This is a genomic window from Nitratireductor sp. CH_MIT9313-5 (genome assembly GCF_037029545.1).
GTDB lineage: Bacteria > Pseudomonadota > Alphaproteobacteria > Rhizobiales > Rhizobiaceae > Chelativorans.
Map to the genome: position 1 here is coordinate 422,096 of NZ_JAYMER010000010.1, position 57,205 is coordinate 479,300.

The following is a 57,205-nucleotide window of genomic DNA, read 5'->3' on the forward strand; positions in this document are numbered from 1 at the left end:
GCAGCTTCGTTCCGAGCTTGTCGAGCTTTTCAAAGGACATACATTTTACCTGGTTGGAAGAATCAGCGTTCAGTCAGCTTGAGTTCGATGCGACGATTGCGGGCGCGGGCTTCCGGCGTGTCGGCGGGGTCGAGTGGCTGATATTCCCCAAAGCCTGCGGCGACCAGACGGTTGGCGGGAACGCCCTGCTCAATGAGGAATTTCACGACTGCCGTCGCGCGTGCGGTTGAGAGCTCCCAATTGTCCCGGAAGCGGCCCGTGCCGGATAGGGGTACGTCATCGGTGTGGCCATCCACGCGCAGCACCCAGTTGATCTCGGGTGGAATTTCCTTCTGCAGGTCGAGAATGGCGTCAGCAAGTTTCTGCATCTCTTCCTGGCCGCTGGGATTAATCTCGGTTGCACCAGACGGGAACAGGACTTCCGACTGGAAGACGAAACGGTCGCCAACGATGCGAATATTCTCGCGATCTGAAAGGATCTCACGCAGGCGTCCGAAGAAGTCGGACCGGTAGCGGTTGAGTTCCTGCACACGCTGGGCAAGCGCAACATTCAGGCGGCGCCCGAGATCGGCAATCTTTCCACGCGATTCCTGGTCACGTTCTTCGGAAGCATCAAGTGCTGCTTCCAGTGCCGCGATCTGACGGCGCAGTGCGGAAATCTGCTGGTTGAGCAGTTCCACCTGCGACAGCGCGCGCTGGCTGACGCCGCGCTCCTCGTTCAGTTCTTCGGTGAGTGCGCCAAGCCTTGCCTGCGCTTCCTCGCTCTGGCCGCTGCCGCTTGCCAGAAGTTGTTGCAGGCGGGACTGCTCGTCCGTCGCATCTTCCAAAGAGGCCCGCAAGCTGGCGATGGTGTCTTCGGCATCCTGATTGCTGGCGCGCTCGAGTGCCAGAAGCTGCGTCAGTTCGTTGATCTGCGCGTTCAGCCGGTCCAACACCTCGTCCTTGCCGGAAATCTCACGGCTGAGGAAGAACTGTGCCAGCACGAAGACCGACAGCAGGAACATGATCGCCAGAAGCAGTGTGGCCATGGCATCGACAAAGCCCGGCCAGTAGTCAACGCTGCCTGTCCTGCGCCTGTTACGCGCCAGAGCCATTTATTCGCTGTCCTCACGCTCGCGCTTTTTCAGGGAGACCGCGATACTTTCCAGTGTCTCGCGCAGCGCGCGCTGGTCGGATGCCTGGGCCTCTACCCAGTCGCGCATCATCTGCTGCTCCTGGCGCATATTCTTCACGAGGCCCGAAATGCCTTCGGCAAGCGAGGCCATGGCGGCGGCGGTCTTCGGATTGGAGGCGCTGCCGCTTTCCTGCATGTTGCGCAGTTTCTCTGCCAGTTCCTTCAGTTCTTCCGACTGGCCGGCGCGGCTGCCTTCTCCAAGGTCGGAACCGAGATCGGTGACGGTGGAGAGCCAGTTTTCCAGTTCAACGTAAAAGCGGTTCTGAGCGCGACCCGCCTGCAGGTCGAGAAAGCCGAGAACCAGCGAGCCGGAAAGGCCGAAAAGCGATGAGGAAAAGGCCGTGCCCATGCCCGCCAGCGGGGCGGAGAGGCCGGTCTTGAGCGAATCCAGGATGTCGTTCGCTGACCCGGTTCCGGGGTCGAGGGACTGGATTGTGTCGCCAATTGAGCCGATGGTCTGAAGCAGGCCCCAGAAGGTGCCGAGCAGGCCAAGAAAGACCAGCAGACCGATGAGATAGCGCGAGGTATCGCGGCTTTCATCAAGGCGGGTGGCGATCGAATCGAGAATGGAGCGCATGGAGCTGGTAGACAGGGCCATGCTTGAGGACCGGCTCAAGAGCAACTTCATGGGCGCAAGCAAAACAGGCTCGGTTGCTTCCGTGCCGGCCAGGAAGGAGTTTACCCACCGCACTTCGCGGAAAAGCCGGATCACCTGCATGAGTGCGAGGAGAACACCTATGGCCAATACGCCGAGTATCAGCCCGTTCAGGCCCGGATTGCTCTGGAATGCCGCGGAAATCTGCCGATAGAGAATTGCGGCCACGAACCCTACGATGGCCAGGAAAATGAGCATCGAATAGAAAAAGACGTGGGGGCTCGACAGGCTTCGCGGATCATATTGTTCATCCACGGTGAGACGTTCCGCTCCCAGCGATTTCATGAAGGCCATTCTCTCCTCATCGGTATGTGCCCGAGCGCCCAGACTGTAAGCGCAATTGTGACCAAATTGAAAGCCGGTTGCGGCGCTGGGGCAACGTGTAGCATGTAATGCGGGTTCCGCCACGAGACGCGGATGTAGCAATGGCGGGGACGGGAACGGTCAATGAAGATACTCGTGACGGGCGCGACAGGCTTTGTCGGTAGGCATTTGTGCAGGATGCTCACCGAGCACGGGCACGAGGTGCGCAGGGCCTTGCGCAGCGAAACGGCCGCGGCAGGCAGTGACGATTTCGTCGTCGGCGAGATCAGTCCGCATACGGATTGGGCGAGGGCGCTTTCCGGCGTGAATGCCGTGGTGCATCTGGCCGGTCCCGCCCACGGGCGAGTTAATGACGAATCCGAGTTCTTTATGGCCAACGATACAGGTACTGCGCGGCTCGTCTCAGCCATGGAAAAGGCCGGAGTGCAACTCCTCGTCAATATGAGCAGCATAGCCGCGCGCCGCGCGGAAAGTGACGGCGACAGGGCGGCCGCCTATGGCAGATCCAAGCTTTTGGGTGAGAAGCATGTGAGCGCCTTTGCCAAGGGGGATGGGAAGCGGCTGGCCATCAGCCTTCGCCCGCCTCTCGTTTACGGGGCCGATGCTCCGGGAAACTGGGCGCGACTCATGCGTCTTGCACGCCTTCCGGTGCCGCTGCCTTTCGCTTCCGTTGATGCGGCGCGCAGCTTTTGTGCGGTGACCAATCTGTGCGACGCGATCATCCGTGTTCTGGAGGCCGGTGCGTCGGGAACTGCGGGGTCTGGTGCCTATGAGATATGCGATGCCGAAGCGGTGACACTGGCAGAAGTGCTGACACTGCTGCGGGATGGGGCCGGGCGTCCTGCGCGGCTCGTGCCAGTGCCTGTCAGCTTTTTGCGGGCAGGACTCAAGGCAGTAGGCATGAGCCACATGGCCGAACAGTTGTTCGATCCGCTGTTGCTTGATGCATCGCCATTTCGGGAGAGATTTGGTTGGCAGCCGCCCGTGGCGGCGCGTGAAGCCATAAAGGCATGCACAGCGCGGGAAGATGTCCCACGCTGAACAGCAGTGATCGAACTAGTCGCGCTGCGCCTTCTGCAGTTGCTTCAGCAGCGCGCGGTGGATCAATTCGTTGCCGGCAACGACATTTCCGGTCTCGAATATCTTCTGCCCGCCCGAGCGGTCTGTAGCGAACCCACCGGCCTCACGCACCATAAGAAGACCGGCGGCCATGTCCCATGGCTGCAGGCCGTCTTCCCAGAAAGCGTCCAGGCGACCGGCTGCAACATAGGCAAGATCGAGTGAGGCTGCGCCCATGCGGCGAATGCCTGACACTTCGCCCATGATGTGACGCATGTCGAGAAGCGCTTGTCCATGGTGGCCGCGACCCAGATGCGGAATGCCGGTGCCGACCACGCAGTCAGTCAGTTCGCGGCGGGCGGCGACGCGCATGCGCCGGTCATTGAAGAACGCACCACCGCCGCGCTCGGCGGTGTAGAGTTCGTCCATGGCCGGATTGTAGATGACGCCCGCAACGATCTGGCCCTGACGTTCCAGGGCGATTGAAACGCCGAAGATCGGAATGCCGTGCAGGAAATTCGTGGTGCCGTCGAGAGGGTCCACGATCCAGCGATGCTGGTCGTCGCTGCCTTCCACCACGCCGCGCTCTTCCATCAGGAACGAATAGCCCGGCCGTGCGCGGGAAAGTTCCTGATGCACGATTTCCTCGGCGCGGCGGTCGGCCTGGCTGACATAATCGCCGGGGCCCTTGAGCGAGACCTGCAGGTTCTGCACCTCGCCAAAATCACGGGCCAGCGAGCGGCCTGCCTTCATGGCGGCCTGCACCATGACATTGATGATCGCGGAACGCGCCATCGCGTCTGTCCTCGTCTGTTACTCTGCGAAAGCCGAATTAGTCGGCGCGGCGCAGATAGGTGATTTCGTTGGTGTCGACGACAATTCGCTCGCCGGTCTGGATGAAGGGCGGCACCATGACGCGCACACCATTTTCCATGACTGCAGGCTTATAGGAGGACGCCGCCGTCTGACCCTTTACGACGGGATCAGCCTCGGCAACCTCAAGGGTGACCTGGTCGGGAAGTGAGATGCCAATCGGCTTATCTTCGTAAAGCTCGACCGTGACAGTCATGCCGTCCTGCAGGAATGCCGCGCGGTCGCCGACGAAATCCTTCTGCAGTTCAAGCTGCTCATAGGTCTCGGTGTCCATGAAGACCAGCGCATCATCCTGCGCATAGAGATAGGAGAAGTCCTTCTGCTCAAGGCGAACCTTCTCGACCGTCTCTGCAGCGCGGAAGCGCTCATTCAGCTTCGTGCCGTCGATCAGGTTCTTCATCTCAACCTGATTGTAGGCGCCACCCTTGCCGGGCTTCACGGCATTGGTCTTGACCGCTACCCACAGCCCGCCATTGTGTTCGATAACATTTCCCGGACGGATTTCGTTTCCGTTGATCTTCATCTGGTCTGTCCTGATAAGAGACGCGCTCAGGCGTTTTCGTCGGCGTTCCAAGACCATAAAATGGGCTGAGAGGCAAGACAGGCAAGCCAAAACCTGCATCACAGGGCGGCTTGCCGCTTTTATCGGCGCAGTTGGTTGGCGCGCTGCAGAGCCTGTTCGACCTGCTCTTGTGTCAGCCCGTTCATGAAATCTTCCATCTCGCGATCGACCAGGCCGGCGCGGCGGGCGAGAATATACCAGGCGGAGGCGGCAATCGGATCGGCTTCGACGCCAACGCCGGCGCGATAAAGCTTTGCCACCCTGTTTTGTGCGGCGACATTGCCGCTATCGGCTGCACGTTTCAGCCAGCTGAAACCGGCTTCGGGATCGGCCTTGCCGCCGCGCCCTTCAACCAGCCAGGTGCCAAGATCAAGTTGCGCTGTGTCGAAGTTCTGCCGCGCGGCCCTCACAAGCCAGCGCCTCGCCTCTGCGTCGTCCTGCGCCTTGCCGCCAATCCCGTTGGCGTAGACAAGGGCAAGTGCATATTGCGCGTCGGGCAGACCCGCCTTGGCTGCAGCCTCGTAATGCTTGATGGCTTCGGTCTGTGCCTGCGCGCCGCCCCCATTGGCGAGTATGAACTGCGCGAGGTTGAACTGTGCCAGCCTGTGACCGGCTTCCGCGGCCTTTTCCAGAAGTTCACGCGCTTTTGCCGGGTCCTTCTCGACAAAGTTTCCGTCGACGAGCATCAGCGCATATTGAAGCTGTGCTTCGGCCACACCCTGTTCAGCCGCTTTCGCATACCATTTGGCCGCTTCGCGCGCATTGCGCGGCACGCCAAGCCCGCGGGCGTGGATCTCGGCGATCAAGGTTTGCGCCGCTGCATCGCCTGCCTCCGCTCGCGGCGTGGCGAGGCGAAGGGCAGTTATGTAGAGGCCCCGCTGAAAGGCACCGAATGCGGCATCCGTGCGCTTGCCGAAGCGGTTTGGGTCCACTTCCTCAATTTGCGGCTCGTCAGCGGCCTGCTGTTCCTGAGCACCAAGGGGCTGCGCCAACAGCATTGCTGCAAGTATCAGGCAAGCGCGTTTCTGCATCAGTCCTGCGTCTCCGCGCTGGCTGCAGCAACGTCTTCAAGCCGTTGATTGGCCGCGCGCACGGCTTCAGCCGCGTCTGCATCAGCGCTGAAGACCACTTCCGAGACGGCGACGAATTCCGCGCCGGTCTCCGCAACCTTGCCGACTGAAGCGAGATCGGAGCCGGCCATGACAATGCACGGGATCTCGATCATCTGCGCCCACCATGTGCCAAGCGTCAGATTGCGTGGATGCGGCTCCGGCGTCTTGTCGTAGCCGAACCGACCAAAGAACATGTAGTCCGGCTGGGCCTCACCCAGATCGAGCGCGACGTCGCGGGTCCGCGCGCCGCCACTGCCAACGATCATGCGGTTCTGATACTGGCGGATGGCATCGTCGAGCTCGAAGCGGTTCCCGTCAACATGGATGCCGTCGGCCCCGATCCGGGCTGCAACGCGGGGTGCGCCCGCGATCAGTGATGCGGCTCCCGCTTCCTGCGCAATTCCCGAAAGGGTTGCTGCATGATCCTGGAATTGGTCTTCATCCATCCCCCAATCGGGAATGATGACCGAAGCGACGTCGCCTGCTTCCAAGGCATTCTTCAACCGCTCCGCCACATCGGGAACAACCGCAATATCGGGCGTGATCAGTACAAGGCGGCAGCGTTCGGTCTGCATTTGCTGGCTTTCACTTTCCATGACTGGCATTGTGGGCAAAGTCTCACCTCTCGCATAGTCCCATGTTCCATGGGCAAGCAAGGCTTTATCCATTTGCGTCGACTGCGCGACCTTCGGCCGGGCGCGTCGCATTGATGCGTAGTGAATTCGGGCGACAGAATGACCGACCTCCTGACACAGCCGCAATTCATCGCAGCAGCGATCGTGGCGGTGCTGCTTGTGGGTATGTCCAAAGGCGGTTTCGGCGGCGCGATGGCGCTTCTTGGCGTGCCCATTCTTTCGCTAGTTGTTCCACCGGTACAGGCTGCCGCAATCCTTCTGCCGATCCTGATCGTGATGGATCTGGTGTCGCTATGGGCCTGGCGCGGCTACTATGACCCCCGGACGCTGATCGTCATGCTGCCGGGCGCGTTGATAGGTATCGGCATCGGCTGGCTTACTGCCGCTGTCGTGACGGAAGCGCATGTGCGCCTGATCGTGGGCGTGGTGGCGCTCATATTCTTCCTGCGCTGGCTGGTGGAGAAAGCAGGGCGTCGGGAACGCGTGGCAAATCACAATGCACCGCGCGGTGTCTTCTGGGGCTCGATTGCTGGCTTTACGAGCTTCGTGGCCCATGCCGGCGGTCCGCCCTACCAGGTCTATGCGCTGCCTCTGAAACAGGACCCGAAGCTCTACACAGGCACAAGCGTTGTCTTCTTTGCCGTGGTGAATGCGGTGAAGCTGATACCTTATTTCGCGCTCGGGCAGTTCGATACCACAAACCTCTCGATATCGTTGGCGCTGGCCCCTCTTGCGCCGCTGGCTACGCTTGCAGGCGTATGGCTCATCAAGAGAATGCGGGCGGAGATATTCTACCCGCTCATGTATGCGATGGTCTTCATCGTTTCGATCAAGCTCATACATGACGGCGTAAGCGGCATGTGGGGGTAGGGCGGCAATCGCCCTTCCGTGGGGATGGTGACGACAGCGCAACTGTGTGCTTTAACTGGGAAAACTGCCTTGGGAGGGGCATGATGGCGAACCCGTATGAACTCGATCTTGACCGCAATCCCGCAAATCATCAGCCGCTGACGCCGCTAACCCTTTTCGAGCGTGCTGCAAGGACCTTCCCCGATCATCCGGCCATCATCCACGGACGCATTCGGCGCAGTTACGCAGAGTTCTATGAGCGTTCCGTGAAGTTGGCGTCCGCGCTGTCGCGCAACGGTATCGCCGAGGGTGACACGGTAACCGTGATGCTCTCCAACACGCCCCCCATGCTGGAGGCGCATCATGCAGTGCCCATGACACAAGGCGTGCTCCACTCTCTCAACACGCGACTTGATGCGGCCATCATTGCCTTCCAGCTCGACCACGCCGAAAGCAAGGTGGTGATTGTCGATCGCGAGTTTTCGGGGGTCATGCGGGAGGCGCTGGCGCAGGCCCATGTCGAGCCGCTCGTCATCGATTACGATGACAGCGAATACCCAGCGGATGCACCCTACCCAAAGGGGGAGCGGATCGGCCGTATCGATTACGAGGAGTTTCTTGCCTCGGGTGATCCCGAATTCAAATGGAAGATGCCGGATGACGAGTGGGATGCGATCTCGCTCAACTATACGTCCGGGACGACGGGCAACCCCAAGGGTGTGGTCTATCACCATCGCGGTGCGGCACTCATGTGCTACTCCAACACCGTGCATGCCAGCATGCCGCGCCACCCGGTCTATCTGTGGACGCTGCCGATGTTCCACTGCAACGGATGGTGCTTTCCCTGGACGCTGTCGGTGCAGGCGGGCACGCATGTCTGTTTGCGCTGGGTGCGGGCGAAAGCCATGTACGATGCCATTGCGGACCACGGCGTTACTCAGATGTGCGGCGCGCCGATCGTCATGTCGACGCTCATCAATGCGCGCGACGAAGAGCGGCGGGAATTCGATCAGACGGTCGTGTTCAATACTGCTGCCGCACCACCGCCGGAATCCGTGCTTTCCGGCATGGCCGAGCAGGGTTTCCAGGTGACGCATCTCTATGGCCTGACGGAAACCTACGGTCCTTCGGTCGTCAACGAGTGGAAGTCCGACTGGAGCAATCTGGAACCGGCCGAGCAGGCGAAACAAAAGGCGCGTCAGGGCGTGCGTTACGCCGCGCTTGAGGGCCTGACCGTGATGGATCCGGTCTCGATGAAGGAAACGCCGCCGGATGGCGAGACTATCGGCGAGGTGATGTTCCGCGGCAACATCGTGATGAAGGGCTACCTGAAAAACCCGAATGCGACGCAGGAGGCTTTCGCGGGTGGGTGGTTCCATTCCGGTGACCTCGGTGTGATGCATCCCGATGGGTACATCCAGCTCAAGGACCGGTCCAAGGACATCATCATCTCCGGGGGCGAAAACATCTCGTCAATCGAGGTCGAGGATGCGCTCTACAAGCATCCCGCTGTCGCTGCCTGCGGTGTGGTTGCCAAGGAGGATGAGCGCTGGGGCGAGACCCCGATTGCGTTTGTAGAGCTCAAGCCCGGCAAGGAAGCAACGGCAGAGGACCTGATCGCGCATTGCAAAAGCCTGCTTGCCTCCTTCAAGTGCCCGAAGGAGATCGTCTTCGAGGAGATCCCGAAGACCTCCACCGGCAAGATCCAGAAATTTCGCCTGCGGGACATGGTCAAGAAGGAAGAGTGAGTCGTTCAACCCGATGCATTCGACAGGGTGGCGAAGCTGCGCGGATCGAGTTTTAGTCAAACTTAACGGCGCATGTTAACCATACATTAAGCTTTATGAGTGTTTACTGTGGGTATCCAGTGATCTGGATTCTTACCGAGTGGCTGGTGCCATTCTGTTTGACGCCTCCCTGTTAAACTCCTGAGAGCCGCCTTTGCGGCTCTTTTTTTGGCCGGATTGTGCGTTAACCTTTTGTTAAGAGGGGACTTGCCTTCACGCGGTGTGAGGCGCATCTTCCCCGGCAGCTTTTCACATTCAGCGCTGCAGGGCTTATCAGCCGGCGCACAGAGTTAGATTTCGGGGCGGATCTCGCATGGTAACGACGGGTACGGGCAGCGCCAAAACGGTCAAGCTGGCCGAGCGGAGGGTTTTCTCCCAGTCATTCAAGCCGCTTTACAATGAAGGCATGGGACTGGTCGAGGAAGCCGCAGAATATCTGGACGGACCGGGGCGTGCAGCGGCCAAGGGTCTGTCGAAGACCTCTGCAGGTCTTTATGCCGCCGAATCCATGCGCCTGACCACCCGGCTGATGCAGCTTGCCTCCTGGCTTCTCCTGCAGCGCGCCGCCAATGCCGGTGAAATGACGCGCGAGCAGGTGGCTGCCGAGAAAGCGAAAGTGCGCCTCGACACCGCTTCCACCGGGCGCGATGCGCCGGGCTGGGAAGGTCTGCCGGAAGAGTTTCGCGACCTTGTCGACCGTTCCCTGCGTCTGGAAGCGCTTGTGCGTCGCATGGATGAGGAAATCTACGGTCCTCACGAGGCAGACGGTGAAGACGAAGCGCTGAGCACGAATCCTGTCTCGGATCAGATCACGCTGCTGCGCACCGCGTTCGGTCGGGGCTGACCCTCACACGATCAGAGCACCTATGACGCTGCGCAAGGCCTGACCCACGGGCGGCATGGCCAGCAGCGCTGATGCGACGACAAGGCTGAAGGTGATGCGCCGGTAGGTCGCGTCGGCCGACCGGCCGTAAAGCAGCCATCCGATAGCGAGACCCGTCATGTAGAGTGGTGCCATTGCGGCGCCGAGCCAAACGCGTTCGGCTGTCAGAAATCCTGCGGCCCACTGGTTGGCGAAGGCGAAGACCTCTGCCAGCATGAACAGGGCCATCAGATTTGCGCGGATGATGAATGCCGGGGCTGCGGACGCCATCCAGTACATGATGACCGGCGGCCCCGGGATGGAAGCGATCCCACCCAGAAGGCCCGAAACTGCGCCGACCGCGGTGGATACCGGCCATGTTCTGGGGCCGTGATAGCGCCAGCCTTTCCATAGGAACACAGCGCAGACGAGAATGATGATGGAGATCGTCCAGCGCAGGATCTGCGGGTCGCCGAGTTTCAGCACCATGATGCCCACGGGTATGAACAGGGCGAGTCCGAGTGTTACGGGCAGCACTTCCCGCCAATGCACATGCTTGAGCACGGGCAGGGTCAGCGGAACGATCGGCAGGGAATCGATGATGACAACGATCACCACCGCCATGACAGGATCATAGAGCGCTGCCGCAACCGGGACCACTATGAGCCCTGTTCCGAAACCTGAAAGGCCGCGGGCGATTCCGGCGAGCATTATGGTGGTAGCGAGCAGATAGAAGCTCGTATCGAACGTGATGTCTGGCATGTTCCCGATCAGATGTTTGCGCACAGAGGCTGCCGCCACACGCATTTGGTGGCAATGCGCCTGTCGCTGGCTATTGTGGGGCCATGAACAGCGCGATTCGTATCATCGGCATCGACCCGGGGCTTCGGCGCACCGGTTGGGCCATCATAGAAAGTCTCGGCAACAGTCTCCATTTCGTGGCGGCCGGAACGGTCACGTCCGACGGCAAGGCGGATCTGGCCTCGCGCCTGTGCCAGCTTCATGACGGTTTGTCGAACGTCCTGCACGCGCATATGCCCGTGGAAGCAGCCGTTGAGCAGACATTCGTGAACAAGGACGCCACGGCTACCCTGAAGCTGGGACAGGCGCGCGGCATTGCCATGCTTGTACCCGCACTTGCAGGTCTTCCCGTCAGCGAATATGCGCCCAACGCGGTCAAGAAGACCGTGATCGGCGTCGGGCATGGCGACAAGAAACAGATTCACATGATGGTGAAAGTCCTTATGCCCCGAGCGAAATTCGACACCGACGATGCGGCTGATGCCATCGCCATCGCCATTTGCCACGCCCATCACCGGCAGTCCGCTCCTGCAAGGCTAGCCATGGAACTTGCGAAATGATCGGCAAGCTCAAGGGCATCATCGACGAGATTGCAGAGGACCATTGCGTGGTGGATGTCGGCGGCGTTGGCTATGTCGCCTATTGCCCGGCGCGTACGCTCTCCAGTCTTGAAGGCGAGGGGACGGCGGTCACGCTCTATATCGAGACCTATGTGCGCGAGGACATGATCCGCCTCTACGGCTTCCGCACGCAGCTTGAACGGGAGTGGTTTCGCCTGCTGCAGAACAATGTGCAGGGGGTAGGAGCCAAGGTGGCGTTGGCGGTTCTCTCGACGCTTTCGACGGCGGAGCTGGCTAATGCCATTGCGCTGAAGGATGTGGCGATGGTCGCGCGCGCGCCAGGCGTGGGCAAGAAGGTTGCCGAGCGGATTGTGACGGAACTGAAGAGCAAGGCTCCAGCCTATGCCGGAGATGCCACAGGCACGATCGGTCTCAAGCAGGAGCTTGGGGAGAATGCCGCACCAGCTCCAGTCGCCGACGCCGTTTCGGCACTCGCCAATCTCGGCTATTCGCGCGACCAGGCAGCGAGCGCTGTTGCTGCTGCCATGAAAAGTGCGGGCGAAGGGGCCGATGCGGGCGCGCTCATCCGGCTCGGCCTGAAAGAGCTGGCGCGGTAGGTTGGCTGGCCATTCTCCTTACTATATGATGGTCAGTAAGGAAAATCAGGAGCAGTAAGATGGGCGTCTATGCCACCCTCTCTTCCAAGGGGCAGCTGACAATACCGAAAGAGGTGCGTGACCAGCTTCACCTACGCGAAGGGACGCGCTTCTACATCACGATACGCAATGGTGAAATCGTGGCCATGCCCAAGAATGTTCAGGTGTCGGAACTCTCGGGCATGCTCGGACGTCCGCCATCGGGGGAAGTCTTGGCTGTCAGTACAATGGAAAGGGCGGTCGAAGACGCGGTGCTTGAAGATCATGAACGGGTTGAACGGCAGGACGGGTCGCAGAATTCATGATCGGTGTCGATACCAATGTATTGCTGCGCTTTCTTGTCGTGGATGATCCGGATCAGAACAGGGCGGCGGCGAACTTTTTTGCAGCAAGAACAGCAGAGGACCCGGCTTTCATCAGTGCGCTGGCTCTGGCAGAGACAGTCTGGCTTTTGATGCGCAGGATGAACTATCCGGCAGAGGCCGTGATCGAAGTTTTGCGCAAGCTTCTCGCAGCGGAAAGCATCGCTGTAGAGCATGCGGAAGAGCTTGGGATGCTGGTCTTCGACGAAGACCCGCCCGTGTCGGATCTCGCGGATTTTCTAATCGCATGGGCTGGCAAGCGGAGCGGCTGTTCGAGCAGTGTAACTTTTGACAAGCGGGCAGCAAGAACTGTGCCTGGTATGGAGCTTCTTTCATGAGTGAGGCCGATCGCCTGATAACGGCTGACAAGCGCGGCGAGGATGTGGATGCATCCCTCAGGCCGCAGACTTTGGATGACTTTGTCGGGCAGAAGGCGGCGCGGGCCAATCTGAAGGTTTTCATTGAAGCCGCACGCGGGCGCGGCGAGGCGCTGGATCATGTGCTTTTTGTCGGTCCGCCCGGACTGGGCAAGACGACGCTCGCGCAGATCATGGCGCGCGAGTTGGGCGTCAACTTCCGCTCGACTTCCGGACCGGTCATCGCCAAGGCGGGTGATCTGGCGGCATTGCTCACCAATCTGGAAGAGCGTGATGTGCTCTTCATCGATGAGATTCACCGGCTCAATCCTGCCGTTGAGGAAATCCTCTATCCTGCGATGGAGGATTATCAGCTCGATCTCATCATCGGCGAAGGGCCAGCGGCGCGGTCGGTCAAGATCGATCTTGCAAAATTCACGCTGGTGGCCGCGACAACGCGCCTAGGTCTGCTGACGACACCGCTGCGCGATCGGTTCGGTATTCCCGTTCGACTTGATTTCTACACGGTCGACGAGTTGCAGCATATCGTGACGCGCGGGGCACGCATTCTGGGCCTGCCCATGGCCGAGGATGGCGCGGAAGAGATCGCCCGCCGCGCGCGGGGAACGCCTCGTATCGCCGGGCGTCTTCTACGTCGCGTGCGCGACTTTGCGGCCGTTGCCGGCGCCGAGAAGGTCACACGCGAGGTAGCAGATCAGGCATTGTCACGGCTCGAAGTGGATTCCATGGGGCTCGATCAGCTCGATCGGCGTTACCTGACGATGATCACATCGAATTTTGGCGGCGGACCGGTGGGAATCGAGACCATTGCAGCAGCCCTTTCCGAGCCGCGCGATGCGATCGAGGACATCATCGAACCCTATCTCATTCAACAGGGCTTCATCCAACGCACCCCTCGCGGGCGCGTTCTGACCGCGCGTGCCTGGCAGCATATGGGGCTGGAGCCGCCGCAGGCCGTCACCGCCACCCAGATCAATCTTTTCCAGGAGGAGGATTGATGGCTGGCGAAAATGAGCTGGCGGGCGAGCTGACGGGCGAGGGGCACCGCTATCGCGCGCGCGTCTATTTTGCCGACACGGACTTCACGGGCGTTGTATATCACGCGCGCTATCTGGAATTTCTGGAGCGCGGACGGTCGGACTTTCTGCGGCTCGCCGGTGTACATCACACGGAGCTCGAAGAAGGCAAGCATGGTGGCGAAAAGCTCGCCTGGGTCGTCAGGCGGATGGAGATCGATTTCGTTCAGCCGGCTCGGATCGACGACATCATGACGGTGGAGACGAAGGTGGAGCGGCTTTCGGGCGCTCGAATATTCATGGCGCAGACAATCCAACGTGATGAGACGCTTCTGATAAAGGCCCGCGTTGAGGCCGCAATCATCAGCGCCAGCGGCAAGCCGAGGCGCTTTCCCAAGCAATGGGCTGCGGCTTTTCTTGGTGAAGCGGGTTAGTCATTCCGCGCTAAAAACAGCCTTGCACCTCCAGTTCCGCAGCGTCAGCGTAACGCTTAATTAACCATAAAGCCTCAAGACATTGAGCGGTATGGCTATGGTCCGTTGCGCCTTCCTTTTAACAAAATTGAAGGAAAGAAGAGCGCTGAGCAAAGCCCGCTGGGGGCGCTTTTACCGCTTGATTGGCGGGAGAAGAGCAAGTGGGCGGGGACGTGAAGTCAGATAGATGCTGCCCTTATCTTACGAGGACGAAGTTTCATGGAAAGTATAGCGCTCAACGCGCCGGGTGGTGACTTGTCGATCTGGTCGTTGTTTTGGGAAGCGGGCTGGGTGGTGAAGCTCGTCATGATCGGGCTTCTGGGTGCCTCGATCTGGTCGTGGGCCATCATTGTCGACAAGCTGGTTTCCTATGCGCGCATGCGCATGGCGCTCAACCGCTTCGAGCAGGTCTTCTGGTCCGGTCAGTCGCTGGAAGAGCTTTACCGTTCGCTTTCGGAGCGCAAGACAACCGGCATGGGCTCCATTTTCGTTGCCGCAATGCGCGAGTGGAAGAAAAGCTTCGAAAAGGGTGCGCGCTCACCGCATGGTTTGCAGATGCGCATCGACAAGGCCATGGATCTGGCGCTTGCCCGCGAGATGGAACGGCTTGAGGGCCGGCTCGGCTTTCTGGCCTCCATCGGTTCGGCAGCGCCGTTCATCGGCCTGTTCGGTACCGTGGTCGGTATCATGACGTCGTTCCAGGCCATTGCCGGATCGAAATCCACCAATCTCGCCGTTGTCGCTCCCGGTATTGCGGAAGCGCTTCTGGCAACCGCGATCGGTCTGCTCGCCGCCATTCCCGCCGTTATCGGCTACAACAAGCTGACTTCTGACGCAGGCAAGATCGGCGCGCGCATGGAAGGCTTCGCCGATGAGTTCTCGGCCATACTCTCGCGGCAAATCGATGAAAAGGTCGCGCCCCGGAATCAGGGCTGAGGAGCAACTAGCATGGGCATGTCGGTAGGCGCCCCTCGCGGGGCCGGTGGGCACAGAAGGCGCGGCCGCAAGCAGGCGCTGATGTCGGAAATCAACGTCACGCCCTTCGTGGACGTGATGCTGGTGCTTCTCATCATCTTCATGGTTGCAGCACCGTTGATGACGGTTGGCGTGCCGATCGATCTTCCCGAAACGCAGGCGAAGGCGCTGAATTCCGAGACGCAGCCGATCACCGTGTCGGTGAACAATGAAGGGCAGATCTTCCTTCAGGAGACGGAGATTCCGATCGACGAAGTCGTGCCGAAACTCGAAGCCATCGCTCAGGCGGGCTACGAAGAACGCATCTATGTGCGTGGCGACAAGGCTGCCGACTACGGAACGGTCATGCGGGTGATGGCGCGCATTTCGGCGGCCGGTTTCCGCAATCTCGGTCTCGTGACACTCCAGGAACAGGACTCTTAAGGCCATGAAGGCGGGGCTTGCCACATCGGTTGCTTTGCACGCTGCGATGCTCGGCGTCGGCCTGTTCACGCTGTCGGCGCCGCGCGCCTTCGAGGTGGCGGATGTCGAGGCGCTGCCGGTAGACATCATTCCTGTCGATGCGCTGACGCAGATACAGGAAGGCCAGAAGGAAGCGCCGAAGCTGGACAAGCCAGCACCGACACCGACCAAGCGGCCCGACACGGTTGAAGACGCAACCAAGGTTGGTGAGGCGGATCAGGATCAGGAAGCACCGCCGACGCCGGAAGCCAAGCCAAGACCTGTCGAACAGGCCTCAGAGCCTCCGCCAGCGCCCAAGCCTGTCCCCAAGCCAGTCGAGAAACCGGTCGAAGAACCGAAGATTGCCGAGGCGAAGCCGCAACCGGCACCTGAGCCCGAGCGCGAGCCAGAAGCACAGCCGCGTCAGGAAGTGACACCGGAGCCGACATCTGAACCGCTGGTGGCTGAAAATCCTGTCGAGGAAAGCCTGAAGCTGCCTGACAGTGCACCTGTCCCGCAGGCTCGTCCGCAGCCCCCCAAGCCGCAAACCGCCAAGGCTCCTGAGCGCCAGAAGGCGGAAGAAAAACCGGCCCAGCAGCAGGCTCAGAAGAGCGAGAAGAAAGAGTCCGAGGTTCTGGACCAGGTTGCCGCGCTCCTGAACAAGGAGAAGGCATCCGGTGGCGGGGCCAAACGATCGCAGGAACAGGCTTCACTCGGCGGCGAGAGCAAAACCGCTGGTGAAAAGCTGACACAGAGCGAGATGGACGCGCTTCGCGGCCAGATCCAGCGCTGCTGGAATGTGCCTGCCGGTGCCTTGGATGCGGAAAATCTCCGCGTCTCGGTGAAGTTCAAGCTTGATCCGAGCGGGGCTGTCGAAGGCTCGCCGGAGATCATTTCCGGGGGCAGCGGTTCGACGGTCGAGCGCGCAGCGGCAGCATCGGCACGTCGTGCCATCCTGCAATGCGCGCCCTATAACCTGCCTGCCGACAAATATAGTGCCTGGGCAGACGTCATCGTGAATTTCGATCCATCTGACATGTTCTGACGAAACTGACCGGCGAAACCGAAACGAAGAGGCAATTGCTGATGCGAAATATCCTCAAGGCATCTCTGGCCATCGCGGTCTTTGCCGCTGCGATGATCGGTATGGCTTCAACACCGGCGCGTGCGCTGGTGGAAATCGATGTGAACAAGGGTGTGGTCGAGCCAACCCCGATTGCGGTCACCGACTTCTTGTCGGGTGACAGCAGGGGCGCGGAAATCAGCGGTGTAATCGCCGCCGATCTGCGCCGTTCCGGCTTGTTCGCGCCCATCAACAAGGCGGCATTCATCGAGAAGATTTCCAATCCCGATGTCGCGCCGCGCTTCGAGGACTGGAAGGTTCTGAATGCGCAGGCCGTGGTTACCGGTCGTGTGACGCAGGAGGCAGACGGTCGTCTGCGTGCGGAATTCCGCCTTTGGGATACCTTCACCGGCCAGCAGCTGGTGGGTGAGCAGCTTTTTGCTGATGCAAAGAACTGGCGCCGCATCGCGCATATCATTGCTGACACGATCTATGAGCAGTTCACCGGCGAGAAGGGCTATTTCGACAGCCGCATTGTTTATGTGGCGGAGTCGGGCCCGAAGGATAACCGCGTGAAGCGTCTTGCGATCATGGATCAGGATGGTGCCAACCATGCTTATCTGAGCAATGGCCGCTCCATTGTGCTGACGCCGCGCTTCTCGCCGCAGCAGCAGGAACTGACCTACATGTCCTACGAAAGCGGGCAGCCTCAGGTCTATCTTCTGCAGCTTGAGACGGGTCAGCGGGAGCTTGTGGGCAATTTCCCCGGCATGACCTTTGCGCCGCGCTTCTCGCCCAATGGTGACAAGGTCATCATGAGCCTCCTGCGTGACGACGGTAATTCCAACATCTTCACGATGGACCTGCGCACTCGTGCAACCGCTCGTCTGACGGATACCAACGCGATTGATACGTCGCCTTCCTACTCACCGGATGGCAGCCAGATTGTCTTCACATCCGACCGTGGCGGCCGGGCCCAGATCTATGTGATGGGCGCGGATGGCAGCAATCAGCGGCGCATTTCCTTTGGTAACGGCTCCTATTCCACCCCTGTTTGGTCGCCGCGCGGTGACCTTATCGCCTTCACTAAGCAGAGCGGTGGCGAGTTCCAGATCGGGGTCATGCGCACCGATGGTTCGGGCGAGCGCATTCTCACCTCCGGCTATCTGCAGGAAGGTCCGACCTGGTCGCCGAACGGACGTGTGATCATGTTCTTCCGTCAGGCTGCAGGTGCTCCCGGCCCGAAGCTCTATTCGATTGATCTGACCGGCCGTAACGAACAGCAGATCCCTACGCCCGACTTTGCTTCGGACCCTGCCTGGTCGCCCTTGCGCAACTGATCGCCGCCTTTCAGCCGCATTTGGCAGTAGGTATGCCACATAACGGAGCTGCTTCGGCAGCTTCGTTTAGAGGGGGAGAGGGGCAGGAAACCGACCCGCAACCTTTCCTTAACCCTGTTTCTTGAGGGTTCCTTAACTTTGGTATGGTTACTGGAGCCTGAAGCAGTTCACCTGTATTTTAAGGAGAGACGGCAATGCGCCGTATCGCAGCGCTCACGAAAAATCCCGCCATCATCGTGCTGTTCACAGCCCTGGCTGTTGCCGGCTGTCGCTCAAAGCAGCAGGTGCCGAACAATGCCGCCGAGCTCGGCCTTGGTGCTGGCGCAGGCGCATCGGCTGCAACACCCGGTTCTACCCAGGAGTTCACTGTCACTGTCGGTGACCGCATCTTCTTTGATACGGACTCCACGCTGATCCGCGCCGATGCCCAGGCCACCCTTGCGCGCCAGGCGCAGTGGCTCAACCGCTATTCCAACTACACGATCACGCTTGAAGGTCATGCCGACGAACGTGGTACGCGTGAGTACAACCTGGCGCTTGGTGCGCGTCGTGCCGCCGCTGCGCGCGATTACCTCGTCAGCCAGGGCGTGGCAGCCAACCGCATCCGCACGATTTCCTACGGCAAGGAACGTCCGGTTGCGACCTGTGACGACATTTCCTGCTGGTCGCAGAACCGCCGTGCTGTAACCGTGCTCAATGGTGCCGGAAGCTAGTTTCCGCCACAGCGCATGACAAGATTGGAAAGGCGGTGCTTCGGTGCCGCCTTTTTTCATGCTTTCCGTGCTTTCTCATTGCTTCGACGAAGTACAATCAAAATTTGGCCGAAGTCTCACGTCCTGTTAAAAGGAGCGTCGGTCGTGTCATTGACCGAATTCTCGAGCTGTTTCTGGAGAAAGAGACGAAATGTCATTTCGCAGTAGCGTGTTACGTGCCGGACTGCTGCCCGTCATTCTAGCCATCGCGGCCGGTTCGGCGAGCGCTGGCGGGCTTCATCCGGTACCGAAAATGCAGGTGGGGGCGCAGGATGCGCCTGTCGTACGTGTGCAGGCGGTCGATCCCAGGGTCACCGCGCTTCAGGAAGAGGTCCGTCGTCTAAACGGGCTGGTGGAAGAATTGAACTTCCAACTCCTGCAGACGCAGGATGAAATCCGCCGCATGAAGGAAGACAACGAGTTCCGTTTCCAGGAGCTTGAAGGCAAGCAAACGGATGCCGGCTCTTCAGCCGGTTCCGCTTCCTCGCAAACGGCACAGGCGCCGGATGCGGGCGGCAGTGAAGCAGATGCGGGCGGTACCGCCACGGCATCTGCACCTTCCGGATCGGGCAATGAAGCGTCACAGACCGGTGAGCCGCCGCGTACGCTTGGCTCCATCACCTTTGATGAGAACGGCAATGTCATTGCCGGCGACAACGAAATTCCGATGGACATGCTGCCGGAGAACGGGACGGATACCGAAATGGCGGCCCTTCCGGACACGAGCAGCCCGGACGAGCTTTACCGCAACTCCTACGAGTTCATCCTTTCCGGCGACTACAAGACGGCCGAAGCAGGTTTCCGGCAATATCTCGACCGCTATCCCGAAGGGGAAAACGAGGCGGATGCCAAGTTCTGGCTCGGGGAAGCCCTGTTGGGGCAGGATCGCCACCGCGAGGCCGCAGAGATTTTCCTGCAGGCAAACCGGGCCCACCCCTCCGCCAAGAAGGCCCCGGAAATGCTTCTCAAGCTCGGCATCGCACTTGCTGCGATGAATCAACGAGATGTGGCCTGTGCCACCTATAGCGAGATCAGCCAACGCTATCCGCAGGTTTCCGATGCGCTCAAGCAGCGTGTCGAACAAGAACGGTCTTTCGCCGGCTGCTGAGCCGAGAGCGTGACCGCTTTATTCAAATCCTTTGACAGTCTGGACATGAAGCGCGGCGAAGCTGTCGTCGTTGCCGTGTCGGGTGGAAGCGATTCTCTTGCATTGCTTCTTGCGGCGCAGTCCTACATCGAAACGCGCGGCAAGCACTGGTCGCTGCACGCTGTCACCGTGGACCACGGATTGCGAGAGGCTTCCGCGGGAGAGGCGGAGCTCGTGGCGGCATTATGCGCGGCGCGTGGGATCTCCCATCGTACAATGCGCTGGACTGGCCGCAAACCTGCCACGGGCATCATGGCCGCTGCCCGCGAGGCGCGCATGGCGCTGCTCTCGCAATGCGCTGCAGAACTCGGTGCACGGGTCGTGCTTGTCGGCCATACGGCAGACGATCAGGCCGAAACCATCGCAATGCGCCGTATGCGCGGAGAGGGGCGCGGCATAGCAGGAATTGCACTGGCCACGCTCTACCGCGGGCGGGTCTGGTTCGTGAGGCCGTTGCTCGGATGCCGCAGGCAGGACCTGCGCGATTGGCTTGGTGCGCGTCAAATTTCGTGGATCGACGATCCGAGCAACGAAAACCGAAATTACGAGCGGGTGGCGACCCGCAAGCAGCTTGCAGGAACGGGGGTGGAAGACCTTCTGAAGGTGCAGAGGGAAGCGATGGCCAAACGCCTTGCTGACAATGCCCGCCTCGCGTCCTTCTGCGACAGCTATCTGGATCTGGATGCCGATCGACGCCTTGTGGTGAACCGGGATGCGCTGCTTGATCTGCCGCATGATGTGGCCCTTCTTGCCATCAAAGTGTTGAGTGCCGTGGCAGGTGGTGCGACGCATTTGCCGGACGAGGCTTCTGCCGAGCGTTTGCTTGAGCAGCTCGTTCATGGGAGAGGCGGAAGCCTTTCACGCGCTGTCATTGCGCCGCGTCAGGGGCTGATTGCCTTCACGCGAGAGCAGCGTGGCCTGCCGAAAATCGACCTGGCGCGGGTGGACACGGGCAAGCCATTCATGTGGGACGGGCGCTTCGAGGGAACGCTGCTTTCTCCAGCCAGCGGATATGTGGTCGCGCATGGTCGGGCCGCAGAGCCTGCCTTGTTTTGCGAGGGCGAGCCGGTTGAGGAAGACGTCCAGAACAAGTTCCTTGCTCTGGAGCGGGTTGTCGCGCCCTGGGCGCATCTGCTTCCGAGCTTTGATCTGACACTTGCAACGGCTATCGGCAAAGTGATCGGCGCAAGAATACCGCTGACCTTGCCTCTGCGCGGCCATAATGGCAGGCAAGGCTTAACCGAATGAGGTAGATGCGCTTGGCAAGGCCATGCGCGCTCCCTATGTTAGAACAGATATCCAAATGACGTTGCCGGCCTCGGCGCACTCACGGGACGCTTTATGAATCCGAACTACAGAAATTTCGCGCTGTGGGCGATAATCGCGGTGTTGCTCATTGCACTGTTCAACCTGTTCCAGGCGCCGCAGCAGCGCAGTGCATCGCGCGATATTGCCTATTCCGAGTTCCTGCAGGACCTTTCTGCAGGACGGGTAGACACGGTGACAATCACCGGTGACCGGATTACCGGCACCTATACCGACAACAAGGCCACATTCCAGACCTACTCGCCGGGTGACGATTCACTTGTGCAGCGACTGGAAGAGCGCGGCGTGACAATCAATGCACGGCCGGAGAATGACGGTTCAAATTCGATCCTCGGCTACTTCATCTCCTGGCTGCCGATGATCCTCATTCTGGGCGTATGGATATTCTTCATGCGCCAGATGCAGTCCGGTTCGGGGCGTGCAATGGGCTTCGGCAAGTCCAAGGCCAAGCTTTTGACGGAAGCGCATGGGCGCGTGACGTTCCAGGACGTTGCGGGCGTCGATGAGGCCAAGGAAGATCTGGAAGAGATCGTCGAGTTCCTGCGCGATCCTCAGAAGTTCCAGCGTCTCGGCGGCAAGATCCCGCGCGGCGTGCTGCTTGTCGGTCCTCCCGGAACGGGTAAGACGCTTCTCGCGCGCTCCGTCGCGGGTGAGGCGAATGTGCCATTCTTCACCATCTCTGGTTCAGACTTCGTCGAGATGTTCGTCGGTGTGGGTGCATCCCGTGTCCGTGACATGTTCGAGCAGGCCAAGAAAAACGCGCCCTGCATCATCTTCATCGATGAGATCGATGCGGTTGGTCGTCACCGCGGTGCCGGTCTTGGCGGCGGCAATGACGAGCGCGAGCAGACGCTGAACCAGCTTCTGGTCGAGATGGACGGCTTTGAGGCCAATGAGGGCATCATCCTTATTGCAGCCACCAACCGTCCCGACGTCCTTGATCCTGCACTTCTGCGCCCGGGCCGTTTTGACCGCCAGGTTGTTGTACCAAATCCGGATGTGTCGGGTCGTGAGAAGATCCTGAAGGTTCATGTGCGCAATGTGCCGCTTGCTCCGAATGTCGATTTGAAGGTTGTTGCACGCGGCACGCCTGGCTTCTCAGGCGCGGACCTTGCCAATCTGGTGAACGAAGCCGCACTCATGGCTGCTCGTCGCAACAAGCGGCTGGTGACCATGCAGGAATTCGAGGACGCCAAGGACAAGGTCATGATGGGTGCCGAGCGCCGCTCGCACGCCATGACGCAGGAAGAGAAGGAGCTGACCGCATATCACGAGGCCGGTCACGCCATCGTCGCTCTCAATGTCCCGAAGGCAGATCCGGTTCACAAGGCGACGATCATTCCGCGCGGTCGCGCGCTTGGCATGGTGATGCAGCTGCCGGAAGGCGACCGCTACTCCATGAGCTACAAGTGGATGATCTCGCGTCTTGCCATCATGATGGGCGGCCGCGTGGCCGAAGAGCTCAAATTCGGCAAGGAGAACATCACCTCCGGTGCTTCCTCCGACATTGAACAGGCAACCAAGCTTGCCCGCGCCATGGTTACCCAGTGGGGCTTCTCGGACGAGCTCGGCCAGGTGGCTTACGGCGAGAACCAGGAAGAAGTCTTCCTCGGTCACTCGGTTGCACGCCAGCAGAACATGTCGCAGGAGACGCAGCAGAAGATCGACAGCGAAGTCCGCCGTCTGATCGATGAGGCGTACGAGACGGCGCGTGACATTCTCACCAGGAAAAACAAGGAATGGATCGCGATCGCTGAAGGTCTTCTCGAATACGAGACGCTTTCGGGTGATGAGATCCAGGCGATCATGCGCGGCGACAAGCCCTCGCGCGACATGGGTGACGACACGCCTCCTTCGCGTGGCTCCACGGTTCCAAAGGCCGGTGCCCGCAAGGAAGGCAAGAATGGCGAAGAGCCGGATGCCGGCATGGAGCCGCAACCCCAGGGGTAGCTTAGCCATTGTCCCCAGAACATCATGCGCTGCAACGTGAACGCGTTGCGGCGCTTTCTTTTACGGGATGCTGCCGCTAAGACTTTGCTAACCATGAATGGCAAGCCGCTGTTCATATGGTTAGTTTACAACTTCTCACATAATGTGATGCCTTATCGCCCGGTGATCTGTGGCAAAGGGTAGGGATTGCTTCGTGGGGAAGAGTTCCAAACCAGTTCAGGTAGTCTAGAAGATGGCCAGAAAATATTTCGGCACCGACGGCATTCGCGGGCGCGCCAACCGTTTTCCGATGACTGCAGATGTTGCCATGAAAGTTGGCATGGCTGCAGGTCTGACCTTCCAGAACGGCAATCATCGCCATCGGGTGGTTCTGGGCAAGGATACCCGTCTATCGGGCTATATGATCGAAAACGCACTTGTGGCGGGCTTTTGCGCCGCAGGCATGGACGTCTTCCTTCTCGGCCCGATCCCCACGCCGGCTGTTGCCATGCTCGTGCGTTCCCTGCGCGCCGATATCGGCGTCATGATCTCCGCCTCGCACAACCCCTATCACGACAACGGTATCAAGCTGTTCGGTCCTGACGGATACAAACTTTCCGACAAGATTGAGGGCCGCATCGAAGCGATGCTGGACAAGGAAGTCGAGCTGGCACTGGCGGATGCGGATTCGCTTGGCCGCGCGAAGCGTGTTGATGGTGTGCATGACCGCTATATCGAGCACGCGAAGCGTACGCTTCCACGCGCCATGTCCCTCTCGGGTCTGCGTATCGTGATCGATTGCGCGAATGGCGCTGCCTACCGTGTTGCGCCAGCTGCGCTGTGGGAACTCGGTGCCGAGGTCATAACGATCCACAATGACCCGAACGGCCTCAACATCAATGATGATTGCGGCTCCACCCACCCGGCGAGCCTGGCCAAGAAGGTTCATGAAGTTCGCGCCGATATCGGCATCGCGCTTGATGGCGATGCTGACCGTGTGGTGATCGTGGACGAGAACGGTTCGGTCATCGACGGTGACCAGATCATGGCGCTTATTGCCCAGTCCTGGCACGAGGCCGGTCGCCTGACCGGCGGTGGCGTGGTGGCGACCGTCATGTCCAATCTGGGCCTTGAGCGCTTCCTTGGTGAGCGTGAACTCAAGCTGCACCGCACGAAGGTGGGCGATCGCTATGTGGTTGAACATATGCGCGCCCATGGTCTGAATGTGGGCGGCGAGCAGTCAGGCCACGTCATCCTCTCGGACTTCTCCACATCCGGCGATGGTCTTGTCACCGCCTTGCAGGTGCTTGCCTGCATCAAGCGTCAGAACAAGCCTGCAAGTGAAGTATGCCGCAAGTTCGAGCCCGTTCCGCAGGTCCTGAAGAATGTGCGCACCGGTGGTGGAAAGCCGCTTGAGAACGCGCAGGTGAAGTCGGCAATTGCCGATGCTGAGAAGAAGCTGGGCAAGAGTGGGCGCCTCGTCATCCGGCCGTCGGGTACGGAGCCTTTGATCCGCGTCATGGCGGAAGGCGACAATCCGGATCTGGTCAATACCGTGGTGGATGACATCATCAGCGCCATCAGCGATGTGCGCTCGGCTGCCTGACTATAGCTACAGATCATCAAGATCAAAAACCGCGGTGATGGGTGCATCACCGCGGTTTTTCTTTGCGCGCCTGCCTAGGCGCAAGTCGCACGTAGAAAAGGTGCTGGCTGCGGCCTTTCACGGTTAAGTACGACTTAACCTTTTTCCTTCAATCTTAACCATGAGCTTAAGTGAAAATAGGCAGCACCTTGGGTGCCGCCGAGAGGATGGGGTTCATGCTGAAAGCCGTTAAGCATTCTGTTGCCGTAGGGGCGCTGCTCCTCACCACCAGCGCCTTTGCTGCCGATCCGTTCGAGCCGCAGGTTGTCGAGATGCCGCCATACCAGCCGCCGCAGGTGGTGGAGAAACAGGTGTCTACCGGTAACTGGTATCTGCGTGGTGATGCGGGCTATCACTGGTCCGAGCTTCGGGGCATTCATTATTACACCGCACCGCCTATTCAAGCGCAGACCTTCGCCACTCATGAGCTGAAGGGTGCCTTCTCTATCGGTGGTGGTGTTGGCTACAAGATCAACAAGCACTTCCGCACCGATCTGACGGCCGATTATTGGCTCAAGGCCGACTTCACCGGTTCGACCGACAACGGCACGCAGGTTTCCGTCGACACTACCTCCTACAGTGCACTGCTTTTGCTGGCCAACGCCTATGTTGACCTTGGCACTTATGCCGGCATTACGCCGTATGTTGGTGCGGGTATCGGTGGTGCCTATGTGAAGTGGGATGATCTGGCGAACACGATTGGCACCACGACGACCTATCACGAAGGCAATGCCGAATGGCGCTTTGCCTGGGCGCTGATGGCAGGTGCTTCCTATTGCGTAACCGACAGCCTCGAGCTTGATGCGGGCTATCGCTACGCAAACATCTCCGGTGGCCAGATGTTCGGCATCGCACAGGGCGCAGGCCCAGGTTATGACGAGGGCATGCATGTCCACGAGGCGCGCGCGGGTATCCGTTACGCTCTTGGCGGCCAAGGAAGCGCAAACTGCGTGAAGCCACAGGTGGTCTCCTATGAGCCGCCAAGCTTTGATCCGCCCGTCTACAAGTAATCTCCAGCTCAGGCAGTGAGTGGAAGAACCGTCCGGAGGAAACTCCGGGCGGTTTTTCTTTGATGCTCGCCTCGCGTCAAAAACAGCCTCAAGACTTCGTTAGCCTTAACCGCGGCTTAACCACCATGGTTAACAATGGTGAAGACAGCGGCGGGGGGCACCATAGGCTCCGTCGCAATTTGCGGAGTGAAATCAGATGCGCCAGCTTTTCAAAGCCACCTTGCCGGTGGTTCTTCTCGGCGCAGCAAGCGCCCCTCATGCCCTTGCTGCGGATTATGATCCGCCTCTCGTTATCGAAGAGGTGCCGCAGTACAGACCAGTGGAGATCGGTTCCGGTTGGTATCTGCGTGGCGATATCGGCTACGCCGTGGAAACGCGCTCGGGCGGCAATCCGACCTATCGTACCTTTGACGGCACGAACTATTACGACAACGAGTTCGCTTCAGGCGAATTTGGTGACGATTTCAGCTTTGGCGCCGGCTTTGGCCATCACTTCAATGATATGTTCCGTGGCGACCTGACGCTGGAACGAATGGAAACCAACTTCTTTGGGACAACGACATCTGCAAGCCCATGTCCTGCTGGTGGTGCGGGCACGACTTGCCGGTCGGAGGACGGGGCTGAATTCGAGGCTTATTCGGTTCTGGCGAATGCCTATATTGACCTTGGCACGGTGATCGGTATCACGCCATATCTCGGCGCAGGTCTTGGCTACACCTATGTGAGCTGGGATGAGTTGAATAACACGACCTATTGCGTCGAGGGCACGGGAAGCTGCGCGGGCTTCGTGAACACTTCGACCACGCATGATGGCGAACGCGACTGGCGGCTTACTTATGCCCTCATGGCAGGCGTTTCCTATGACATGACCAAACGCACAAAGCTGGATCTTGGCTATCGTTACATGCATGTCGATGGCGGCAACATGTTCAAGTGGGATGCTGGCAGTGCTGCTGCCGGTGCCTCCGGTGTTCAGGGTGAGGACAATGGCTTTTCCAAGCATGAGCTTCGGGTCGGCCTGCGGTTCGATCTCTGGTAAGCCGATCTCAAAACAGAATTGCGATGACGGGCGCTTTCGGCGCCCGTTTTTCGTTTTGGTAGGTGATGTGTCGTCAAACCGCTTGACGCGGCGTGTGCTAGGCCCTATCCCCGTCCGTGGGCCACCCCTCCCCACCGAGGGGCGTGCTATCTGAGAGGATAGAATATCATGAGCACACTCCCCATGCCGGACAAGCGTCCGGAAAATCCCCGTTTTTCTTCTGGTCCCTGCGCGAAGCGTCCCGGTTGGTCGCTCGATGCGCTTTCCGATGCCCCGCTCGGTCGCTCGCACCGCGCCAAGATTGGCAAGGAAAAGCTGGCACGCGCCATTCAGTTGACGCGCGAAGTGCTGCAGGTTCCCGATGACTATCGCATCGGCATCGTTCCCGCCTCCGATACAGGCGCCGTCGAAATGGCCCTCTGGTCGCTTCTGGGCGAGCGCGGTGTCGACATGGTCGCTTGGGAAAGCTTCGGCTCCGGCTGGGTGACCGATGTCGTCAAGCAGCTCAAGCTTGATGATGTACGTCGCATCGAGGCTGATTACGGCAAGCTGCCGGATCTCTCTACCATCGATTTCTCCCGCGATGTCGTGTTCACCTGGAACGGCACCACCTCCGGTGTTCGGGTGCCTAACGGTGATTTCATTCCCGCGGACCGCGAAGGCCTGACCATCTGCGATGCCACCTCCGCGGCTTTCGCGCAGCGCCTCGCATTCGACAAGCTCGATGTGGTTACCTTCTCCTGGCAGAAGGTGCTTGGGGGCGAGGCCGCACATGGCGTGCTGATCCTCAGCCCGCGCGCGGTTGAGCGGCTGGAAAACTACACGCCTGCCTGGCCGCTTCCGAAGATCTTCCGTCTCACCAAGGGCGGCAAGCTGATCGAAGGCATCTTCAAGGGCGAGACGATCAATACGCCCTCCATGCTGTGCGTTGAGGACTATATCGATGCGCTTGAATGGGCGCAGCGCGAAGGCGGGCTTGATGGCCTGATCAAGCGGGCGGATGCCAATTTCGCCGTCATTGACCGTTTCGTCGAAAGCCATGGCTGGATTGCACATCTGGCGGAAGATCCGGCCACGCGTTCCAACACTTCCGTCTGTCTGACCATCGTCGACCCCGAGATCGAGGCGCTTCCCGCTGACGAGAAAGCCGCCTTCGCCAAGGGGATGGTCTCGCTTCTGGACAAGCAGGATGTCGCCTATGACATCGGCGCCTATCGCGACGCACCTTCGGGGCTTCGCATCTGGGCCGGTGCCACGGTCGAGACTTCCGATCTGGAAGCGCTGATGCCCTGGCTCGACTGGGCGTTCCAGACGCAGAAGGCCGCGCTCAAGGCCTGAAGGTCCTGAGCATCAGAGAATTCATGCAGCGCTGATTTGATATCCTGCCCCTGACACGAAACACGGGGCAGGGCAGGGGCATCCGTTTCCGCTCCCGGCGCTCATTCAGATACCCAATTTGTCATAGCGAAGGACTGACGCCATGCCACGCGTACTCGTATCCGACAAGCTGTCGCCCACCGCCGTCGAAATCTTCAAGCAGCGCGGCGTCGAGGTCGACTACCAGCCCGATCTCGGCAAGGACAAGGAAAAGCTGCTTTCCGTCATCGACCAGTATGATGGTCTTGCAATCCGCTCTGCCACCAAGGCAACCGAGAAGCTGATCAATGCAGCGACCAATCTGAAGGTCATCGGTCGCGCCGGCATCGGTGTCGACAATGTCGACATTCCGGCGGCTTCGCGCCGCGGTATCATCGTGATGAACACGCCATTCGGTAATTCTATCACGACCGCAGAACACGCCATTGCCATGCTGTTTGCGACCGCACGACAGATCCCCGAAGCCAATGCTTCCACCCATGCTGGCAAGTGGGAAAAGAACCGCTTCATGGGCGTAGAGATCACCGGCAAGACGCTGGGTCTCATCGGCTGTGGCAATATCGGTTCGGTGGTCGCGATGCGCGCCATCGGCCTGAAGATGCATGTAGCCGCTTTCGATCCGTTCCTTTCGGAAGAGCGTGCGGCAGAACTGGGCGTGGAAAAGGTCGAACTGGACGAACTCTTCGCCAAGGCCGATTTCATCACGCTGCACACGCCACTTACCGACAAGACGCGTGGCATCATCGATGCCGAGGCGATCTCGAAGATGAAGGACGGCGTGCGCATTATCAATTGTGCACGCGGCGGTCTGGTCGTGGAGGCGGATCTTGTCGAGGCGCTGAAGTCCGGCAAGGTTGCCGGTGCCGGTATAGACGTGTTCGAGCAGGAGCCTGCGACCGAAAACCCGCTCTTCAACATGCCCAATGTCGTCTGCACGCCGCATCTGGGCGCCTCGACGTCGGAAGCACAGGAGAATGTGGCAATCCAGGTGGCCGAGCAGATGTCGGATTATCTGGTGAAGGGTGCTGTCACCAACGCGATCAACATGCCGTCGATTTCGGCCGAGGAAGCGCCACGCCTGAAACCGTTCATCAAGCTGGCCGAAGTGCTTGGCGCATTTGTCGGCCAGGTCACCGATGAAGCCATCGACGAGGTTGAAGTGCTTTTCGACGGTGCGACTTCCGAGATGAACACCAAGGCCCTCATTTCGGCGACGCTTGCTGGCCTCATCCGCCCGCAGGTCGCGGATGTGAACATGGTCTCCGCACCGATCATGGCGAAGGAGCGCGGCGTAATTCTTTCCGAGGTCAAGCGCGACAAGTCCGGCGTGTTTGACGGCTATATCAAGCTGACAGTCAAAACGCCGAAGAAGACGCGCACGGTTGCGGGCACGGTCTTCTCCGACGGCAAGCCGCGCTTCATCCAGATCAAGGGTATCAATCTTGATGCCGAAGTGGGCGAGCACATGCTCTACACGACCAACCACGACACGCCGGGCTTCATCGGCATGCTGGGCTCTGTCTGCGGAAAGCACGGCGTGAATATCGCCAACTTCCAGCTTGGTCGCAACAAGCCGGGTGGTGACGCGATCGCGCTGCTTTACCTCGATGCGCCGTTCCCGCCGGAGGTTCTGAAAGAACTGGTGGCGCAGGAGCAGGTGATTTCGGCCAAGCCGCTGCGTTTCGATATCGGCGCCTGATCGATCTCAAACGTCATGTTCCAGGCCCCGGCAGCAATGCCGGGGTTTTTCATTTGCCGTCGAGGGAGGCGCGCACACTGGGTGTTCTCTGCGAGGCCTTTCGGCCTGAATATTCCGCAAGGCCGATGCCGAGGAACACCAGAACAAGTGCTGCAGCATGATAGAGCTGAAAGTTCTCGCCCAGAATCACTACCGACAGCAGAGTGCCGAAGATCGGCACCAGATTGATGAAGAGCCCGGCTCTGTTGGGACCGATCAGCTCGTTGCCCCGGATATAGAAAACCTGCGAGATAATGGACGGGAACAGCACGGTGTAGACGCCGATGGCCCAGCCCTTGGCATCGGGAGCAATGAAACGCTCACTTGCAATTTCCCAGGCAAGAAACGGTAGTGACGAGACAAAGGCGGCACCGGCGAGAACGGTGATCGTGCTTTGCCAGTGGATCGCAGGCTTGTAGCGCAGAAACACGGTGTAAAGCGCATAAACGAGCACGCCGATCAGCATGATGAAATCGCCGATATTCACGTCAAGCTGCGCGAGACGCGCCAGATTGCCGTGGCTGGCCGTCAGCGAGACGCCCAGAAGCGACAGCAGGAAGCCTGCGATCTGAAGCCATGTCACGCGCGTGCGGAAGATGAGGAAGTTCAGCACGATCACCAGCATCGGGATTGCCGCCTGCTCAATCGCGGCATTGATCGCCGCGGTATGGATCAGCGCCATGTAGAGCGCGGCGTTGAAGAAGGTGAAGCCAACCGTGCCAAGCAGAAACAGCGTCACGGCATGTTTGCGGATGACCGGCAGATCCTGTTTCACCCGCGGCCATGCGAAGGGTAGCAGGATCAGGACTGCCAGGATCCAGCGCAGCGATGTCAGCGCGAAGGGGGAAATGTGCCCGACGGCCAGCTTGCCGGCCACGGCATTGCCACCCCAGAACAGGGTGGTCAGCAGCAGAAGCGGATAGGCAGCATTCGCCATGGCAATACTCGTTCTCTCAACATTCGGAGCGTGAGGTACACCACAATGGCGAGTAACCAAACAGGTTAGTTCGCGAAATATGCGTGAGAATCCTCATCTCGTGCAAAGAAGGGTCGCAAGTGCTGCCTTCAGAGGATATAGAGCGGGGGCTTTGAGAAATACCGCCCGCGTGAAGGGCATCGAAGAGGACGCAAGCATGGCGAATGTAGTGGTCGTCGGTTCCCAGTGGGGCGACGAGGGTAAAGGCAAGATCGTCGATTGGCTGAGCGAACGCGCCGATGTGGTCGCGCGCTTCCAGGGTGGGCACAATGCGGGCCATACGCTGGTTATCGATGGTGTGAGCTACAAGCTGTCGCTGCTGCCCTCCGGTGTCGTGCGCAAGGGCAAGCTGTCGGTCATCGGCAACGGCGTCGTTTTCGATCCGCATGCATTCGTGGCAGAGACCGCCCGCTTGAAGGAGCAGGGCGTCGACATTTCGCCCGACAATCTCAAGATCGCCGAGAACACGTCGCTTATCCTGTCACTGCATCGGGAACTCGACGGCTTCCGCGAGGATGCTGCTTCAAACAGCGGCACGAAGATCGGCACGACACGCCGCGGCATTGGTCCGGCCTATGAGGACAAGGTTGGCCGCCGTGCAATACGCGCGCTTGATCTGGCCAATCTGGAGACCCTTCCGCGCAAGGTTGACCGTCTGCTGACGCACCATAATGCGCTTCGTCGCGGTCTCGGTCATCCGGAAGTCACCCATGATGCGATCATGGAAGAGCTGAGCTCGGTAGCGGGTCAGATCCTTCCCTATGTCGACCGCGTCTCGAAGATCCTGGACGATGCGCGCCGGGCCGGTCAGCGCATCCTGTTTGAAGGTGCGCAGGGCACGATGCTCGATATCGACCACGGCACCTATCCCTTCGTTACATCATCCAACACGGTAGCCGGTCAGGCGGCCACGGGTACGGGCATCGGTCCCGGCGGTGTGGGCTATGTGCTGGGCATTACCAAGGCCTACACGACCCGCGTTGGCGAGGGTCCGTTCCCGACTGAGCAGGACAACGAGATCGGCAATTTTCTGGGCACGCAGGGCCATGAATTCGGCACAGTAACGGGCCGCAAGCGCCGTTGCGGCTGGTTCGATGCGGTTCTGGTGCGCCAGGCAGTCATCGCCAATGGCATGCACGGCATCGCCTTGACCAAGCTTGATGTTCTGGACGGCCTTGACGAAATCAAGGTTTGCACGGGCTACAAGCTGGATGGCGAGGTGATCGACTATCTGCCTGCAAGCCAGGGTGCGCAGGCGCGGCTTGAGCCGATTTACGAGACGCTGGAAGGTTGGAAAGACACGACCAAGGGCGCACGCAGCTGGAATGATCTGCCGGCGCAGGCGGTCAAATATGTCCGTCACATTGAAGAACTGATCGGTGCACCGGTGGCGATACTTTCCACCAGCCCCGAGCGGGAAGACGCGATACTTGTGACTGACCCGTTTCAAGACTAGTCTAACGCCGATTTCGGATGTGCAAACATGCGTTTGGTGGGGCTTGAGCCGCCCCGTTGGTGGTGAAAACCCTGACGGGGTGCGCAGGCAGGAGCGGAATTTTTAAGCATGGCGGATTTTACTGCAGTCTTGCGGAAGACAATTGGCGGGTTGAAGGAAAACACGCCGGAAATGCGCGAGAAGGTCTATCAGAAGGCCCGTGCAACGATTGACGCAAAGCTTGCCGCCGTTACACCTCCGCCCCCCGCAGCGGTGGTCGAGCGGCAGAAGGCGCTGCTGGAAGACGCCATCGCCAGTGTGGAAGCAGAATTCTCTGCTCCACCCGCACCGCCTGAGCCGCAGCCGGACCATCTGGATGACGTGCTGGCAGAGCTCAACAGGCCGGGCACCACGGTTGAGCCCGTGACGCCTGCCGTGCCGGAAGAGGAAGCGCGCTCTCCATCGGAGCCTGAGCATCACTCTTCCCGCGACGAAATCCAGCCGGTTTCTCCAGATCCGGTGACTGCAGACATGTCGGAGCGCTCCGACACTCCTGCCTTTCCCGAAGACGACCGCGAACCGGTATCCGTCATTCCTGTTGAAGCGCGGCACATGGAAGAGCCAGGCGATGTGCCTGACAGGCCTGCGCCGGACAGCGGGGCCGCCGTTGCAGAAAGCGACGGATATGCACCTAAAGGCGATGAGCCGCGCGATGGTGCTTACGAGACTTATGAAGACGAACCTCGCCGGCGAAAAGGCATTGGCGGGGTGGGCCTCATCCTGATCTTCCTTGCACTGCTGGGCGCTGTCGGCTTTGGCCTTTGGCAGTTCCGGGATGATGTTTCGCAGCTTGCAGGCTTTGATAATTTTGATGCGCTTGTGGCGCGGATTGACCCCGCACAGCCAGCCGATGGTGGCGGTTCACAACCAGCAGAAGAGGCCGAAACCACGGAAGAGGCGGAACAGGTTGCAGCTCCGGCCGAGCCGGAAGAGGCTGCAGGCGAAGAAACCGTCGAGGAACCGGAAGCCAACAAGTTCACCCAGCGCCTTCTCCCAAATGGTGAAGAGGTGGATGAGGGGTCTGCAGGCGGCGAGCCCGGTCTTGGCGAAGGCACTTCCGTTGCGCAGGCCACACCGGGTTCGGCAGAGGGCGGCGAAACCGCGGAGGGCGCGACATCGGGCGAGGCAGCAGGTGCCCAGTCGCAGCAGGCCCTGCCTGTTGGCCAGCGGGCAATCTTCTACGAGGAAAGCACCACGTCTGCACAAGGGTCCGCTTCCAGCGGCAATGTCGTATGGTCGGTCGTCCAGGAATCGCCGGGGGCTGACCAGCCACCCGAACCGGCAATACGAGCCGATGCTACGATCCCCGAGAAACAGATCCAGCTGAAGATGACGATCCGCCGAAATGCGGACGATTCCCTGCCTGCCAGCCATATCGTAGAGCTGATTTTCCTGACGCCTGACGGCTTTGGTGGCGGCGGTGTGGAGAGTGTGCAGCGCATTGCGATGAAGCGTTCCGAGCAGGACACCGGCAACCCGCTTCTCGGCATACCGGCCAAGATCGCCGATGGCTTCTTCCTTGTAGCCTTGAGTGACAGCCAGGCCGACGAAGAGATGAACCTGACGGTCATGCGCAGGCAGGACTGGATCGATATTCCGATTGCCTACAAATCCGGTCGCCGCGCGCTCTTTACCATGGAAAAGGGAGCGCCGGGGGCGAGGGTGTTCAACGAAGTCATTGCCGGTTGGGAGCGCGCCGCCGAGGGTGGTTGAGGTTCCCCAAGTGACTGCTGAATCAGAAAGGCCCGGTGGAGTTCAAACCACCGGGCCTTTTTTCTTTGAGTCAGATCAGGCGTGGATTACATCGCGCCGGCTTCCGCAGCGCCAGGCAAGGCGGCGCGTGCCTGCTCGCGCGCAGATGCCTGCACAGCTTCCTGAACCTTCTCGAATGCACGCACCTCGATCTGGCGTACACGCTCGCGGCTGATGTCGAATTCGCCGGAGAGTTCCTCGAGTGTCAGCGGTTCTTCCGAGAGACGGCGCGCCATGAAGATGCGTTTTTCTCGGTCATTGAGAACATCCATCGCATCTTCCAACATGCGCCGGCGCGATTCTAGTTCATCCTGCTCGACCAGCATGTCTTCCTGACTTTCGTGGTCATCCACGAGCCAGTCCTGCCATTCGCCGGACTCGCCTTCGGTTGCGCGGATGGGGGCGTTCAGCGATGCATCGCCGGAAAGGCGGCGGTTCATCGAGATCACCTCTTCCTCGCTCACATTGAGCCGGGTGGCGATTTCCTTGATCTGCTCGGGCTTCAGGTCACCTTCATCCAGAGCCTGGATCTTGCCCTTCACCTTGCGCAGGTTGAAAAACAGACGCTTCTGGTTCGCAGTCGTGCCCATCTTCACAAGGCTCCACGAACGCAGGATATATTCCTGGATGGACGCCTTGATCCACCACATCGCATAGGTCGCGAGGCGGAATCCGCGCTCGGGCTCGAATTTCTTCACAGCCTGCATCAGGCCGACATTGCCTTCGGAGATGACCTCTCCAATTGGCAGGCCATAGCCGCGATAACCCATGGCGATTTTTGCCACGAGACGCAGATGGCTTGTCACAAGCCTGTGGGCGGCATTCGTGTCACCATGCTCGTGATAACGCTTGGCGAGCATGTATTCTTCTTCGGGCTGCAGCATCGGGAAACGACGAATCTCTTCGAGATATCGTGTCAGGCCGCCTTCGCCCGATACAATGCTTGGTAAAGTCTGGGCCATGGAGCACCCTCCTGATCGATAGCAGCTCCCTCACTAGAGGCGAGCCATTGCTGTGGCCGCTTAAACGCACCACTCCCCTAGCATATATAGGAACAAATTCCGAAAGCCAAAAGCATACCGGAACGCTCAACAAAGCGTTACCGCAGTGTTGACGATGATACTATGCTCGCCTCGGTCTTGCTTCACAAACTGGCAAATTGTCTCATAAGTTCCGCCATATCCGGCGGAATCGGAGCCTCGAAGCGCATGACCTCTTCGCTCAGAGGGTGCCGGAACGCCAGCAGGCGGGCATGGAGCGCCTGCCTGGAAAAGGCATTCACGGCATTGGCCACCGGCTCTTCAAGACGATTTGCCTTCGTTCGGAAGGCGCGTCCATAAGCCGGATCGCCGATCAGCGGATGGCCCAGATGGGCCATGTGCACACGTATCTGATGGGTGCGGCCCGTTTCCAGCCGGCACTCCACCAATGAGGCCAATGCTTCGCCCGAACTGTCGAGACCGAAGGTTTCGAGAACGCGATAGTGAGTGATCGCCTCCCGCGCGTCTGGCTGATGCTGTGACACCACTGCACGCAGGGTGCGATCGCTGGAGGAGCGGCCGAGATAGGTTTTGATCGTGCCGACCTTGCGGGGAAGCTTGCCCCAGACAAGTGCGACATAGGCGCGTTCGAGATCGCCCTGCCGCCCGTGGTCGGCGAAAGCTTCTGCAAGGGCACGATGTGCCGTATCGGTCTTGGCAACGACCATGACACCGCTCGTCTCCCGGTCGAGACGGTGGACAATTCCCGGGCGGCGCACGCCGCCGATGCCCGATAGCGTATCACCGCAATGGTGGATCAGGGCGTTGACGAGCGTCCCTGTCCAGTTGCCGGGTCCTGGATGCACGACCAGCCCGGCTGGCTTGTCGATCACGATGAGCGCCTCATCCTCGTGGAGGATGTGCAAGGGAATGTTCTCCGGCATGGGCTCAGGTGCCTCGGGCTCCGGCAGCTTCAACTCATATACCTCACCAGCGCCGACCTTGCGCTTAGGCTCGGTGGCCACCTCGCCCGCCGTCAGCACCGCGCCTTGCTTGATGAGTGTCTGAAGCCGGCTTCTGGACAATTCCGGAGCGAGTTTTGCTGCGAGCCACTGGTCGAGGCGCTGCCCCGCCTCTTCAGGCGCAACAAGCAATGCTTTCAATTCGTGGTCTGCTTCGTTATCAGGACCGCTCATACAGTCTTTCCGTGAGTGTTATTCATGACTGCCCAGGACCCGATCGAGGATCGTGAGGAAGAAGAACCGCTGGACCCGGCGGTGGAACGGGTGAGGCGCAAGCTCATCCGCTTCATGGCCATCAATCTGGGCATTCTCTTTGCCGCGGTTATGGCTGTGGTGCTCGCCTTTGTCTACAAGTCGCTGACTATGGAAGGCGGTGAGCCTTCCGCCAGCATCGCATCACCAAGCGAAGGTACCCTGCCGTTGCCAGCCGGAAGCCGGGTTATATCTCATGCCATCGAGGGGCAGAGAGTGTCTGTCATCGTCGAGAGCCAGGATGGCGCACGCGAGATCATCATCTATGACCTGGAGCAACTGGGCGTGGTCGGGCGGATTGCGCTGACCGAGTCGCGATAAGCATGGGGAGCCGGAAGCTCGCACTGGTGACGCTGGTGGTGGACGACTATCAGATCGCCGCGGACTGGTATTGCGATAAGCTCGGCTTCCATTTGAAGGCTGACACCGATCTTGGCGGAGAGAAGCGTTGGGTGGTAGTCGGGCCTGAGCAGGGTGCCGACCTTCTTCTCGCGCGGGCATCCGGCACGGAGCAGGAGAAGGCAGTGGGCAGCCAGACCGGCGGGCGCGTCGGTTTCTTTCTTCACACCGACAAATTTGAGCGGGACTTTGCTGCGATGCGCGAGAAGGGCGTGGTTTTTCTGGAAGAGCCTCGCAGCGAGCCCTATGGCACGGTGGCGGTGTTCGAGGACCTCTACGGAAACAAGTGGGACCTGATCGAGCCGCGCTGAAGAAAGTTTGCTGGCGTCGCTTTTCTTCTGTTGCAATCCGCAGCAATCAGACCTATATCGCGACCGTCTGCTGCTCCCATCGTCTAGCGGTCTAGGACGCCGCCCTCTCACGGCGGAAACAGGGGTTCGAGTCCCCTTGGGAGTACCAGTTTTCCTTTCAGTATCATTGGATTATGGCATTCTCGGTCATTGCGTAAATCGCGATGGACTTTGCCGCTTTGAGATTTTGTTATCCTTAGTAGATCGTTAAGCCTTGATTGCGATTGTGGCCCCATGGGGGAAGAATCTAACGGGGCAGGCTTCTTGGAAGCGCATGATGAAACACAGGTTCTGGACGATGTTCCGAACCGGAAAGTCCTATTCAGCAGCGGGGACGTCGAGCAGGAGGAATGTCCGTTCGACGTCGAGGTTCAGTCTGCGCTTATCTCGCTTGAAGCGGATTGGTTTTGGGAGACTGATGCAAATCTGCGCCTGATACGGCTCACGGACGGGTTCCGGCGTGCAACCAAGGTTGACCCTCTAACGCTTATTGGCAAGGCGCGGCTCGATATGCTGCGCGGTGCCGGCAATAATGGCGAGGCTGATCGGGCGCACTGGGTGCGCGTGAATGACAGGCTGCCCTTTCACAATCACATTTTCGAGCTGCATCGACCGGGGCGCGACCCGATCTGGATTGCCGTGAGCGGCATTCCCCAGTTCGATGAAGCAGGCACATTTACCGGATACCGCGGCCTCGGTCATCGTGCCGACAATGCTTTTCGCATCGCGCGTGAGCTTGCCGAAGCCAACCAACACATCTCGCTTCGCGAAAGCCATCAGCGGGCACTTCGCGACAAATTGAGCGGAGAAGGGCATTTCGAGCGCCTGCTTGCTGGCCTTGACGTCACCCGCGAGGCCTTCTCCTGTTTCGATGAGGAGGACCGGCTGGTACTCTACAATCAGGCCATGGTGAAGATGTATCCCGGCCTCGAACATGTCATACGGCCAGGTGTCAGCATCGAAGTGCTTCTGGATGCGGTTCTTGAGCGCAAGCTGTGGGTCATTGACGGAGACAGTGAAGACTTCAAACGTCACTTCATAGAAGAGCGGCGCAATCCCGGCGAGCGGGAAAACATCATTGCGTTCACCGATGGTCGCTATGTTCTCCATCGCGAGATGCGGATGGAAGATGGCGGAACCGTCTGTATCTGCACCGACATTACTGAACTGAAACGTCATGAAGTGGCGCTGGAAAAGGCGCGGCAGGAAGCCGAAGCCGCTCGCAGCCGTCTGCAATCGGCTATTGACGCGCTTGATGACGGCTTTGTGCTCTGGGACAGCGACGACCGGCTCGTTGCGTGCAATGAAGCTTTCCGGAACGGTCTCGGTCGGTCCGAAATATTGCAGCCGGGCGTCCCGCTGGACGACGTGCTGGCGGAGCTGAATCGTACCGGCGTGCTCGGTGACAGCAAACTGCTGCACGAACATGCCGGCAACAAGAAGGAAGAACTTGGCCAGAATATAATCTTCGAGCTTCCTGACGGACGATACATGCTGCGTCGCGATCAGCTCACGGAGCAGGGGGATCGCGTTGGCATCCGCAGCGATATTACCGATCGCATGCGCCGCGAAGAAGAACTGGCACGCGCCAAGGAAGAAGCAGAACTCGCCTTCTCCGATCTCAGACGAAGCATCGACAGTCTGCGCATGGGCGTGATCGTGATGGAGTCCGACATGACGGCATCCATCGTCAATCGCACCTATCGCGAATTGTGGGGCTACGGCGACGACGAACAGCTGTCCGGCAAACATGCCGGGGAGCTGATGGAGCGCTCGCGCGCCAGAGGTCTCTACGATCCTGTCGAATCGGCTGCGTGGGAAAGTTATAAGGCGCAGCGCCTGGAAGAGATCCGGGTTGGCGAGATGGCACCACGGGAAGTGACTCGTCCGGATGGCCGCACAATGCTTTTTGCCATCACCCGGCTTTCACGTGGTCGCCGGATGCTCACCTATTACGAGATTACCAATCTCAAGAGACGGGAGGCCGATCTCGCCGCGGTTCTGGAGCAATCCAAACTTGCGCAGGCCGTGCTTGATGAGCTGCCCAACCCAATCTTTGTGAAAGACGAAGAACTGAATTTCGTGCTCGCAAACAAGGCGTTCGCGAATATTCATGGGCTGGAGCCTGCCGCGATTGTTGGCAGGCAAGCTAGGGAAGTGGTCGGTGCAGAGAATGCCGAGCTTTTTGAAGAAAGCGAACGGAACGTTCTTGAAACCGGAGAAGAATACCGGGTCGAAGAGGACTTCGAGGAAACCGGTATGGGCCAGACACGTATCGTGCGCAAGAACCGCATCAGCGCGCTGTCGGGCAAGCAGTATCTGGCGTGTACGATCTTCGATGTCAGCGATCTGAAGCGCCGTGAGCGCGATGCCGAGGAAGCACGCAGACAGTTGGCGCATGTCATCAATACGCTACCGGCTGGCGTTGTCATCTACGATCGTGATGACCGGTTCGTGCTGGCAAATGACGTGATCCATCAGGCTTTGCCGGGTCTTGTGCCTGCGTTGGAGGCGGGACGACCGCTGCGAGATGCCATTGTTGCCGCACATGATAATGGCTATTTCCGCAACAGCGGTGACCCGGAGATAGATGCGATCTACGATACGGATCGCGAGACCTGGATCGAGCGCTATTGCGAACTCTTCAAATCCAGGCGCCGTGTCTATGAGCGTAGGCATCCTGATGGCCGCTGGTACAAGGTTTTCGACACGCGCACGGATGACGGCACCTTTGTCGGCGTGCGGGTTGATATTACCGAGATCAGGGAGCGCGAAGAACAACTCCGCGTTTCGATGCGCGAGAACGAGATTTTCCGCAATCTGGTGGATAATGTCCCGGTCGCAATCTATGCGAAGAAGGACGATCTGCGCCTGGCCTATGTCAATCGTGGCTGGACGTATCTGACTGGCGTGGATGCCGAGGACGCCGTTGGAAAGACGGATATCGAGATATTCGGTGAATCGGGCGTCGCATTTACTGACAGCGATAAATATGTGCTTGAAACCGGTGAGCGCCAGGAGATTGAGGAGCAGCGGCTGGATCGGCTTGGTCAGCTTCACTACCAGATCGCGCGTAAGGATATCCTCGAAGCTTCAGATGGTTCGGTTTATCTGATTGGCTCGACCACGGATGTCACCGAAATGAAGCGGCGCGAGGAAGAGCTGCGCGAGGCGCAGGAGAAAGCCGTTGCCGCTGATCAGGCGAAATCGGAATTCCTGGCGAATATGAGCCATGAAATTCGCACGCCAATGAACGGCGTGTTGGGAATGGCCGAGCTTCTGGTGAAAACCGAGCTCAACTCGAAGCAGAAGACTTTCGCCGAGATCATCCTGAAGTCTGGCAATGCTCTGCTGAACATCATCAACGACATCCTCGACTTCTCGAAGATCGATGCCGGGCAGTTGACGCTCGATCCACAACCCTTCAACCTCGCCGAAGCTGTTGAGGATGTAGCCACGCTTTTCTCCTCCAGAGCCAAGGAGAAGGACCTGGAGCTGATCGTGCGCGTGGCGCCAGCGCTGCCCGAAGCAGTGGTGGGTGATATCGGACGCTTCCGTCAGATCATTACCAATCTCGTAGGCAATGCGGTGAAATTCACCGAGAGCGGTCACGTGCTGATCGATATCAATGGCCGCGCCGAGAATGGCAATGTATTGCTTGAGGCGCGTATCGAAGACACCGGCATTGGTATTCCGCCGGACAAGCTTGACCTTGTGTTCGAGAAGTTCAGTCAGGTCGATGCTTCTTCCACGAGACGCCATGAGGGTACGGGACTTGGTCTTGCCATCACTTCCCGCCTTGTGGCGCTGATGGATGGCGAAATCGGTGTCAGCAGCACCGAGGGTGAGGGCTCCACGTTCTGGTTCACGCTGCAGCTTCCCATGGCGCAAGGCAGCGCGAAGCCAAACATCGCACCCAGCGATGTGTCAGGGGCGCGGGTGCTTGTCGTCGACGATAATGAGACGAACAGGACCATTCTGGCCGAGCAAATGGCGCATTGGGGCTTTGATGCTTGTGCAGCAAGCAGTGGTGATGAGGGGCTGGCGGTCCTTAAGGCTGCCGCAGAGCTTGGCGTGAAGGTCGACTGCGTCATCCTCGACTATCAGATGCCCGGCATGACCGGAGGTGAAGTTGCCCGCCTGATCAGGGATGATGCAAGCATTGCAGACACTCCGATCATTCTTTTAACTTCGGTCGACCAATCGCCTTCACTTGGTATGGCGAATGACTTGGCCATTGACACGCAGCTCATAAAGCCCGCGCGCGGCAGCAGCCTGTTGCGTGCACTCGTGTCGGCTATCCAGCGTGCGCGCTATTCTTCAGGCGAGACGGAATGCGCGCAGCAGGCCCCGACTATTGCCGAACAGGTGCAGGAGGACCTGCCTGAAGCGGGCGAGAAGGCGCAGACACCTGACGTTACGGACAAGGTGGCGAGGGCTGACGAGCCGACCCGGGAACAGGCGGTCTATGGAGCAGACATCCTTGTCGCCGAAGACAATGAAGTGAATCAGCTCGTCTTCACCCAAATTCTGGGAGAGAGTGGCCTGAGCTTTGAAATCGTCAACAACGGACGCGAGGCACTTGAGGCTTTCCAGAAGCTCAATCCGCGGATCATCCTCATGGATGTGTCCATGCCCGAGCTGAACGGACTTGAGGCAACGAAAGCGATCCGTCAGACCGGACCTGCCGGACAGGAAGTACCGATCATCGGTGTTACGGCACACGCCCTGAAGGGGGATCGGGAGAAATGTCTGGAGGCAGGCATGGACGATTATCTTTCCAAGCCCATCAGCCCCAAAGCCCTGATCGAGAAGATTAATCGTTGGTCTCGTGAAGAGGTTCAGGACGAGCGCCGGGCGCGGCAGGGATAGGACCGCGCCTGGGTAGCGGGAATCTCGTAAAAAGCTAATCCGCAATCTGGTGGAACCTAATCCGGTCTGGCAGGTTCGCCTATTGCGGAGAGGTGTTTGGCCCCGCGGATCGGTGTTACGCGATCAAGCTGTTGCTTATTGAACAGTATCTTAATCGCGATGACACGGAACTGTCATGCAACTGTTACAAAGGGGCTTTAAGCGACTCCCCGTCGCCACTTTGTGGTGGCTATGACGAATTCCGAACAGGGAGTAGCCCTAATGCAGAAGTTCATCCTGATGACGTCGGCAGCAGCAGTCGCTGTTGCGATGTCCGCCGGTACCGCAGCCGCACGCGACCAGATCCGCATCGTCGGTTCTTCGACCGTTTTCCCGTTCACCACTGCTGTTGCCGAGCGTCTCGGCCAGAGCGGTCAGTTCCAGACGCCGGTCGTCGAGTCCACCGGCACGGGTGGCGGTATGAAGCTCTTCTGCGGCGGCGTCGGCGAGAGCCATCCCGACTTCACCAATGCTTCGCGCCCGATCAAGGACGGCGAGCTTGAAGAGTGCAAGGCCAATGGCGTGACGCCGATCGAAATCAAGGTCGGCTTTGACGGCATCGTGCTTTCCAACTCCAAGGGCGGCGAGCAGGTTGACCTGACCAAGGAACAGATCTTTGCAGCTCTGGCCAAAAATGTTGTTGTTGACGGCGAAGTTGTCGCCAACCCGCACACCAACTGGTCCGACATCGACGAAGGCCTGCCGAACACCAAGATTGAGGTGCTTGGCCCGCCCCCGACCTCCGGTACGCGCGACGCTTTCGTTGAGCTGGTCATGGAAGAGGCTTGCCCGGAAGCCATCGAAGAAGCTGATGGCTGCACCGAAATCCGTGAAGACGGCGCCTTCGTTGAAGCTGGCGAGAACGACAACCTGATCGTTCAGAAGCTTGAAGCCAATGCTGATGCGTTCGGCATCTTCGGCTTTTCCTTCCTCGATCAGAACGCCGACAAGCTGCAGGGCGCTTCGATCGGTGGCGTTGAGCCGACCTTCGACAACATCGCTTCCGGCGACTATGGCGTTTCCCGCTCGCTCTTCATCTACGCCAAGAAGGAGCATGTAGGTGCTATTCCCGGCATGGAAGAGTTCATCAAGGAGTACACCTCCGAGGAAGCTTGGGGCCCTGAAGGCTACCTGGCTGACAAGGGTCTGATCCCGCTTCCGGATGACGAGCGCACCGCCCAGCGTGACAACGCTGTTGCTCTGAAGGGCATGGGCTCTTAAGCCGTTCCTCCCAAGGAACTTTCCCGCCGGCTTCCATAGCCGGCGGGTTTTCAGACTGCCCCGGGACAGGATAATAGAAGGTGCGGCCCTAGGGCTCGGCACTTCTTCTCGGATGCGCCGCAAATGACTGGCGTGTGTTGCAAACAGGCGGGACCGGTATGATCACCTATGTAGTCATCGCGCTCATTGTGCTGTTTTTCGCGGCTTTTTACACGGGTCGCTCCCGTGCGATGACGGTAGGTGGTGGACGTGCCGCCAATCTTCATTCTCTTCCCAGCCAGCATGGTCTGTTTGTTGCCCTGATGGCGGCGGGGCCTGCGCTTCTACTGCTTTTCCCTTGGAGCCTGGCCACACCCTCGATCGAGGCATCGATCGTTGAATCGCGTTTTGCAGATCACCTTGCGACGCTGAACCTGCCCGAAAAGCAGGCTTTCATTCGTGATGCCCGCGCCACCGCTTTTGGTGGCATTGCCGGTTTCCCCAACGAGATGAAAGACGCCGCTGCGGAGGTCTTCAAGAGCGCCCATGCGACGAGCCAGTGGGTCGCTGCGGTGCTTGCACTTGCGCTGGCCGCTGCCGGGTTCTTCCTGGCGCACAGGCTCATCTCTCCACGCTTTCGTGCGCGCCACAAGGTCGAGCGCATCATCCGCGTCTTTCTCATCCTGGCTTCCGTGGTCGCCATCCTCACCACGCTCGGCATCGTGCTTTCGCTAATCTTTGAAAGCCTGCGCTTCTTTCAGCAGGTGCCGATCTACAAGTTCCTCTTCGGTACGCATTGGAGCCCGCAGAGTGCCTTCACTGGCGCTGGCCAGGAGGCAGGTGCGGTCAATGAAGACATCTTCGGTGCCATTCCGCTTTTTGTGGGTACGCTGCTCATCACGCTGATTGCGATGATCGTCGCCGCTCCCGTGGGACTTATGTCGGCAATCTATCTTTCCGACTATGCATCTAAGCGCGTGCGCTCCATTGCCAAGCCGGTTCTGGAAATCCTCGCCGGTATTCCGACCGTGGTCTATGGCTTTTTCGCTGCGCTGACGGTCGCGCCCTTCTTCCGCCGCATGGGCGAGGGCGTCGGGCTGGATGTCGCCTCCGAATCCGCCCTCGCAGCGGGTGTCGTGATGGGCATCATGATCATCCCATTTGTCTCGTCTCTCTCTGACGACGTCATCAACGCCGTGCCCCAGTCGCTGCGCGATGGATCGGCGGGTCTTGGCGCGACAAAGTCCGAGACGATCCGCAAGGTTGTGCTTCCTGCCGCGTTGCCCGGCATTGTTTCGGCCATGCTGCTGGCGGTGTCGCGTGCCATTGGCGAGACCATGATCGTGGTCATGGCCGCAGGTCTTGCGGCAAATCTCACCGCGAACCCGCTTGAGGCGGTGACGACGGTGACGGTGCAGATCGTGACCCTGCTTGTCGGGGACCAGGAATTCGACAGCGCCAAGACGCTGGCTGCCTTCGCACTCGGCCTCATGCTGTTCTGTGTCACCCTTGTGTTGAACATTATCGCCCTCCGGGTCGTGAAGAAGTATCGTGAGCAATATGACTGATACGACACCCACCGAAGCGGGCTCGACCAGCCTGCACACCAACGACGCGGCCAAGGCCCGGCTGAAGGCGCGTTACGCGGCCGAGCGGCGGTTCAAGTGGATGGGCGCGGGTGCCGTCGCACTCTCCGGCCTGTTTCTGGTGATCCTGCTTTCGACCATCGTGACGCAGGCCCTTCCGGCCTTCCGGATGAACTATGTCACTCTTCCGCTCAACCTGTCGGCGGAACAGGTGGACATGGACGAGCTGAGCTCCACCAATTTCTCCGGTATCGTGAATGACGCGATCCTGAGCCAGTTCCCATCGGTTGAGGGGCGCCAGGAACGGCGCGCTCTGCGTGGACTGGTCTCGACCGGTGCACCGACGCTTCTGCGCAAAGCATTGGAAAGCGGTGCTGTCGAGCCGGGTGATACGCGTCAGGTGGCGCTGCCGCTCGACGATTTCTCAGACCTTTACCTGAAGGGGCTTGTGGCCAAGGAAGGGCGCCGGGAAGCGCTTGCCAGTGCGCCGGAGGTTGCGACCGCGGATGGCGAAGCCACGCTGTCATTCTCTGACGATGTCGTGGTGGAGATTGCCCGACAAGCCGGTGCGACCGAGGATGAAGGTGTGCTGCGCCTGACCTCGGGTGCCTCGTCTGTTCTGCTTGAAGCCGAGGGGCAGATCATCAAGCTGCAGGAAGTGCAACCGACAGACGGTGGTGCGACTGCGACCGGCCTGGTGCTGCTTGCGGATGCGCCGCAGGCTGCAGGTGAAGCTGCAATCCGGATCGTTGATACGCCGGAGGCACAGCGCAAATTCACCGATCGCGAGATCGTATGGGTGGATGCATTGAAGGCGCAGGGCCTGACAGAGAACCGCTGGAACGAAATCTTCCTCTTCTCCGGGGCAAGCCGCGAACCTGAAATGGCGGGCATCTGGGGTGCGGTGGTTGGTTCCGCACTTACCATGTTGGTAACACTTGCGCTTGCCTTCCCCATCGGTGTGGCTGCAGCGATCTATCTTGAGGAATTCGCGCCGAAGAACCGGCTGACGGCCATCATCGAGGTGAACATCAACAACCTCGCCGCCGTGCCGTCCATCGTGTTCGGTCTCCTGGGCCTGGCCGTGTTCATCAACTGGTTTTCCTTTCCGCGTTCGGCACCCGTTGCCGGTGGTTTCGTGCTGGCCTTGATGACATTGCCGACCATCATCATTGCATCACGTGCTGCATTGCGCGCCGTGCCTCCGTCCATTCGCGAGGCTGCACTCGGCATTGGTGCATCAAAGGTGCAGACCGTCTTTCACCACGTCCTGCCACTGGCAATGCCCGGGATTCTCACCGGTACCATCATCGGCATGGCGCAGGCGCTGGGCGAGACCGCACCGCTTCTCATGATCGGCATGGTAGCCTTCATCGTGGACGTACCGGGCGGATTTACCTCGCCGGCTACCGTCCTGCCGGTACAGATCTTCATGTGGGCGGATTTTCCGGAGCCTGCATTCCAACAGAAAACTTCTGCGGCTATCCTTATTCTTCTGGGCTTCCTGGTCCTGATGAATGCAATAGCCGTGATCCTGCGCAAGCGCTTCGAGCGTCGCTGGTAGGTGGAGCCAAGGGATATGAACATGCTGACAGAAGCTCAGGTAGAAAACGCAATCCAGCCCGACAGCGAGACCTATACCGTCAAGATGCGCGGCTCCAATGTCAGCGTCTTCTATGGCGAGAAACAGGCTCTTTTTGATGTCAATCTGGACGTGCGCCAGAACCAGGTGACGGCGCTGATCGGTCCGTCGGGTTGCGGCAAGTCCACTTTCCTGCGGTGCCTCAATCGCATGAATGACACGATCGACATCTGCCGCGTGCGTGGCGACATCACGCTTGATGGTGAGGATATCTACGATCCGGCCATTGATGTGGTAGAACTGCGTGCACGGGTTGGGATGGTTTTCCAGAAGCCCAATCCGTTCCCGAAGTCGATCTATGAGAACATCGCCTATGGCCCGCGCATTCACGGGCTCTCCAACTCCAAGAGCGAGCTGGACGGCATTGTCGAGACAAGCCTTCAGAAGGCCGGCCTCTTTAACGAGGTGAAGGACCGTTTGCATGAGCCGGGCACCGGCCTCTCCGGTGGTCAGCAGCAGCGCCTTTGCATTGCCCGCGCCATTGCGGTTTCGCCCGAAGTCATCCTCATGGACGAGCCGTGCTCGGCACTCGACCCGATCGCCACCGCCAAAGTGGAAGAGCTGATCGACGAGCTGCGCGAGAACTACACGATCGTGATCGTGACACACTCCATGCAGCAGGCGGCCCGCGTGTCGCAGCGCACGGCCATGTTCCATCTCGGCAATCTCGTCGAGGAGGGGCCGACGGACAAGATGTTCACGAATCCGGAAGACAAGCGCACCCAGGACTACATCACCGGCCGCTTCGGCTGATCTATTCCGGAATTCAGCGGTTACGAGGACCAGTCACATGGGCGAACATACAGTCACCTCCTTCGACGAGGAACTGAACAGGATCGACCAGCTTCTTTGCGAGATGGGCGATCTTGCCGGTGCGATGACCCAATCGGCCACCAAGGCACTCATCACTTCCGACAATGCATTGGCGCAGCGTGTCATTTCAGATGACGCGATCATGGATGCCAAGCAGCGCGAGCTCGACGAGCGCGCCATCACGCTCATCGCCAAGCGCCAGCCAATGGCGCAGGATCTGCGTGCCGTGGTTGGTGCCATCCGCATGGCGGGCGATCTCGAGCGTATTGGCGATCTGGCGAAGAATGTCGCAAAGCGCGTCGGTGCGGTTGGCGACAGCGCCACCCCGCGCAGCCTCGCTCATTCCATCGACGCGATGGCACAACTTGTCATCGTGCAAGTGAAATCGGTCATCGACCAATATGTCGCTCGCAAGAGCGAGGGCCTGACCACGCTGCGTGATGAAGACGAGAAGATCGACATCCACTATACGTCGGTGTTCCGCGAGCTTCTCACTTACATGATGGAAGATCCGCGCAACATCACTGCCTGCACGCATCTTCTCTTCTGCGCCAAGAATCTGGAGCGCATCGGTGATCATGTGACCAACATCGCCGAGAATGCTTATTACGTGATGACCGGCGAGCAGCTTCCCGTTCAGCGTCCCAAGCTGGACGAGACGCAGATGACGGTCAGCGCCGAATAGAGGGTGTCAGCCAATGATTGCGCCGAAAGTGATGGTGGTCGAGGACGACGAGCCACTATGCGTCCTGCTGCGCTATAATCTGGAAGCGGAAGGTTATCAGGTCGAGGTCGTCACGCGTGGTGACGAGGCCGAGATGAGGCTTCAGGAAAATGTGCCTGACCTGCTCGTGCTCGACTGGATGGTGCCTGCCATCTCCGGCATCGAACTCTGTCGCCGCCTGCGCATGCGGCCCGAGACCGAGCGCCTGCCAATTATCATGCTCACCGCGCGCGGCGAGGAAAGTGATCGGGTGAGGGGGCTCTCAACGGGTGCCGACGACTATCTCGTCAAACCCTTCTCCACACCGGAATTCGTGGCCCGGGTGCGTGCGCTCCTGCGTCGTGCCAAGCCTGAGGTTCTCTCCACGGTTCTGACGGTGGGCGACATCACGCTCGATCGGGAATCCCACCGCGTCTATCGCCGCAAGAACGAGATCCGTCTCGGGCCGACCGAGTTCCGCCTGCTGGAATTCATGATGCAGCATCCCGGCCGCGTCTTCTCCCGCGCCCAGCTTCTCGACAATGTCTGGGGCGAGACCATCTATATCGACGAACGCACCGTCGACGTCCATGTCGGACGCCTGCGCAAGGCCGTGAACCACGGCAAGATGCCGGACGTCATCCGCACGATCCGCGGTGCAGGCTATGCGATCAGGGAAGCTTGAGGGGCTGTTTAGCCGATAAAAAACGAAAGGGAGCCCAGGGCTCCCTTCGCAAGTCGCTCCCTTTCGGGAAGTGGATACTCCTGCGAGCACCACGAGTAGTGCGAATGTAAGCATTCGCCAGATTGGTGTCAAATCACGTATTTATGGCAGGCGCGGGAGCCAGTCCGCGCAGATTTTCAGTATCTGCTGGAATTCTGCATCCGGGATCCGAGGAATTCGTTTCGAGGGCGAAAGGCGGGCATTTGAAACCGTATAGAAGTGATTGCAGATCACCCAGCTCTTTCTCTGTCCGTCTACGCTTAACGAGAGCGGGTGAGCCCAGCGCGCTCTTTCACCCTCCTGAGGATCTGTGGAAGTCGGCAGAACAAGTGAATGCCCGCTGAGTGTGTTTCTATAGGAAAAAATGACGACGGGTCGCTCCTTCCACATCTCCGGTAACAGTGCTTCCTTCCAAAACTGGCACCAATAGATCTGCCGGATCTTCGGAGCCGCTTTAATGCGCATTGGGACGCGACGCGGTTTGCTGTCGTTGCCACTGTCTGGATTAGTGCTGGAGCTGTTCAATGCAGGAGCATGATCGCTTACGAGGGAGTATCTACCATAGGTAGAATTACCCTGGTGTGCAATTCTCCTCACTCCACCGGATACCAATAGCGCGCCTCCGCTTCCCCGCGCTCGATCCTGACGAAATTGTTGGCGAAGACGCGGTAGGGGTGGCTCCATTCGCCGTCGGGCCATTTTACGCGAATTTCGGCGCGTTCGGAGGTGCCGAGGCCTGCGTGGATGAAACCTGCGTGACCCGAGGCATGGCCTCCGCCTACCTGTATGGTGCGGTTGACGGTTCTGGTGCCGATCTTGATCGAGATGAGCGCGCCGACCGCGTTGCGGTTCGCCCCCTTCTGGGCGAGTTCGACGGCGACGAAATTGCCGCCCGCAACTGCGCGATCGCCTTGCTTCATGCCCTTGTTGCGGAAGAGCGAGACATTCTGCTCACGGTTGACCACCAAGAGGTCAAGCAGACCGTCGGCGTTGAAATCGGTGACCACCGCGCCGCGGCCTTTGGTCGGCAGGCCGATGCCGCTTAAGCCGCCGGCTTCCTCAAAGGAGCCGTCCCATTGGCCGATCAGCAGATTGTCGGGATCAACCGTCGCGAAATCCGGCATGGCTTCAACATTGCCCTTGGCGATAAAAAGATCGGCCAAGCTGTCATTGTTGAAGTCGGCGAACTCTGCGTGCCAGCCGGTTGAGGGTTTCAGGTCATTACCCTGATAGGGGCGGTGAGCAGTGGCACCACGGTCGAAAGCGATGTCCGTATAGATCGGGCGATCTTCCTCGGCTTCCTCGTCAAGCTTCTGCAGCTTGGTGTCGCCCATGGAAGTGAGCGCGTATTCGGGATAGCCGTCAGCGTCTATATCTGCTTCGGCGATGCCCATGCCCCAGATGGTCAGGTGCCGCCAGCCTTCGGAGCGGGAATAAAGCCGCGGGCTTCGGCCCGGCTCCACATGCCAAAGCTGCTCCTCGCCGCCACGATAATAGTGCCGGTCATTGGTGATGCGCAGATCCGGCGTGCCGGAGCGGTTCCAGTCGGTGAAGAGCATGGATAGCGCGCAGTAGCCGGGGGTGAGTGCGCGGCCTTCCTCGTAGAGCGGGGCGTTGGCGCCTTGCTCTGGTCGGTAGAGCACGTTGTCGTGGCAGGTGCCCCAGGGTGAGCCGGGGGCGGAACGGTCGACATAGTTTCCGAAGGCAAGCGTGGGGAAGCGGGCGTCCGGTTCCCACATGGCGGAAAAGGCGGTTGTCCAGGCGCGCCCGCCATCGAAGGCGAATGCGTCATTGGCCTTTTCGAAACTGCAGTTCGGACCACCCTTCAGGATGAGGTTCTCGCCAAGACGCAGGAGCACGAGATCCATGTGGCCGTTATTGTCAATGTCGAGCGGGTAGGCGCCCAGCACACGCATGCCATCGCGGCCAAGACCGTGGTCGCGGCGGGAAAATTTTAGCGGGCTGCCCTTGGTGCTTTCATTGACGAAAAGTGCCGCATCATCACGCCCGCCCGCGATGAACAGATCGGGCATGCGGTCGCCATTGCAGTCGAATGATGCCGCGCCGCCGCCGACAAAGTATTCCCACGGACCGCGATAGGCGTGGGTGAGACCGGCGAATTGTGCTTCCTCGTGCATGACGGGGATGTCAGCGAGGGGCGCAGCGAGTGCCGGGTGGGAGAGGAGAAGGGTGGCTGAGAGGATCACCAGGCTCAATGCATGGCGGCGGTGTTCACCCCCCTCTGCCTTGCCAGGCATCTCCCCCACAAGGGGGGAGATTAGTCGTTTCGACTTTGCCGACGCATTCGGCGATGTTTGTGCGGTTCCAGATGACAGCCAATCTCCCCCCTTGTGGGGGAGATGTCCGGCAGGACAGAGGGGGGTGTCGATACGCCAACGCTTCAACATCACTCCACCTCCCCAATCACCAGCGTGCGCAGGAAGGCGATCAATGCGCTGCGGTCTGCTTCTTCGGCCGCGATATAGGCGTCACGCGATGCGCGGGCCTCACCGCCATGGGCGCGGATGGCTTCGTCTATTGTGGTCATGTCGTTGCGATGGCCGTAGGGAGCGGTAGATTCAAGGCCCCAGAGTTCGGTGGTCATGAAGACATTGCGCTCCACGAAGCGCTGGGCGAGCAGTTCGTTGCCGAAGGCGGACACTTCCTGATCCGCGATGGTGTGGCGCTTGAGGTCGCCAAAAAGCGGGACGAGCCAGTTGCCTTCTTCATCGCGCGGCAGGTCTTTTGCCCATTCGAGCAAGGAGAGATCATATACGGCATCAGCTTCAGACTCGCCGTTGCGCAACGTCCCGGCCATATCCACGGGGCCGGGATCGGCAAACTCAAGCGAGGACAGCGGCAGGGCACGGATGTGGCAGGTGCTGCATTGGAGCTCGTCGAAGACGGCGTTGCCGCGCTCTGCAGCCTTTTGCCACTCGTCATCCTCGGGTGTACTGCGGATCGGCGGTTGAAGCCCCGCCTGCCAGGCAACAAGTGCGGCAATGTCGGCGTCGGCAATCTCGTCAGCCACGCCATCGCCGTCAAAATCGTCCTCTCCGGTCCAGCGCTTGCCGAAACGTTCCACGGCCTGAATGCCGTGGTGGTGATTCAACGCATTAACCGTGAACTGTCGCAAAGAAGTCATCACGCCTTTCTGAGTGAATGGTCGAATGACGAGATCGGCATCCACGCCGTCAATCTTTGTCAGATCAAGCATGCCATCTGGATGGGCGGTAATGGTGCCGAAGCGGACGCCTTTTGTCATCAGCTCGCTGGAAACGGCCTCCCCAGAGGCGCGAGCTTTAGCAAGCGTAGCACGTCTGGTGGCCTGCAGATCGCGCGTCATCTCACGGGAGAGTAGCTCTACCAGTCCAGCGCCGAAGAGGTGATTTGTCCCGCGCTCGTTGGAAAATTGCGGATCGAGGCTTTCGAAATCCGCGCTTTCGAAGCCTTCGGAAACGAAAACATTGGTGACGAATTCACCGGCACCGCCAGCCACCGGCATGTTATGGCAGCCCGAACAGGCATTGGCGTCGAGACCGGCGGAGCGGAAAAACTCGTTCTGCGGCGGGCGTTTTCGCTTCGTAGGCACGATCGCTTGAGTGGCGAAAGGGCGCCCCACACCGTCAGCCCCAGTGAAATGACCGGTAAACAGAGTTTCACCGCGCTGGCGCAGCGTCTCCAGCGTTCCACGATCCAGAGTGCCGGACGGTGCCTTTTGCTGAAGCCCGCGTGCGATGACCGCTTCCGCCCAGGGAGGGATCGCTTCCTCAGCCGCTGCAGGCTGTACGCCAAATGCCAGCACTGCAAATGCCACTAATTCAAGGCGCGGTCGGGCCATGCGGTTTCCTCCCATAGTCGTTCAAGCCGGCAGAGCAGCGCCCGCGCCAAAATGCTTTCGATCAAGCTCGGCCAGCGCCAGCATCGCACTGCCTTCGGCTATCAATGGCGTTTCCTCTGGCTCTGTCTCGAAGCTGATCACCTGCGCGTTCTGCCCACCGAGTGTTTGCGCCAGCGCGTGACGGATGCTTGGCTCCAGAATGTCGAAGGCTGCCGTACCCTGGCCGATCATGGCAATCGGCGCAGGGTCAATGAGAGCAAACAGATTGCCGATGGCATAGCCGATCGCTTCGCCTGCCTCCCGGAAGGCCTGGCGGGCAGGGCCATCTTCCTCGCGGGCCTCGGCCGTCAGCCTTTCCATTTCTGCAGCGCGCATATCGGTCACGGGTTTGGCCATGGGGCTTTGTCCCGTGGCCTTTCGCCAGATAGCGTAGTTGCCGGCATAGGCTTCAACGCAGCCCAGCCGCCCGCAACGGCACAGCGCGCCGCCGGGCATATAGGTCATGTGCCCCAGTTCACCGCCTGAAGAATCCTTGCCGGTGAACATGCGCCCATCCACCATCAGTCCCATGCCTATGCCGTGGGAGAGCAGTATGGCCACGAAATTGTCGCGGTAACGGTCGGGCTTTCGCCAGCGCAGGGCAAGCGCGATCAGGTTGCAGTCATTGTTGATGCTGACAGGGACGCCGAATGCGCTTTCCAGTGCCTCGGCGAAGGCAACATTACGGTGAACAGTGATGGGCGACCAGAGCATTTCGCGCCCGGCCGAATCCGTCAGGCCCTGTACACCGAAGCTGATATGCAGGATGGGGCCTTCGCCGCCCGCAATTTCACGAACAGCACTGATCGCCGCTTCGCACAGCTCCTGGCGCGACATTTCCAGTGTCTGGAGGCGGATGGTCTTTTCGCGCTTCTTGTTGCCGCAATAGTCTACCAGCGAAGCGGTTAACCGGTTGAAGATCAGGACGAGCACGACGATGCACCCAGCATCCGGAGAGAGGCTGAGCGCCACTTGCGGGCGACCGCGGCGGGCGGGGGCTGTCTCCTCGTCCCGCAATTCCCGCATGATGCCTTCGTCGATCAGATCGGCTGCAATGGCAGAAATTGTGGAGTGGCTGAGGCCGGTGCTGCGCGTGATCTCCGTGCGTGAGGCACGACCGGCCTGACGCACCGCAGAGATAACCATGGTGCGATTGCGCTTGCGCATCTCGTCGTGACGGATACCTGCCGTCATGCATTCTCCTCCCGCAGTTCGGCGACTTCTTGTTGCTTAGTCGATACCGCTTATGGGCCATATTGACACGCCCTCAAGGTTGAGTCATTATTTTTTTCGAGGCTCGAAAAAATCGGTCTCTGTACTAGTCGCGCCGCTTCGGCGCCCGGGAGGAAATCATGAAGAAGTCTGTGACCGCCGTTCTGGCGGGTCTAACCCTTTCGCTCACCCTTTCGACTGCTGCACTTGCCGAAGGCAAGGTCATCGGTGTGTCCTGGTCCAACTTCCAGGAGGAGCGCTGGAAGACCGACGAAGCCGCGATGAAGGAGCAGATCGAGGCTGACGGCAACACCTATATCTCGGCTGATGCCCAGTCCTCCGCTTCCAAGCAGTTGACGGATGTTGAATCGCTGATCGCGCAGGGCGCCGACGCTCTGATCATTCTCTCGCAGGATTCCTCGGCCATCGGTCCGGCAGTCGAGAAGGCAGCGAACGAAGGTATTCCGGTTGTTGGCTATGATCGCCTGATCGAGAACCCGGATGCGTTCTACCTGACCTTCGACAACAAGGAAGTCGGCCGCATGCAGGCCCGTGCCGTGTTCGAAGCTCAGCCGGAAGGCAACTATGCCTTCATCAAGGGCTCCTCGGCCGATCCCAATGCGGATTTCCTGTTCTCCGGCCAGATGGAAGTGCTGAAGGAAGCTATCGATTCCGGCAAGATCAAGAATGTCGGCGAGGCCTATACGGATGCATGGCTTCCGGCCAACGCACAGAAGAACATGGAGCAAATCCTGACGGCGAACAACAACGAGGTTGATGCCGTGGTGGCTTCCAATGACGGTACCGCTGGTGGTGCGATTGCCGCTCTTGAAGCACAGGGTCTGGCTGGCACCGTGCCGGTTTCCGGTCAGGACGGCGACCATGCTGCGCTGAACCGCATCGCGCTTGGCACGCAGACCGTTTCGGTCTGGAAGGACTCCCGCGAGCTCGGCAAGGCTGCCGCCAAGATTGCCGCTCAGCTTGCTGACGGCACCGACATGGCCGAAGTGGAAGGTGCGGAGAAGTGGTCTGACGGCCCGAATGGTGTCGAGATGACCGCGATGTTCCTGAAGCCGATCCCGATCACGGCTGACAATCTGGACGTCGTCATCGACGCTGGCTGGGTCTCAAAGGACGTTGTCTGCCAGGGTGTCGAGGCCGGCAAGGTCGCAGCCTGCGACTAATCATCGAATGTGATAGGATGAACGCCGTGACCTCCCGTCGCGGCGTTCTTCACATCGCGGCCAGGTCGGGCGTAGGAATTGCGTCCGGCGAGGGAGAATATTGGGATGACGGATATGGCAATCCAGGCCGCGCCGCAGGGCGCATCGGCTTCTGCCACAGGCCCCGTGGCACGCTTCTTGAAAGCAACTGAACTCGACACGCGCATGCTGGGCATGCTCGGCGCGCTGGTCGTAATCTGGATCGGTTTCCACCTCTTGTCAGGCGGACTGTTCCTCACACCCCGCAATCTGTGGAACCTGTCGGTTCAGTCGGCTTCCATCGCCGTCATGTCCACCGGCATGGTGCTTGTTATCGTGACGCGGAACATCGACCTTTCGGTAGGCTCGCTGCTTGGCTTCATCGGCATGATCGTCGGTGTGACACAGGCACAATACCTGCCCGAACTGCTGGGTTTCGGTCATCCGATGATCTGGGTGCTGGCGCTTGTTGTCGGCATTGTCGTGGGTGCGATTGTCGGTGGCCTGCAGGGTTACATCATCGCGTTTCTCGGCGTTCCTGCCTTCATCGTCACGCTGGGTGGGCTTCTGGTCTGGCGCGGGGCTGCGTGGTGGGTGACGAGCGGGCGAACGGTCGCGCCAATGGACCCCACTTTCCGCCTGATCGGCGGTGGACCTGAAGGTGCCATTGGTGCCACCTGGAGCTGGATCCTTGGTATCATCCTCTGCCTTGCCATAATCGCGATGCTGGTGAGCGGCCGCAAGCAGCGCCGCAAGTTCAACTTCCCATTGCGCCCGCTTTGGGCGGAGGGCTTCCTTGGATTTGTCGGTTGCGGGCTCGTGCTCGGCGCAGTGGCAATTGCCAATTCCTATCCATGGCCGCGCGGCATTGTGCGCCGCTATGCGGAGGCCAACAACATTGCCATACCGGATGGCGGGCTCTTCATCGCGCATGGCATTGCCATTCCGGTTCTGGTTGCCATCGGTGTGGGCATCGTCATGACGTTCATTGCCACGCGCACGCGCTTTGGCCGCTATGTCTTTGCCATTGGCGGCAATCAGGAAGCAGCCGAACTGGCGGGCATCAACACGCGCTGGGTGATCATGAAGATCTTCATTCTCATGGGCATCCTGACGGCGATTGCCTCGGCGATCTCCACGGCACGACTGAATGCTGCCACCAATGCGCAAGGAACGCTCGACGAGCTTCTGGTCATTGCCGCTGCGGTTATCGGCGGCACCTCGCTTGGCGGTGGTGTGGGCACAATTGCCGGCGCCATGATCGGCGCGGTTCTCATGCAGTCGCTTGCAACCGGCATGATCCTGCTTGGCGTGGATACGCCGCTGCAGAATATTGTCGTAGGCCTTGTTCTCGTCGTGGCCGTGTGGCTCGACACGATCTATCGCAAGCGCGTTGCGTGAAGTTGAGGGAGTGAAGACTATGGAAAAGAAGACACCCCTCGTCGAGATGAAGAATATCTCGATTGCGTTTGGCGGCATTCATGCGGTGGAAGATGCTTCGCTTGATCTTCATGAAGGCGAGGTCGTTGCCTTGCTCGGTCACAATGGCGCGGGCAAATCCACGCTCATCAAGATCCTGTCGGGCGCCTATAAGCGCGACAACGGCAAGATCTTCGTCAACGGCGAGGAAGCGCAGATCAACAATCCCCGCGATGCCAAGAAATACGGCATCGAGACGATCTACCAGACGCTCGCGCTGGCGGACAATGTGGATGCGGCTGCCAATCTGTTCCTTGGACGCGAGCTCATGACCCCCTGGGGCACGCTTGATGATGTCGCCATGGAGTCGGAGACGCGAAAGGTGATGGCGCGTTTGAACCCGCGCTTCCAGCGGTTCAAGGAGCCTGTAAGCCGACTGTCAGGTGGTCAGCGCCAATCCGTGGCGATTGCACGAGCAATTTATTTCGACGCACGCGTGCTCATCATGGACGAGCCGACTGCAGCACTGGGCCCGCAGGAGACGGCGCAGGTATCAGATCTCGTGCGCCAGCTCAAAAAGGATGGGATCGGCATCTTCCTGATCAGCCATGACATTCATGACGTGTTCGATCTCGCCGATCGGGTGGTCGTGATGAAGAATGGACAGGTGGTTGGGACAGCTCATACGAAGGACGTCACTGAGGACGAGGTCCTGGGCATGATCATTCTGGGCAAATGCCCGCCCGGAGCGATACCCGGGCCAGGTGC

General features: G+C 59.6%; 52 protein-coding genes and 1 tRNA gene (2 of these 53 cut by a window edge). 38 read left to right on the plus strand and 15 right to left on the minus strand.

The genetic code is table 11. The features are described 5' to 3' along the window. The 3 genes in view from WA367_RS03275 to WA367_RS03285 are tightly spaced (at most 22 nt apart) and all read right to left on the minus strand, a layout consistent with a single transcriptional unit that may run on beyond the window. Positions 1-40: the beginning of a carboxypeptidase M32 gene (locus WA367_RS03275; RefSeq protein WP_336055358.1), read on the minus strand. It extends 1,445 nt beyond the left edge of the window; the window shows 40 of its 1,485 coding nt (coding positions 1-40); its start codon is at positions 38-40; its stop codon lies beyond the left edge, outside the window. Positions 41-62: 22 nt separating this feature from the next. Next, on the minus strand, positions 63-1,094 hold the full coding sequence (locus tag WA367_RS03280) for a peptidoglycan -binding protein (RefSeq protein ID WP_336055359.1): 1,032 nt from the start codon (positions 1,092-1,094) through the stop codon (positions 63-65). Then, positions 1,095-2,123 carry a MotA/TolQ/ExbB proton channel family protein gene (locus WA367_RS03285; protein ID WP_336055360.1) on the minus strand — a complete coding sequence of 343 codons (1,029 nt, stop codon included), beginning with the start codon at positions 2,121-2,123 and terminating at the stop codon, positions 1,095-1,097. It lies immediately after the preceding gene. A 153-nt stretch (positions 2,124-2,276) separates the two neighbouring features. On the opposite strand from WA367_RS03285, the gene WA367_RS03290 reads away from it, so the two are divergent. Further along, positions 2,277-3,194, plus strand: a complete 918-nt coding sequence (locus tag WA367_RS03290) for an NAD-dependent epimerase/dehydratase family protein (protein WP_336055361.1) — start codon at positions 2,277-2,279, stop codon at positions 3,192-3,194. 15 nt (positions 3,195-3,209) lie between these two features. Here the strand turns inward: WA367_RS03290 and WA367_RS03295 are convergent, their stop codons facing one another. From WA367_RS03295 to WA367_RS03310, 4 genes are all read right to left on the minus strand, one after another. Beyond that, positions 3,210-4,007 carry an inositol monophosphatase family protein gene (locus WA367_RS03295; RefSeq protein ID WP_336055362.1) on the minus strand — a complete coding sequence of 266 codons (798 nt, stop codon included), beginning with the start codon at positions 4,005-4,007 and terminating at the stop codon, positions 3,210-3,212. Between the two features lie 37 nt (positions 4,008-4,044). After that, positions 4,045-4,608: an elongation factor P gene (efp, locus tag WA367_RS03300; protein ID WP_336055363.1), complete on the minus strand. Its 564-nt coding sequence runs from the start codon at positions 4,606-4,608 to the stop codon at positions 4,045-4,047. Positions 4,609-4,727: 119 nt separating this feature from the next. Then, positions 4,728-5,678, minus strand: a complete 951-nt coding sequence (locus tag WA367_RS03305; protein ID WP_442935523.1) for a tetratricopeptide repeat protein — start codon at positions 5,676-5,678, stop codon at positions 4,728-4,730. Continuing rightward, positions 5,678-6,334, minus strand: coding sequence for a thiamine phosphate synthase (locus tag WA367_RS03310; protein WP_442935533.1), 657 nt, complete (start codon positions 6,332-6,334; stop codon positions 5,678-5,680). Before WA367_RS03310 ends, WA367_RS03305 begins: the two co-directional genes overlap by 1 nt. Positions 6,335-6,493: 159 nt before the next feature. Between WA367_RS03310 and WA367_RS03315 the strand changes: the two genes are divergently transcribed. The 3 genes from WA367_RS03315 (at position 6,494) to rcdA (ending at position 9,874) form a co-directional block, all read left to right on the plus strand. Next, positions 6,494-7,264, plus strand: a complete 771-nt coding sequence (locus tag WA367_RS03315) for a sulfite exporter TauE/SafE family protein (RefSeq protein ID WP_336055364.1) — start codon at positions 6,494-6,496, stop codon at positions 7,262-7,264. An 83-nt stretch (positions 7,265-7,347) separates the two neighbouring features. Next, the gene (locus WA367_RS03320; RefSeq protein ID WP_336055517.1) at positions 7,348-8,991 is read left to right on the plus strand and encodes an acyl-CoA synthetase; all 1,644 of its coding nucleotides are present in this window, start codon (positions 7,348-7,350) and stop codon (positions 8,989-8,991) included. Between the two features lie 352 nt (positions 8,992-9,343). Beyond that, on the plus strand, positions 9,344-9,874 hold the full coding sequence (rcdA, locus tag WA367_RS03325; RefSeq protein ID WP_336055365.1) for a protease adaptor protein RcdA: 531 nt from the start codon (positions 9,344-9,346) through the stop codon (positions 9,872-9,874). Positions 9,875-9,877: 3 nt separating this feature from the next. Here the strand turns inward: rcdA and WA367_RS03330 are convergent, their stop codons facing one another. After that, positions 9,878-10,654, minus strand: coding sequence for a sulfite exporter TauE/SafE family protein (locus WA367_RS03330; protein ID WP_336055366.1), 777 nt, complete (start codon positions 10,652-10,654; stop codon positions 9,878-9,880). An 83-nt stretch (positions 10,655-10,737) separates the two neighbouring features. On the opposite strand from WA367_RS03330, the gene ruvC reads away from it, so the two are divergent. The 19 genes from ruvC (at position 10,738) to serA (ending at position 29,880) form a co-directional block, all read left to right on the plus strand. Further along, a complete protein-coding gene (gene ruvC, locus WA367_RS03335; protein WP_336055367.1) occupies positions 10,738-11,253 on the plus strand; it encodes a crossover junction endodeoxyribonuclease RuvC in 516 nt (171 codons plus the stop codon). Continuing rightward, the gene (gene ruvA / locus WA367_RS03340) at positions 11,250-11,870 is read left to right on the plus strand and encodes a Holliday junction branch migration protein RuvA (RefSeq protein ID WP_336055368.1); all 621 of its coding nucleotides are present in this window, start codon (positions 11,250-11,252) and stop codon (positions 11,868-11,870) included. The genes ruvC and ruvA overlap by 4 nt, the downstream gene beginning before the upstream one ends. Before the next feature lie 59 nt (positions 11,871-11,929). After that, the gene (locus tag WA367_RS03345) at positions 11,930-12,214 is read left to right on the plus strand and encodes an AbrB/MazE/SpoVT family DNA-binding domain-containing protein (RefSeq protein ID WP_336055369.1); all 285 of its coding nucleotides are present in this window, start codon (positions 11,930-11,932) and stop codon (positions 12,212-12,214) included. After that, positions 12,211-12,609: a PIN domain-containing protein gene (locus WA367_RS03350; RefSeq protein ID WP_336055370.1), complete on the plus strand. Its 399-nt coding sequence runs from the start codon at positions 12,211-12,213 to the stop codon at positions 12,607-12,609. The genes WA367_RS03345 and WA367_RS03350 overlap by 4 nt, the downstream gene beginning before the upstream one ends. After that, entirely contained in the window at positions 12,606-13,646 is a 1,041-nt protein-coding gene (gene ruvB / locus WA367_RS03355) for a Holliday junction branch migration DNA helicase RuvB (RefSeq protein ID WP_036486016.1), read from the plus strand. Before WA367_RS03350 ends, ruvB begins: the two co-directional genes overlap by 4 nt. Then, positions 13,646-14,098, plus strand: a complete 453-nt coding sequence (gene ybgC / locus WA367_RS03360; RefSeq protein WP_336055371.1) for a tol-pal system-associated acyl-CoA thioesterase — start codon at positions 13,646-13,648, stop codon at positions 14,096-14,098. Before ruvB ends, ybgC begins: the two co-directional genes overlap by 1 nt. Positions 14,099-14,356: 258 nt before the next feature. Then, positions 14,357-15,073: a protein TolQ gene (tolQ, locus tag WA367_RS03365; RefSeq protein ID WP_336055372.1), complete on the plus strand. Its 717-nt coding sequence runs from the start codon at positions 14,357-14,359 to the stop codon at positions 15,071-15,073. A gap of 12 nt (positions 15,074-15,085) precedes the next feature. Then, complete coding sequence (tolR, locus tag WA367_RS03370) at positions 15,086-15,535, plus strand: protein TolR (protein WP_336055373.1); 450 nt, start codon at positions 15,086-15,088, stop codon at positions 15,533-15,535. A 4-nt stretch (positions 15,536-15,539) separates the two neighbouring features. Then, the gene (locus WA367_RS03375) at positions 15,540-16,598 is read left to right on the plus strand and encodes a hypothetical protein (RefSeq protein ID WP_336055374.1); all 1,059 of its coding nucleotides are present in this window, start codon (positions 15,540-15,542) and stop codon (positions 16,596-16,598) included. Between the two features lie 41 nt (positions 16,599-16,639). Further along, positions 16,640-17,956 carry a Tol-Pal system beta propeller repeat protein TolB gene (gene tolB, locus WA367_RS03380; protein ID WP_336055375.1) on the plus strand — a complete coding sequence of 439 codons (1,317 nt, stop codon included), beginning with the start codon at positions 16,640-16,642 and terminating at the stop codon, positions 17,954-17,956. 194 nt (positions 17,957-18,150) lie between these two features. After that, a complete protein-coding gene (gene pal, locus WA367_RS03385) occupies positions 18,151-18,669 on the plus strand; it encodes a peptidoglycan-associated lipoprotein Pal (protein WP_336055376.1) in 519 nt (172 codons plus the stop codon). Positions 18,670-18,859: 190 nt separating this feature from the next. After that, complete coding sequence (ybgF, locus tag WA367_RS03390; protein WP_336055377.1) at positions 18,860-19,816, plus strand: tol-pal system protein YbgF; 957 nt, start codon at positions 18,860-18,862, stop codon at positions 19,814-19,816. Positions 19,817-19,825: 9 nt separating this feature from the next. Continuing rightward, positions 19,826-21,103: a tRNA lysidine(34) synthetase TilS gene (gene tilS, locus WA367_RS03395; protein ID WP_336055378.1), complete on the plus strand. Its 1,278-nt coding sequence runs from the start codon at positions 19,826-19,828 to the stop codon at positions 21,101-21,103. A 93-nt stretch (positions 21,104-21,196) separates the two neighbouring features. Next, positions 21,197-23,131: an ATP-dependent zinc metalloprotease FtsH gene (ftsH, locus tag WA367_RS03400; RefSeq protein WP_336055379.1), complete on the plus strand. Its 1,935-nt coding sequence runs from the start codon at positions 21,197-21,199 to the stop codon at positions 23,129-23,131. Positions 23,132-23,363: 232 nt separating this feature from the next. Then, on the plus strand, positions 23,364-24,716 hold the full coding sequence (gene glmM, locus WA367_RS03405; RefSeq protein WP_336055380.1) for a phosphoglucosamine mutase: 1,353 nt from the start codon (positions 23,364-23,366) through the stop codon (positions 24,714-24,716). Between the two features lie 206 nt (positions 24,717-24,922). After that, positions 24,923-25,765: an outer membrane protein gene (locus tag WA367_RS03410; protein WP_442935534.1), complete on the plus strand. Its 843-nt coding sequence runs from the start codon at positions 24,923-24,925 to the stop codon at positions 25,763-25,765. Between the two features lie 196 nt (positions 25,766-25,961). Continuing rightward, the gene (locus WA367_RS03415; RefSeq protein WP_336055382.1) at positions 25,962-26,804 is read left to right on the plus strand and encodes an outer membrane protein; all 843 of its coding nucleotides are present in this window, start codon (positions 25,962-25,964) and stop codon (positions 26,802-26,804) included. A gap of 168 nt (positions 26,805-26,972) precedes the next feature. Then, positions 26,973-28,142 (plus strand): phosphoserine transaminase, encoded by a 1,170-nt coding sequence (locus WA367_RS03420; RefSeq protein WP_336055383.1) that lies wholly within the window; start codon positions 26,973-26,975, stop codon positions 28,140-28,142. 142 nt (positions 28,143-28,284) lie between these two features. Next, entirely contained in the window at positions 28,285-29,880 is a 1,596-nt protein-coding gene (gene serA, locus WA367_RS03425) for a phosphoglycerate dehydrogenase (RefSeq protein ID WP_336055384.1), read from the plus strand. 49 nt (positions 29,881-29,929) lie between these two features. Here serA and WA367_RS03430 read toward each other — a convergent pair whose 3' ends face one another. Then, entirely contained in the window at positions 29,930-30,856 is a 927-nt protein-coding gene (locus WA367_RS03430; RefSeq protein ID WP_336055385.1) for a DMT family transporter, read from the minus strand. Between the two features lie 196 nt (positions 30,857-31,052). Here WA367_RS03430 and WA367_RS03435 point away from each other — a divergent pair, with 196 nt between their 5' ends. Both WA367_RS03435 and WA367_RS03440 read left to right on the plus strand, forming a co-directional pair. After that, positions 31,053-32,351 (plus strand): adenylosuccinate synthase, encoded by a 1,299-nt coding sequence (locus WA367_RS03435; protein ID WP_336055386.1) that lies wholly within the window; start codon positions 31,053-31,055, stop codon positions 32,349-32,351. Positions 32,352-32,459: 108 nt separating this feature from the next. Beyond that, on the plus strand, positions 32,460-34,103 hold the full coding sequence (locus WA367_RS03440; protein WP_336055387.1) for a hypothetical protein: 1,644 nt from the start codon (positions 32,460-32,462) through the stop codon (positions 34,101-34,103). An 86-nt stretch (positions 34,104-34,189) separates the two neighbouring features. Here WA367_RS03440 and rpoH read toward each other — a convergent pair whose 3' ends face one another. Together rpoH and WA367_RS03450 are read right to left on the minus strand one after the other, a co-directional pair. Further along, complete coding sequence (rpoH, locus tag WA367_RS03445) at positions 34,190-35,104, minus strand: RNA polymerase sigma factor RpoH (RefSeq protein ID WP_336055388.1); 915 nt, start codon at positions 35,102-35,104, stop codon at positions 34,190-34,192. A gap of 182 nt (positions 35,105-35,286) precedes the next feature. Beyond that, entirely contained in the window at positions 35,287-36,318 is a 1,032-nt protein-coding gene (locus WA367_RS03450) for an RluA family pseudouridine synthase (RefSeq protein ID WP_336055389.1), read from the minus strand. 24 nt (positions 36,319-36,342) lie between these two features. Between WA367_RS03450 and WA367_RS03455 the strand changes: the two genes are divergently transcribed. The 10 genes from WA367_RS03455 to phoB all read left to right on the plus strand — a co-directional run bounded on the left by WA367_RS03455 (position 36,343) and on the right by phoB (position 48,685). Then, positions 36,343-36,717, plus strand: coding sequence for a fimbrial protein (locus WA367_RS03455; RefSeq protein ID WP_336055390.1), 375 nt, complete (start codon positions 36,343-36,345; stop codon positions 36,715-36,717). A gap of 2 nt (positions 36,718-36,719) precedes the next feature. Continuing rightward, complete coding sequence (locus WA367_RS03460) at positions 36,720-37,106, plus strand: VOC family protein (RefSeq protein ID WP_336055391.1); 387 nt, start codon at positions 36,720-36,722, stop codon at positions 37,104-37,106. 72 nt (positions 37,107-37,178) lie between these two features. Then, positions 37,179-37,254: transfer RNA gene (locus WA367_RS03465), tRNA-Glu, on the plus strand. Positions 37,255-37,409: 155 nt separating this feature from the next. After that, positions 37,410-42,017, plus strand: a complete 4,608-nt coding sequence (locus tag WA367_RS03470) for a PAS-domain containing protein (protein ID WP_336055392.1) — start codon at positions 37,410-37,412, stop codon at positions 42,015-42,017. A 261-nt stretch (positions 42,018-42,278) separates the two neighbouring features. Then, positions 42,279-43,277, plus strand: coding sequence for a PstS family phosphate ABC transporter substrate-binding protein (locus WA367_RS03475; RefSeq protein ID WP_336055393.1), 999 nt, complete (start codon positions 42,279-42,281; stop codon positions 43,275-43,277). 158 nt (positions 43,278-43,435) lie between these two features. Further along, positions 43,436-44,824 carry a phosphate ABC transporter permease subunit PstC gene (gene pstC, locus WA367_RS03480; protein ID WP_336055394.1) on the plus strand — a complete coding sequence of 463 codons (1,389 nt, stop codon included), beginning with the start codon at positions 43,436-43,438 and terminating at the stop codon, positions 44,822-44,824. Next, positions 44,817-46,406, plus strand: a complete 1,590-nt coding sequence (gene pstA / locus WA367_RS03485; RefSeq protein ID WP_336055518.1) for a phosphate ABC transporter permease PstA — start codon at positions 44,817-44,819, stop codon at positions 46,404-46,406. The genes pstC and pstA overlap by 8 nt, the downstream gene beginning before the upstream one ends. 15 nt (positions 46,407-46,421) lie before the next feature. Next, complete coding sequence (gene pstB / locus WA367_RS03490) at positions 46,422-47,237, plus strand: phosphate ABC transporter ATP-binding protein PstB (RefSeq protein ID WP_336055395.1); 816 nt, start codon at positions 46,422-46,424, stop codon at positions 47,235-47,237. A 37-nt stretch (positions 47,238-47,274) separates the two neighbouring features. Continuing rightward, positions 47,275-47,982: a phosphate signaling complex protein PhoU gene (gene phoU, locus WA367_RS03495; protein WP_336055396.1), complete on the plus strand. Its 708-nt coding sequence runs from the start codon at positions 47,275-47,277 to the stop codon at positions 47,980-47,982. 16 nt (positions 47,983-47,998) lie between these two features. Further along, positions 47,999-48,685, plus strand: a complete 687-nt coding sequence (gene phoB / locus WA367_RS03500; RefSeq protein ID WP_336055519.1) for a phosphate regulon transcriptional regulator PhoB — start codon at positions 47,999-48,001, stop codon at positions 48,683-48,685. A gap of 141 nt (positions 48,686-48,826) precedes the next feature. Here phoB and WA367_RS18155 read toward each other — a convergent pair whose 3' ends face one another. From WA367_RS18155 to WA367_RS03515, 4 genes are all read right to left on the minus strand, one after another. Next, positions 48,827-49,423: a type II toxin-antitoxin system PemK/MazF family toxin gene (locus WA367_RS18155; RefSeq protein WP_442935524.1), complete on the minus strand. Its 597-nt coding sequence runs from the start codon at positions 49,421-49,423 to the stop codon at positions 48,827-48,829. Further along, the gene (locus WA367_RS03505; RefSeq protein WP_336055397.1) at positions 49,318-50,982 is read right to left on the minus strand and encodes an FG-GAP repeat domain-containing protein; all 1,665 of its coding nucleotides are present in this window, start codon (positions 50,980-50,982) and stop codon (positions 49,318-49,320) included. Before WA367_RS03505 ends, WA367_RS18155 begins: the two co-directional genes overlap by 106 nt. Positions 50,983-51,131: 149 nt before the next feature. Beyond that, positions 51,132-52,565 (minus strand): di-heme oxidoredictase family protein, encoded by a 1,434-nt coding sequence (locus tag WA367_RS03510; protein WP_336055398.1) that lies wholly within the window; start codon positions 52,563-52,565, stop codon positions 51,132-51,134. Between the two features lie 21 nt (positions 52,566-52,586). After that, on the minus strand, positions 52,587-53,798 hold the full coding sequence (locus tag WA367_RS03515; protein ID WP_336055399.1) for an ROK family transcriptional regulator: 1,212 nt from the start codon (positions 53,796-53,798) through the stop codon (positions 52,587-52,589). Positions 53,799-53,956: 158 nt separating this feature from the next. Between WA367_RS03515 and xylF the strand changes: the two genes are divergently transcribed. From xylF to WA367_RS03530, 3 genes are all read left to right on the plus strand, one after another. Further along, complete coding sequence (xylF, locus tag WA367_RS03520; protein ID WP_336055400.1) at positions 53,957-55,000, plus strand: D-xylose ABC transporter substrate-binding protein; 1,044 nt, start codon at positions 53,957-53,959, stop codon at positions 54,998-55,000. Positions 55,001-55,105: 105 nt separating this feature from the next. Further along, complete coding sequence (locus tag WA367_RS03525) at positions 55,106-56,419, plus strand: sugar ABC transporter permease (RefSeq protein ID WP_336055401.1); 1,314 nt, start codon at positions 55,106-55,108, stop codon at positions 56,417-56,419. Between the two features lie 19 nt (positions 56,420-56,438). Further along, positions 56,439-57,205: the 5' portion of an ATP-binding cassette domain-containing protein gene (locus WA367_RS03530; RefSeq protein ID WP_336055402.1), read on the plus strand. The gene runs 22 nt beyond the window's last position; 767 of the gene's 789 nt are visible here — the first part of the coding sequence; the start codon lies at positions 56,439-56,441; its stop codon lies off the right edge, out of view.

Bases quoted from the DNA above. Each gene is read 5' to 3' on its own strand.
- WA367_RS03280 (WP_336055359.1), bottom strand. From the start codon at position 1,094: ATGGCTCTGGCGCGTAACAGGCGCAGGACAGGCAGCGTTGACTACTGG.
- WA367_RS03285 (WP_336055360.1), bottom strand. From the start codon at position 2,123: ATGGCCTTCATGAAATCGCTGGGAGCGGAACGTCTCACCGTGGATGAA.
- WA367_RS03290 (WP_336055361.1), top strand. From the start codon at position 2,277: ATGAAGATACTCGTGACGGGCGCGACAGGCTTTGTCGGTAGGCATTTG.
- WA367_RS03295 (WP_336055362.1), bottom strand. From the start codon at position 4,007: ATGGCGCGTTCCGCGATCATCAATGTCATGGTGCAGGCCGCCATGAAG.
- efp (WP_336055363.1), bottom strand. From the start codon at position 4,608: ATGAAGATCAACGGAAACGAAATCCGTCCGGGAAATGTTATCGAACAC.
- WA367_RS03305 (WP_442935523.1), bottom strand. From the start codon at position 5,678: ATGCAGAAACGCGCTTGCCTGATACTTGCAGCAATGCTGTTGGCGCAG.
- WA367_RS03310 (WP_442935533.1), bottom strand. From the start codon at position 6,334: ATGCAGACCGAACGCTGCCGCCTTGTACTGATCACGCCCGATATTGCG.
- WA367_RS03315 (WP_336055364.1), top strand. From the start codon at position 6,494: ATGACCGACCTCCTGACACAGCCGCAATTCATCGCAGCAGCGATCGTG.
- WA367_RS03320 (WP_336055517.1), top strand. From the start codon at position 7,348: ATGGCGAACCCGTATGAACTCGATCTTGACCGCAATCCCGCAAATCAT.
- rcdA (WP_336055365.1), top strand. From the start codon at position 9,344: ATGGTAACGACGGGTACGGGCAGCGCCAAAACGGTCAAGCTGGCCGAG.
- WA367_RS03330 (WP_336055366.1), bottom strand. From the start codon at position 10,654: ATGCCAGACATCACGTTCGATACGAGCTTCTATCTGCTCGCTACCACC.
- ruvC (WP_336055367.1), top strand. From the start codon at position 10,738: ATGAACAGCGCGATTCGTATCATCGGCATCGACCCGGGGCTTCGGCGC.
- ruvA (WP_336055368.1), top strand. From the start codon at position 11,250: ATGATCGGCAAGCTCAAGGGCATCATCGACGAGATTGCAGAGGACCAT.
- WA367_RS03345 (WP_336055369.1), top strand. From the start codon at position 11,930: ATGGGCGTCTATGCCACCCTCTCTTCCAAGGGGCAGCTGACAATACCG.
- WA367_RS03350 (WP_336055370.1), top strand. From the start codon at position 12,211: ATGATCGGTGTCGATACCAATGTATTGCTGCGCTTTCTTGTCGTGGAT.
- ruvB (WP_036486016.1), top strand. From the start codon at position 12,606: ATGAGTGAGGCCGATCGCCTGATAACGGCTGACAAGCGCGGCGAGGAT.
- ybgC (WP_336055371.1), top strand. From the start codon at position 13,646: ATGGCTGGCGAAAATGAGCTGGCGGGCGAGCTGACGGGCGAGGGGCAC.
- tolQ (WP_336055372.1), top strand. From the start codon at position 14,357: ATGGAAAGTATAGCGCTCAACGCGCCGGGTGGTGACTTGTCGATCTGG.
- tolR (WP_336055373.1), top strand. From the start codon at position 15,086: ATGGGCATGTCGGTAGGCGCCCCTCGCGGGGCCGGTGGGCACAGAAGG.
- WA367_RS03375 (WP_336055374.1), top strand. From the start codon at position 15,540: ATGAAGGCGGGGCTTGCCACATCGGTTGCTTTGCACGCTGCGATGCTC.
- tolB (WP_336055375.1), top strand. From the start codon at position 16,640: ATGCGAAATATCCTCAAGGCATCTCTGGCCATCGCGGTCTTTGCCGCT.
- pal (WP_336055376.1), top strand. From the start codon at position 18,151: ATGCGCCGTATCGCAGCGCTCACGAAAAATCCCGCCATCATCGTGCTG.
- ybgF (WP_336055377.1), top strand. From the start codon at position 18,860: ATGTCATTTCGCAGTAGCGTGTTACGTGCCGGACTGCTGCCCGTCATT.
- ftsH (WP_336055379.1), top strand. From the start codon at position 21,197: ATGAATCCGAACTACAGAAATTTCGCGCTGTGGGCGATAATCGCGGTG.
- glmM (WP_336055380.1), top strand. From the start codon at position 23,364: ATGGCCAGAAAATATTTCGGCACCGACGGCATTCGCGGGCGCGCCAAC.
- WA367_RS03410 (WP_442935534.1), top strand. From the start codon at position 24,923: ATGGGGTTCATGCTGAAAGCCGTTAAGCATTCTGTTGCCGTAGGGGCG.
- WA367_RS03415 (WP_336055382.1), top strand. From the start codon at position 25,962: ATGCGCCAGCTTTTCAAAGCCACCTTGCCGGTGGTTCTTCTCGGCGCA.
- WA367_RS03420 (WP_336055383.1), top strand. From the start codon at position 26,973: ATGAGCACACTCCCCATGCCGGACAAGCGTCCGGAAAATCCCCGTTTT.
- serA (WP_336055384.1), top strand. From the start codon at position 28,285: ATGCCACGCGTACTCGTATCCGACAAGCTGTCGCCCACCGCCGTCGAA.
- WA367_RS03430 (WP_336055385.1), bottom strand. From the start codon at position 30,856: ATGGCGAATGCTGCCTATCCGCTTCTGCTGCTGACCACCCTGTTCTGG.
- WA367_RS03435 (WP_336055386.1), top strand. From the start codon at position 31,053: ATGGCGAATGTAGTGGTCGTCGGTTCCCAGTGGGGCGACGAGGGTAAA.
- WA367_RS03440 (WP_336055387.1), top strand. From the start codon at position 32,460: ATGGCGGATTTTACTGCAGTCTTGCGGAAGACAATTGGCGGGTTGAAG.
- rpoH (WP_336055388.1), bottom strand. From the start codon at position 35,104: ATGGCCCAGACTTTACCAAGCATTGTATCGGGCGAAGGCGGCCTGACA.
- WA367_RS03450 (WP_336055389.1), bottom strand. From the start codon at position 36,318: ATGAGCGGTCCTGATAACGAAGCAGACCACGAATTGAAAGCATTGCTT.
- WA367_RS03455 (WP_336055390.1), top strand. From the start codon at position 36,343: ATGACTGCCCAGGACCCGATCGAGGATCGTGAGGAAGAAGAACCGCTG.
- WA367_RS03460 (WP_336055391.1), top strand. From the start codon at position 36,720: ATGGGGAGCCGGAAGCTCGCACTGGTGACGCTGGTGGTGGACGACTAT.
- WA367_RS03475 (WP_336055393.1), top strand. From the start codon at position 42,279: ATGCAGAAGTTCATCCTGATGACGTCGGCAGCAGCAGTCGCTGTTGCG.
- pstC (WP_336055394.1), top strand. From the start codon at position 43,436: ATGATCACCTATGTAGTCATCGCGCTCATTGTGCTGTTTTTCGCGGCT.
- pstA (WP_336055518.1), top strand. From the start codon at position 44,817: ATGACTGATACGACACCCACCGAAGCGGGCTCGACCAGCCTGCACACC.
- pstB (WP_336055395.1), top strand. From the start codon at position 46,422: ATGAACATGCTGACAGAAGCTCAGGTAGAAAACGCAATCCAGCCCGAC.
- phoU (WP_336055396.1), top strand. From the start codon at position 47,275: ATGGGCGAACATACAGTCACCTCCTTCGACGAGGAACTGAACAGGATC.
- WA367_RS18155 (WP_442935524.1), bottom strand. From the start codon at position 49,423: ATGGCCCGACGGCGAATGGAGCCACCCCTACCGCGTCTTCGCCAACAA.
- WA367_RS03505 (WP_336055397.1), bottom strand. From the start codon at position 50,982: ATGCCTGGCAAGGCAGAGGGGGGTGAACACCGCCGCCATGCATTGAGC.
- WA367_RS03510 (WP_336055398.1), bottom strand. From the start codon at position 52,565: ATGGCCCGACCGCGCCTTGAATTAGTGGCATTTGCAGTGCTGGCATTT.
- WA367_RS03515 (WP_336055399.1), bottom strand. From the start codon at position 53,798: ATGACGGCAGGTATCCGTCACGACGAGATGCGCAAGCGCAATCGCACC.
- xylF (WP_336055400.1), top strand. From the start codon at position 53,957: ATGAAGAAGTCTGTGACCGCCGTTCTGGCGGGTCTAACCCTTTCGCTC.
- WA367_RS03525 (WP_336055401.1), top strand. From the start codon at position 55,106: ATGACGGATATGGCAATCCAGGCCGCGCCGCAGGGCGCATCGGCTTCT.